Annotated in this window: 40 protein-coding genes and 1 tRNA gene (2 of these 41 running past the window's edge); 17 read left to right on the forward strand and 24 right to left on the reverse strand. The window is 45.2% G+C overall.

Going from position 1 to position 57,671, the window contains the following annotated elements; translation table 11 throughout:
* Positions 1 to 671 carry the 3' portion of a tetratricopeptide repeat protein gene (locus QUA70_RS00825; RefSeq protein ID WP_333344575.1) on the forward strand. The gene continues 487 nt to the left of window position 1, outside the view, so the window shows 671 of its 1,158 coding nt (coding positions 488–1,158); its start codon lies beyond the left edge, outside the window; the stop codon is at positions 669 to 671.
* A 104-nt stretch (positions 672 to 775) separates the two neighbouring features.
* Here the strand turns inward: QUA70_RS00825 and QUA70_RS00830 are convergent, their stop codons facing one another.
* Positions 776 to 1,237: a hypothetical protein gene (locus QUA70_RS00830; RefSeq protein WP_333344574.1), complete on the reverse strand. Its 462-nt coding sequence runs from the start codon at positions 1,235 to 1,237 to the stop codon at positions 776 to 778.
* Between the two features lie 319 nt (positions 1,238 to 1,556).
* Here QUA70_RS00830 and QUA70_RS00835 point away from each other — a divergent pair, with 319 nt between their 5' ends.
* The gene (locus tag QUA70_RS00835) at positions 1,557 to 2,174 is read left to right on the forward strand and encodes a triacylglycerol lipase (RefSeq protein WP_333325266.1); all 618 of its coding nucleotides are present in this window, start codon (positions 1,557 to 1,559) and stop codon (positions 2,172 to 2,174) included.
* Between the two features lie 2 nt (positions 2,175 to 2,176).
* Positions 2,177 to 2,788, forward strand: a complete 612-nt coding sequence (locus tag QUA70_RS00840) for an alpha/beta fold hydrolase (protein WP_333325264.1) — start codon at positions 2,177 to 2,179, stop codon at positions 2,786 to 2,788.
* A 125-nt stretch (positions 2,789 to 2,913) separates the two neighbouring features.
* Here the strand turns inward: QUA70_RS00840 and QUA70_RS00845 are convergent, their stop codons facing one another.
* Complete coding sequence (locus QUA70_RS00845; RefSeq protein WP_333325262.1) at positions 2,914 to 3,345, reverse strand: VOC family protein; 432 nt, start codon at positions 3,343 to 3,345, stop codon at positions 2,914 to 2,916.
* A gap of 11 nt (positions 3,346 to 3,356) precedes the next feature.
* On the opposite strand from QUA70_RS00845, the gene QUA70_RS00850 reads away from it, so the two are divergent.
* The gene (locus tag QUA70_RS00850) at positions 3,357 to 4,169 is read left to right on the forward strand and encodes a TIGR00297 family protein (protein WP_333325259.1); all 813 of its coding nucleotides are present in this window, start codon (positions 3,357 to 3,359) and stop codon (positions 4,167 to 4,169) included.
* Between the two features lie 175 nt (positions 4,170 to 4,344).
* On the opposite strand, the gene hetR is transcribed toward QUA70_RS00850, so the two are convergent.
* From hetR to QUA70_RS00870, 4 genes are all read right to left on the reverse strand, one after another.
* Positions 4,345 to 5,250: a heterocyst differentiation master regulator HetR gene (hetR, locus tag QUA70_RS00855; protein ID WP_333325578.1), complete on the reverse strand. Its 906-nt coding sequence runs from the start codon at positions 5,248 to 5,250 to the stop codon at positions 4,345 to 4,347.
* A 733-nt stretch (positions 5,251 to 5,983) separates the two neighbouring features.
* On the reverse strand, positions 5,984 to 6,211 hold the full coding sequence (locus QUA70_RS00860) for a hypothetical protein (RefSeq protein WP_333344572.1): 228 nt from the start codon (positions 6,209 to 6,211) through the stop codon (positions 5,984 to 5,986).
* A 406-nt stretch (positions 6,212 to 6,617) separates the two neighbouring features.
* Complete coding sequence (patX, locus tag QUA70_RS00865) at positions 6,618 to 6,848, reverse strand: heterocyst-inhibiting protein PatX (RefSeq protein WP_333325254.1); 231 nt, start codon at positions 6,846 to 6,848, stop codon at positions 6,618 to 6,620.
* Positions 6,849 to 6,944: 96 nt separating this feature from the next.
* Entirely contained in the window at positions 6,945 to 8,747 is a 1,803-nt protein-coding gene (locus QUA70_RS00870) for an FAD-dependent oxidoreductase (protein WP_333344570.1), read from the reverse strand.
* Between the two features lie 306 nt (positions 8,748 to 9,053).
* On the opposite strand from QUA70_RS00870, the gene cysC reads away from it, so the two are divergent.
* From cysC to QUA70_RS00895, 5 genes are all read left to right on the forward strand, one after another.
* Complete coding sequence (cysC, locus tag QUA70_RS00875) at positions 9,054 to 9,578, forward strand: adenylyl-sulfate kinase (RefSeq protein WP_333325249.1); 525 nt, start codon at positions 9,054 to 9,056, stop codon at positions 9,576 to 9,578.
* A gap of 37 nt (positions 9,579 to 9,615) precedes the next feature.
* A complete protein-coding gene (locus QUA70_RS00880; RefSeq protein WP_333344568.1) occupies positions 9,616 to 11,337 on the forward strand; it encodes an SLBB domain-containing protein in 1,722 nt (573 codons plus the stop codon).
* Between the two features lie 141 nt (positions 11,338 to 11,478).
* On the forward strand, positions 11,479 to 13,803 hold the full coding sequence (locus QUA70_RS00885; protein ID WP_333344566.1) for a polysaccharide biosynthesis tyrosine autokinase: 2,325 nt from the start codon (positions 11,479 to 11,481) through the stop codon (positions 13,801 to 13,803).
* 542 nt (positions 13,804 to 14,345) lie between these two features.
* Positions 14,346 to 15,713 carry an NAD-dependent succinate-semialdehyde dehydrogenase gene (locus QUA70_RS00890; protein ID WP_333344564.1) on the forward strand — a complete coding sequence of 456 codons (1,368 nt, stop codon included), beginning with the start codon at positions 14,346 to 14,348 and terminating at the stop codon, positions 15,711 to 15,713.
* Between the two features lie 144 nt (positions 15,714 to 15,857).
* Positions 15,858 to 17,495, forward strand: a complete 1,638-nt coding sequence (locus QUA70_RS00895; RefSeq protein ID WP_333325239.1) for an acetolactate synthase large subunit — start codon at positions 15,858 to 15,860, stop codon at positions 17,493 to 17,495.
* Between the two features lie 164 nt (positions 17,496 to 17,659).
* Here the strand turns inward: QUA70_RS00895 and QUA70_RS00900 are convergent, their stop codons facing one another.
* From QUA70_RS00900 to murA, 7 genes are all read right to left on the reverse strand, one after another.
* On the reverse strand, positions 17,660 to 17,845 hold the full coding sequence (locus tag QUA70_RS00900; protein WP_333344562.1) for a hypothetical protein: 186 nt from the start codon (positions 17,843 to 17,845) through the stop codon (positions 17,660 to 17,662).
* 102 nt (positions 17,846 to 17,947) lie between these two features.
* Positions 17,948 to 18,823 (reverse strand): DMT family transporter, encoded by an 876-nt coding sequence (locus QUA70_RS00905; RefSeq protein ID WP_333344560.1) that lies wholly within the window; start codon positions 18,821 to 18,823, stop codon positions 17,948 to 17,950.
* Positions 18,824 to 19,077: 254 nt separating this feature from the next.
* Entirely contained in the window at positions 19,078 to 22,482 is a 3,405-nt protein-coding gene (locus QUA70_RS00910) for a hypothetical protein (RefSeq protein WP_333344558.1), read from the reverse strand.
* Positions 22,475 to 22,627: a hypothetical protein gene (locus tag QUA70_RS00915; RefSeq protein ID WP_333325233.1), complete on the reverse strand. Its 153-nt coding sequence runs from the start codon at positions 22,625 to 22,627 to the stop codon at positions 22,475 to 22,477. The genes QUA70_RS00910 and QUA70_RS00915 overlap by 8 nt, the downstream gene beginning before the upstream one ends.
* Positions 22,628 to 23,959: 1,332 nt before the next feature.
* Positions 23,960 to 24,041 (reverse strand) — tRNA-Leu (locus QUA70_RS00920).
* Positions 24,020 to 24,889, reverse strand: coding sequence for a M48 family metallopeptidase (locus QUA70_RS00925; RefSeq protein WP_333325231.1), 870 nt, complete (start codon positions 24,887 to 24,889; stop codon positions 24,020 to 24,022). The genes QUA70_RS00920 and QUA70_RS00925 overlap by 22 nt, the downstream gene beginning before the upstream one ends.
* Before the next feature lie 94 nt (positions 24,890 to 24,983).
* Positions 24,984 to 26,405, reverse strand: a complete 1,422-nt coding sequence (murA, locus tag QUA70_RS00930; protein ID WP_333344556.1) for a UDP-N-acetylglucosamine 1-carboxyvinyltransferase — start codon at positions 26,403 to 26,405, stop codon at positions 24,984 to 24,986.
* 365 nt (positions 26,406 to 26,770) lie between these two features.
* Here murA and smc point away from each other — a divergent pair, with 365 nt between their 5' ends.
* The 6 genes from smc to QUA70_RS00960 all read left to right on the forward strand — a co-directional run bounded on the left by smc (position 26,771) and on the right by QUA70_RS00960 (position 37,317).
* Positions 26,771 to 30,658 carry a chromosome segregation protein SMC gene (gene smc, locus QUA70_RS00935; protein ID WP_333344554.1) on the forward strand — a complete coding sequence of 1,296 codons (3,888 nt, stop codon included), beginning with the start codon at positions 26,771 to 26,773 and terminating at the stop codon, positions 30,656 to 30,658.
* Positions 30,659 to 30,726: 68 nt separating this feature from the next.
* Entirely contained in the window at positions 30,727 to 31,755 is a 1,029-nt protein-coding gene (locus QUA70_RS00940; RefSeq protein ID WP_333344552.1) for a PRC-barrel domain-containing protein, read from the forward strand.
* A 55-nt stretch (positions 31,756 to 31,810) separates the two neighbouring features.
* Positions 31,811 to 32,050 (forward strand): hypothetical protein, encoded by a 240-nt coding sequence (locus QUA70_RS00945; RefSeq protein WP_333344550.1) that lies wholly within the window; start codon positions 31,811 to 31,813, stop codon positions 32,048 to 32,050.
* Between the two features lie 134 nt (positions 32,051 to 32,184).
* Positions 32,185 to 33,210 (forward strand): SGNH/GDSL hydrolase family protein, encoded by a 1,026-nt coding sequence (locus QUA70_RS00950; protein ID WP_333344548.1) that lies wholly within the window; start codon positions 32,185 to 32,187, stop codon positions 33,208 to 33,210.
* 81 nt (positions 33,211 to 33,291) lie between these two features.
* Positions 33,292 to 35,472: a hypothetical protein gene (locus QUA70_RS00955; protein WP_333344546.1), complete on the forward strand. Its 2,181-nt coding sequence runs from the start codon at positions 33,292 to 33,294 to the stop codon at positions 35,470 to 35,472.
* 12 nt (positions 35,473 to 35,484) lie between these two features.
* Positions 35,485 to 37,317, forward strand: a complete 1,833-nt coding sequence (locus QUA70_RS00960) for a DUF6798 domain-containing protein (protein WP_333344544.1) — start codon at positions 35,485 to 35,487, stop codon at positions 37,315 to 37,317.
* A 95-nt stretch (positions 37,318 to 37,412) separates the two neighbouring features.
* Here the strand turns inward: QUA70_RS00960 and QUA70_RS00965 are convergent, their stop codons facing one another.
* From QUA70_RS00965 to rfbC, 4 genes are all read right to left on the reverse strand, one after another.
* Complete coding sequence (locus QUA70_RS00965) at positions 37,413 to 38,387, reverse strand: glycosyltransferase family 2 protein (RefSeq protein WP_333325212.1); 975 nt, start codon at positions 38,385 to 38,387, stop codon at positions 37,413 to 37,415.
* 83 nt (positions 38,388 to 38,470) lie between these two features.
* Entirely contained in the window at positions 38,471 to 40,249 is a 1,779-nt protein-coding gene (locus tag QUA70_RS00970) for a hypothetical protein (RefSeq protein WP_333344542.1), read from the reverse strand.
* 147 nt (positions 40,250 to 40,396) lie between these two features.
* Positions 40,397 to 41,269: a dTDP-4-dehydrorhamnose reductase gene (gene rfbD / locus QUA70_RS00975; RefSeq protein ID WP_333325206.1), complete on the reverse strand. Its 873-nt coding sequence runs from the start codon at positions 41,267 to 41,269 to the stop codon at positions 40,397 to 40,399.
* Positions 41,270 to 41,271: 2 nt separating this feature from the next.
* Positions 41,272 to 41,817 carry a dTDP-4-dehydrorhamnose 3,5-epimerase gene (gene rfbC, locus QUA70_RS00980; protein ID WP_333325203.1) on the reverse strand — a complete coding sequence of 182 codons (546 nt, stop codon included), beginning with the start codon at positions 41,815 to 41,817 and terminating at the stop codon, positions 41,272 to 41,274.
* Between the two features lie 49 nt (positions 41,818 to 41,866).
* Here rfbC and QUA70_RS00985 point away from each other — a divergent pair, with 49 nt between their 5' ends.
* Positions 41,867 to 42,556 carry a methyltransferase domain-containing protein gene (locus QUA70_RS00985; RefSeq protein ID WP_333325200.1) on the forward strand — a complete coding sequence of 230 codons (690 nt, stop codon included), beginning with the start codon at positions 41,867 to 41,869 and terminating at the stop codon, positions 42,554 to 42,556.
* An 84-nt stretch (positions 42,557 to 42,640) separates the two neighbouring features.
* Here the strand turns inward: QUA70_RS00985 and QUA70_RS00990 are convergent, their stop codons facing one another.
* The 7 genes from QUA70_RS00990 to QUA70_RS01020 all read right to left on the reverse strand — a co-directional run bounded on the left by QUA70_RS00990 (position 42,641) and on the right by QUA70_RS01020 (position 56,530).
* Positions 42,641 to 43,705: an NAD-dependent epimerase/dehydratase family protein gene (locus QUA70_RS00990; protein WP_333325197.1), complete on the reverse strand. Its 1,065-nt coding sequence runs from the start codon at positions 43,703 to 43,705 to the stop codon at positions 42,641 to 42,643.
* Positions 43,698 to 44,459, reverse strand: a complete 762-nt coding sequence (locus QUA70_RS00995) for a glycosyltransferase family 2 protein (protein WP_242724549.1) — start codon at positions 44,457 to 44,459, stop codon at positions 43,698 to 43,700. The genes QUA70_RS00990 and QUA70_RS00995 overlap by 8 nt, the downstream gene beginning before the upstream one ends.
* 3 nt (positions 44,460 to 44,462) lie before the next feature.
* On the reverse strand, positions 44,463 to 46,166 hold the full coding sequence (locus tag QUA70_RS01000) for a hypothetical protein (protein ID WP_333325194.1): 1,704 nt from the start codon (positions 46,164 to 46,166) through the stop codon (positions 44,463 to 44,465).
* Between the two features lie 319 nt (positions 46,167 to 46,485).
* Positions 46,486 to 48,492, reverse strand: coding sequence for a chromosome partitioning protein ParA (locus tag QUA70_RS01005; RefSeq protein WP_333410280.1), 2,007 nt, complete (start codon positions 48,490 to 48,492; stop codon positions 46,486 to 46,488).
* 52 nt (positions 48,493 to 48,544) lie between these two features.
* Complete coding sequence (locus tag QUA70_RS01010; protein WP_333344538.1) at positions 48,545 to 51,553, reverse strand: peptidase domain-containing ABC transporter; 3,009 nt, start codon at positions 51,551 to 51,553, stop codon at positions 48,545 to 48,547.
* Positions 51,554 to 51,684: 131 nt separating this feature from the next.
* Positions 51,685 to 52,434: a peptidylprolyl isomerase gene (locus QUA70_RS01015; RefSeq protein WP_333100464.1), complete on the reverse strand. Its 750-nt coding sequence runs from the start codon at positions 52,432 to 52,434 to the stop codon at positions 51,685 to 51,687.
* A gap of 295 nt (positions 52,435 to 52,729) precedes the next feature.
* On the reverse strand, positions 52,730 to 56,530 hold the full coding sequence (locus tag QUA70_RS01020; RefSeq protein WP_333344536.1) for a glycosyltransferase: 3,801 nt from the start codon (positions 56,528 to 56,530) through the stop codon (positions 52,730 to 52,732).
* A gap of 357 nt (positions 56,531 to 56,887) precedes the next feature.
* Here QUA70_RS01020 and QUA70_RS01025 point away from each other — a divergent pair, with 357 nt between their 5' ends.
* On the forward strand, positions 56,888 to 57,671 hold the start of the coding sequence (locus tag QUA70_RS01025; protein WP_333344535.1) for a methyltransferase domain-containing protein. It continues 890 nt past the right edge of the window; 784 of the gene's 1,674 nt are visible here — the first part of the coding sequence; its start codon is at positions 56,888 to 56,890; its stop codon lies off the right edge, out of view.

Below are 57,671 nucleotides of genomic sequence, written 5' to 3' on the forward strand. Positions count from 1 at the left end.
TCAACGCCGGCATTCCCGTATTTTGGGCAACCCTAAGCGATATTCAAAAAATTCAAATCTTCCGAGTGCAACACTTCCAGTCTCTCTCTTCCCCAGCCGTTGTTTGCAAAGATAAATTCGATCGACTCGGTGCGATGGAATTTAACTGGTCAGAAGTTACCCAAAGAGTAGAAGGCTTGTTGCCGATGTTCATCGAAGTCATGGACTACTCCCCGAATCGCAGAAAGGAGCAATTTCGCCACAGAGAAATCAGGCAAGATTACGCTCAAATCTGTGACTTACACATTCCCAGCAGAAACTGCATTCTGCGAATTTGCGACCAAAGTTACCAATTTCAACAAGGAGTTGACTTCACCAAAGCTTCAGCCGAGCTCCCCACTTCACCGAACCCGAAAAACAAAACATCCAGAGTCAAAAACTCTCAACAGATTCCTCAAAGTACCACCCGAATTAACTGGAATAACTTACTGGAAATATTCGATCGCCAGCTTGACGTTACAGTTTGGTCAGAATTTACGCCCTTTGCCGAGACAGTGCTCGATTACACTAATATGTTGAGCAAGCTCGAATCTCATATAGAAGTCGAGCGCAAATCCGAAACTCCTTGGGACTCAGCTTTTCAGCTATACAGCGGATTAGCCTTCCTCCGAAACCAAGAAAATAGGGAATAGAACAAAGAGTTAAAATTAAAAATCAGGAATCCCATTTTTAATTTTTTAACGCCAGCATTGGGAATTATCCAATGCCCAATTCCCTATTATCAATTCCCAATTTCCTACTTCGTTTTCACCTGACGAGCCATTTCTCGGAAATTGTTCATGCTGGGGCCCGGGCTCCGACGAGTTCCAGTTGGTGTCGGCATTAAATTATTAGGAGCAAAAGTCCGATTCGGTTCAACTTGACTCGGCACTTTCCCGTTAGTTGCTGCCGCGGCAGGTACCTTCGCGGGTTCCGGAGTCTTAGCAGGAACGCTAGCGACTGGTTCGTTTTCTTTCTTCGACTTTTTCTCTACCTTAGCCTTCTTAGCCGGTTCTGATTTCTCAGACTTTTCAGATTTAACAGGCTCAACTTTTGCCGGTGTGATCGCAACAGGCTCAGCCTTCGCAGCCGCAACTTTTGCTGGTTCCTTCGCTCCCGATTCGCCCAAATCTAGGAAATATTCAGACTTTTTCAAGCCCAACAGTCTGCCGAAAAAGCCAAAAATACCGCCGAAGAAATTTTTGATAAAACCAAACATTAGACTTACTCCTTTTGTTCTTTTAGAGAAATTTGTACAAGCTTGTCAACAAAGTTAGATTACGAGCGTATGGCAACCTTTGTCTACATTTATTCATCAAAATTTACATCTTGCTAAATTTAAGCTACCTCATCAAAGAAAACTTTAGGTATAAATACCCGCACTGCTTTGCACTTATTTACAAAGTATCTCAGAATTTGTTAGCAATTTCCACTAATTGTCGATCGTACCTCGATCCGATTCCATAGCTGTCCTAGTAGGGGTCAAACTCTTTAGGGGAGTAATCTATGCTGTAATCAGCAAGCAATTTTCCCGCCAAATGAACAGTTCGCTCGATCGCAATCCCGTCATCCTCCTACACGGCATCTGGGACACAAAGCTTATTTTCAACACAATGTCCGCCCGCCTCACCCAACTCGGATGGTCAGTCCACAGCCTCAACCTCACCCCCAACGACGGCAGCATCGGGCTCGACTTACTGGCCAAGCAACTCGCAGACTACATCTCTGAAACCTTCGATCCAGAACAGCCTTTAGACATAGTAGGCTACAGCATGGGCGGCATCGTCAGTCGCTACTACGTCCAGCGACTCGGAGGAATCAACCGCGTACAGCGTTTCATCACCCTATCTTCCCCCCACCACGGCACCCTCACAGCCTATTCCCTACGCCTACCAGGATACCTGGATATGCGGCCCGATAGTGGCTTGCTGCGCGATTTAAATCAAGATGTGACCCTGCTCAAACGCATAAACTTTACATCAATGTGGACGCCATTTGACATAATGATTGTACCGTCGAACAGCTCCCAAATGCCAGTAGGTAAAGAAGTTAAAGTCAACGTTTTGCTGCACCGCCAAATGGTGACCGAACCCCTAAGTATTAACGCATTAGTTGAAGAACTCAAAGCACCTATTGAAAATAAAATTCCCACTTAAAAATGAATAGCAATTTTAGCCGGAACCCAGTCTTGCTAATTCACGGAATCTTCAGAAAATCGGGAATTTTTTACAAAATGTCTGCCTACCTCACCCAACTGGGATGGTCAGTCTACACTCTCAATCTCTCGCCCCATTGGGGCAACGCCAGCATAGACGAATTAGCCCAACAAATAGCAGATTATATAGACAAAAACTTTGCGCCAGAACAGCATTTAGATATAGTAGGATTGAGTATGGGCGGTTTAGCAACTCGCTACTACCTGCAAAGGTTAGGTGGTATTAACCGAGTGCAGCGCTTTATTGCCATATCTTCTCCTCACAGCGGTACTTGGATGGCTTACACTCTCTGGGGAAAAGGCTGCATCCAAATGCGTCCTGGCAGTGCTTTTTTGGAAGATTTAAATCGAGATGCTGCTTTGTTGGAAAAGCTCAATTTTACTTCGATTTGGACAGATTGGGATTTCATCATTGTACCTGCTTCTAGTTCCCAAATATCGGCTGCCAAAGAAGTAAAATTGTCTATTTTCGCCCATGCCATGATGGCGAGGCATTCCAGCAGTTTAAAAGCGGTCGCTGAAGCACTTTCAGAACCCTTGAAAGTTCATGATTAACCGTTTGATTCCTTGTTGTATAATGTTAAATTTTGTACGGGCGGGTTTCACCTACCATTTTTTCCTAAAACCAACAATCTCGTAAACCCGCCCGCACATGAGGCAAATCGCTACCGGACTAAATATCAAACAGCATCCCCAACTTCAGCGTATTCGCTGCGGCCAAAAATTGCTTCAGCTTCACAGTAATACTTGAACTCCAGTATATTGTGGAAAGGATCTTCTAAGAAGAAAGTACGGTGTTCTGTAGGCAAACCGACAAATCGCCGTCTCGGTTCTTGATAGAAATTTAACTTGTTTTGCTGGGCTTTTTCTAGCAATCCTTCCCAGTCAGCTTCGGAAGTAAAAATTAACCCAAAATGCCGGGGATAGATGCCTCGCTGAGGCGTCAAAGGTTCGTGGCTGACGTGGGCGACAATTTGATGCCCACACAAACCCATAATTGCAGAATTCGGCGATTCGCGACCTAGTTCGCAGCCGAGTCCGTCTACGTAGAACGCTTTGGTTTGACCAATATCGGTCACGGGGAAGGCAAGATGAAATAAGACTTGGTTCATGGAGATACTAAATGCAGAATTCTGAATTGTTCTTTAATTATTTATCTTGGTCTAATCCTTGGTTGGTGGCGATCGCCCTAAATACAGTTTTACTTGCGATCGGCACCATTGCGCCTAAAAAATTGCTCACTCCCGCTGGCCAATTTCACGGCTGGGTATTGGGCGTGCTCATCTGGGGCTGTTTGGGATGGCAAGGCTATGCTGTGGTGATGTTTTACTTTCTTGTCGGATCGGGAGTTACCAGCATCGGCAAAGCCCAAAAAGAAGCAGAAGGCATAGCCGAAAAGCGTTCAGGCGCCAGAGGCCCGGAAAATGTCTGGGGTTCTGCTTTAACCGCTACTCTTTGCGCTTTGGGAGTTTTGGCATTATCTATTTTAGGAGAGACAGGCAAGATGTCTGTGCCACAAGATGCTATTTCCCTGTTATTGCTAGGTTACGCGGCGAGTTTTTGCACCAAACTTTCCGATACCAGCGCCAGCGAAATCGGCAAAGCTTACGGGAAGCGGACTTTTTTGATTACCAGCTTGCAGCCTGTACCTAGGGGTACGGAAGGGGCCGTAAGTTTGGAAGGAACAATTGCGGGTATTATCGGCTCAATTTTGATTGCGCTTGTGAGTTGGGCCGTCGGTTTAATTGACTTGACAGGAATTGTTTTTTGTGTTATTGCAGCTTTTATTGCCACGAACATTGAGAGCGTGATTGGGGCGACGGTGCAATCAAAGTTTGAGTGGCTGACGAACGAGGTGGTAAATTTTTTCAATACACTCATAGGAGCGATCGCAGCGATCGTTTTAGCGGCGACCTGGAGAGCTTTTTTAGCTTAGTTAATTCCGGACACATTCGCGACACAATACACAGGTTTTTTACGATAACTCAAACCATTAAAGCCGTATTTTTGGAAAAAAAACCCGGTGGCGGCGTCCAGGGCTATTAGTTATTAATCATTAGTGATTAGTTTCAAGCAATCAACTCATGACTAATGATTAATAACTAATCAAACTAAGCGTCGTCTTGCGGCCCAAACACCATTTGTACAATCATCGTCGGTTCGCCCCGCTTGTGATAGCGATCGGCCCAATTGCGAATAATTTCATCTAATTCCTCAAGGGCTTGGTCGAGCCGTTCCGGCGGAATATCCAAAGTCTCCATAATTCGCATCACCTTCGGTTGTTTTTCCGCCCAATCCTTCATCAGTCGGAAATATCTAGCCGTATCCTCAACCATAGTAAATGTCCGCTCTTCCTGCTCTGCCGGAGAGTAAGTAGCGCGGCTGAGGGCATAAAACGGCATTCCCCAAGGAGAATCAATACGAGTAACTGTCCCAGAATAGATCAAGCGTCGCTTAATGTGTTCTGCTAGAGCTTCGCTCAAAGGCATTCGCCTTTCTGGAGACATATCTTCTTGCGATCGCCTGTGCAGAAACTCGATCAACTCCATAAACTGAAAAGAATTGATCAGTTGAGCATCAGGCGGATTCGGAGGAATCTTGCCTTCGAGATATTTTTTTTCATCTACAGTCAAATTGTTTCCCGGAATGCGAGGGCGTCCCGGCATCCAACCATACTGTTCCAGCCAGACATAAGGAAACTGAATCAAATACCTAGGTTCTTGCGAACCCAACATTTTCAGCAATTTTCCCTGAGTCAGAGCTTCCCGGACTTCTTCAACAATCACCTTCACCCGTTTAGGCTCAATGTGATGCAAGTGTCCGGTCATCCGCAGGTTGTTGTCCTGCTCCATATAAGTCATATAAATGGCACACTTAGCCGCCGTTGCGGCCGCGTCTAGAAACGCCCCGTGCCTGTGCCCACTGGTTCTCATGGCGCTAAACGCCAGATATAGCATGATCTGATCCATTGCACTAGGGCTGAGGCTTTTGACCAGATCCAAAGAGTCATTTTTCATCACTATCCCCGAAATAGCCAAATTAGGAGGCATTTTGTCATCCTCCATTAAATTATTGCGAGAGCGCCGAATCAAGCATAGCCGACTGTCGCCGGAAAGCTTGCCAGCTACCCTAATATTCAGGTTAGTTAATTTCCCTGAGGTAACAGGGGCATGAGCTTAAAGGCTATCCACACCGCATAAGTGGTTCTTATTGGTGGCCAATTTAAGTAGATTGCTGCACCCTCTGCGCTGACAGTTTACCTATATAAGTTAGTTATCGCACGTTAATTATAGTGCAGCCGTTGAAAATTAAACCCTACTTTGGGCGGGGAGAAGGTAAATAACTGTTGCGATCAGAGGAATTTGAGGCGGCTCCGAGCGCAACAGTTCTTAAATACTCCTGGACGGCGACACCAGGTTCGATCGACTAAAATACGGGGTTGATGCCCTGGGATATCGGTTGAAAAACCCGACCATCGGAGTTCTCCGGGTAATTCCTATTTCATTGAAACATTTCAATACAAAACCGCCACATAGGAGAGTATATCTTTAGGTAGATGGCAGCTCCAAGTTGATATGTGCTCATAGTAAGACAAAAAAAATCTCGTAATAACTGTCAACAAAAACTGCAGTTGCCTGACGAACCCGAAAAATTAGAGTCCCAGAAAATTAGTTTGCTCGATCGACACGGGCGGCCTCGAAACCAGCCTCGAAATGAGTCAGTTGCGGAACTAGGTTTCTGGCAATGCGATTAAAATTGTTGTAGTGGCTGAATGTCAGTGCGGGACTCCATAAAATCACGCCGTTGCCGAACTTTGCGGGGAGCGCGCTCTCCTCTTTGTTGAGTTTGCGCTGACAACATATATTGAGCGGTGGCAGTTTCTAGCTGTTCGACTGGGGATTCAAGGGATAGAGCGGCGGTACCACTCAAGCTAAGGCCCAACAGGCTCAATAAAGCAATTGCTGTGTAGTTTTTCATGGGTAGTATCCGTGTCAGTGTCTATTTAGAGATACGGACTTTTCCCTTGCTCATCAGGATTGATTTCCCAGAAATTGCCAGACTATTCAAAAAACATGATGCGAGAATTATTTAACTTTTCAAATTGTGTCACCCACAGTAAATTTTAGTGGTTTAACTTGACAGGGTGAAATGTATCTACAGCCTTGAAAATACAAAACCGCCAAATATCGAAAGAGTAAATCTCTCGATAGATGGCGGTTGAAGCTTGAGATGATCATTTTTTACACAGAATAAGTATTCTAATGACTGTCAACAAGAAGTGCAGTTGCCAGACGAACCTGACTTTCTTAGAATCCCAGAAAATCCGATCGACACTGGTGGCCGAAACCGACTCATTGGTGGAACTCCCTTTCGTCCCATGCCATTAAAATGCTGGTATGTGATGGGTGTAAAGATGAGGCTGACTGAACTGTCTGCGTCCGCTGCCTCTTTCAGGAGAACGATCGCCTTTTTCTTGTTGAGTTGGCGCCAAGACAATATAATCAGCGGTGGCAATTGCCAGCAGTTCGACTAGGCATTCAAAAGCACTCTGGGCGCTGGCACTCAAGGTAATGCCCAACAGGCTTAGTAAAGCAATTGCAGTGTAGGTGTGCATGGGTAGTATCCGTGTCAGTGTCTATTACCTGATACAGACTTGCCCCGATCGATCAGGATAGATATCTGTGCAATTTTCGGATCTCTGCAAAAAACCTTACCTCTTCAATTCTACTGATCCCGCCAGCAGCCAAGCACCTGCCGAATTCAGCCTGCCCCATACTGTCAGAGGCTTTTCGGTTTCGCAATTCTGTAAAAATCTGTCGGTTTCGGAGTCCAAAGTCACGAGTTGCCAAGTTTGACAGGCTAAAGATTCGGGGCTTGTCAGCGTTAGTGTCCAGTCTTGTTCGCCGAGGCGACGGAAAATGCCCGAAAATGGGCTGTGGGTATTTGCTGTTTGACTGCTTTGTTTCTCTACTGACTCCTGACATTCGCCGCTGGCGGGATATGCTTCAGGTCGATCGAGATAATAGCGTTGCCAGTCGAGCCAGTCCGATCGATCCCGTGTCAAATTAAATAAGGGAATAACTGCCGCACTCGCCTCGGTATCTTGCAGCAAAGCTTCCTGCAAAACTCTCACCGGCAACTCTCGCGGCTGACATCCAGATTCCGCGCACAAAGCCGCCGCCATCCCCGCAGCCTGTCCAATATTCATTACCGTCGGTTGCAAGCGAGTTGCACCGTTGGCGATGTGAGAGACGGAAATATTTTTTTCGCAGACTAGCAAACCGTCTGTACTCGCAGGAATTAGGGCGCTGTAAGGAATGGTAAACGGAGTTCCCGTCCAGCGGCCACCCCAGCGGATGGATTTTGGCTGCAAGGGAATGTCGCCACTGGGGTAGTGGTGGTCATTGGCATAGTTGCCGATCGCAATTGTTTCACAAATGCCCTCAGAATTTATCGGCAACTTCGCGACTCTTCCACCGACAATAGGCAAAATATCTTGTTCTCTGACGGTACTTATCCCTCGCAAGCGGCGACTTTCTCGGTAGTAAGGATGTAAGGCGAAAGCACCAAGAAGGGAAGAATTTTGTTGATTTTCGATCGTTGAAATGGGGAAAATATTCTCTGCTAAGCCGTAGCGGGGGCCGAGTTGCGTTTGAATGAAGCGGGCAAAACTTTGAGTATGCCACAGACTTTCTTGGAGGAATTCTTGTCGAGATGCTTCAGATGCAATTAGTCGATCGACCCCTTCACCATAATCATTACCTCGACTCGGCCAATTAATCATCAACAATCCCCCTGGCAGCCTGCCGTAATTGAGAAATTGTTCGGGAGTGTAACCGTCCCAAGCACCGATAAATCGATCGGGATTGTCAATAGGCGGCGCGGGAATTTCTGGCCGGGCTGCACCTTTACCAAAATCCTGCATAATTGCCACCCAAGTCGGAGCTTGTACCGAATAGCGCTCTGTGAGAGCATTAGAGGCAGCGGGCGCGCTGGGTTCTCCCCACTCGGCTTGGAATTCCCAACCCCAGCGGTGTCCAACATCCGCTAAAGCCAGCAAATCTCCCAATTCCGTGGCATCCAAAGTGATTTTGGCTGAAACCGTAAAATCTGCAAACTGAACGCCAGAAATGCGATTTCCTTCATACAGCACATCGTGAGCAGTTTGTCCAGAAATCCAGTGCAAGTTCGGCAAACATTTAACCCAATCAGCGAAAATTTCAGCACCGATGCGGGGATCGTAAGTAAAAAAACTTACCCAGCCCCAATCCAAACCTCCCGGCTGTCGCTGCTGGAGTTCCCGGAGAAACGCGCCCCACAAACCGGTTTGAAAAGCTGCTAATTCATTGCCATCGGGGGCCGAAACGCCAGCGGAAGTCAGCATTCCTCCCAGCCAGGGGAATTCGCTTACTAAAATAGTTTTGGCACCTCGGCGGGCTGCTTGGACGGCTGCTGCGGTGCCGCCGGTGCCGCCACCGACTACCAAAACATCTGCTTTTAAGACCGAAGACATGGGCAATACCATTTTAGATTTTAGATTAAGGTGATGAGTGCGCTACGGATAGATGTTCGGCGTTGGCGATCGCGAATTGAATTTTACTGTGTAAAGACTTGACAAATAATAAATCGGGAATTATACAACGAGCGCACACTTTTTTTACTAAATGACTGCATGAGCGATCGCAACTTTTGATTTCTCACTTTTGGCGCGCAAATATTGCCAATATGACACCGCGAATAACGATAATAGAAAAAAGGGAACAGCATCTATAAAGTTTTACGTCTTAATAATTTCCGAGTTAGTAATTAACGGCTGAAAATGGAAAAAGGTTTTATTTTGTGGTTCACCGGGCTGAGCGGTTCCGGTAAGACAACTATCAGCAAAGCTCTCGAACCCGAATTGAAGGCAAGAGGTTGCAAAGTTGAAATATTGGATGGAGATGTCGTTCGCACCAACTTGTCAAAAGGTTTGGGATTTAGCCAAGAAGACCGAGATACTAATATTCGGCGGATTGGATTTGTTGCTCACCTGCTGAGCCGCAATGGAGTAGCCGTAATGACCGCAGCTATTAGCCCCTACAGAGCAATTCGCGACGAAATTAGAGCAATGGAGCCAAATTTTGTTGAAGTATATATCACAGCGCCGTTAGAAGTTTGCGAAGGTCGCGATGTCAAGGGCCTATACGCTAAGGCCAGAGCCGGAGAAATTAAGGGTTTTACAGGAATTGACGATCCTTATCAAGAACCGCTCAATCCTGAGATTATTTGTTACACAGAGCGAGAAAGTGTCGAAGAGAGTGTTAAAAAAGTTCTCAGCAAGTTAGAAGAGTTGGGTTACATTTGATGTTGGCGGGCTTGGATGAGGATAGGGGCAAAAAGCGATGGTGGTGAAAAGTTATTCGCGCAAGGTGCAACTTGAGAAAAAATCTCACCCTTTTGTCCCCTTCGCGGGGAGGGAAAGGGAAGAATTTCTCCCCTTTGCTGCAAGGAGAGGGGCTCAGGGAGACATTTTCAGCAAAAGCTGCAAGCTAAGTTATTGGGCAAGCAATGCTGTCAAAAGTTTAATTGCCCAAAGTTTAACAGTGTCAGTGCTCGCGACGGTGGGTTCATCTCCTGCGGCGGCCCAGTTTATGCCTCCTCCTCCTCCTCCTGCTGATACTGGTTCTCCTGTACAAGTACCCGCAGCGCCGGGATTTCCGGGATTTCCGGCAAGTGCACCTTCAAGTGTACGATCGGAAGTTTACACTTTAGGCGCGGGCGATCGTATTCAAATGGACATCTTCAACGTCCCGGAATACAGCGGCCCCAATGGTCAACACCAAGTACAGGCCGACGGTTCCCTGAGTTTGCCGTTAATTGGCAGCGTTTCAGTGTACGGGATGACCTTAGAACAAGCTTCTAATGCTGTTAAAGACCGATACGGCAAATACCTCAAACGTCCTTGGATTACCCTGAAACTGCTGGCGCCACGTCCTTTGCAAATTGCGATCGCGGGCGAAATCAACCGCCCCGGAGCCTATACAATATCCTCAGCAGCAGGCCCCGGAGGCACAGCAGAGCAAATGGGAACTCAAATGCCAACAATATCGCGGGCTCTGCGAATGGCCGGCGGAATTACGCAGTCAGCAGACGTGCGGCAAATCAAAATCCGCCGCCCCCAGCGCAACGCACCGGAACAAATTATTAGTGTGGATTTGTGGGAATTATTGCAAAACGGCGATTTGCGGGCCGATATGACTTTGCGCGACGGCGATACTATATTTATTCCCACTGTAACTAGCCTCAACCGCCAAGAAGCACCGACTTTAGCCGTAGCTAACATTACCGGACAAAGCACTCAACCAATTAATATTGCTGTGGTGGGCGAAGTAACTCGCCCCGGTACTTATACTTTGGCAAAAGAGGCTCAAAGTAGGGTACAAGAGAATGAAATGGGTGCAAATTCTGGTTTGTTTGCTGCCAGCGAAACCAACGGCGGGGAAACTGTTTTGCAGCAAACTGTAACGAGGGCTATTAAAATGGCGGGCGGCATTACGCCGGTAGCTGATATCAGACAAATACAAGTTCGCCGCCTGACGCGGGCGGGTACAGAACAAATTATTAATGTGAATTTGTGGCAACTTTTGGAAGGGGGAGATGTATCCCAAGATTTAGCGCTACAACAGGGAGATACGGTAATCGTCCCCAAAGCCGAAAACCTTGATGAAACCCAAGACGAACAAGTTGCTAATTCTAATTTTTCACCGGATACGATTAGGGTGAACATTGTGGGAGAAGTCGTGAAACCCGGAGCGATTGCGGTGCTGCCCAACACCACTTTAAATCAAGCGCTGGTAGCAGCGGGAGGTTTTAATAAAGCGCGGGCCGAAATGGATTCGGTGAATTTAATTCGCCTCAATCCTAACGGCACTGTTTCGCAGCTAACTGTTAAGGTTGATTTTTCCGCAACTGCCAATGAAGAAACTAATCCCAAACTGCAAAATAATGATGTAATTATGGTAAGGCGATCGGGTCGCGCTACGTTCTCGGATAATGTAGGCGGGACTCTCGCTCCTCTCAGCCCGCTGTTAGGAATATTTCGGTTGTTCGATATTTTTCGGTGATTTGAATAGACAGGCATTAAAACCTCAGAAACCCGGTTTCTAGAAAAATTGCGGTTGGGTAATGAAATATCTAGAAATCAACCGGTTCCTGAAACTCTCCCACCAATACAGACGTTTAAACTAATAAGTTGTAGAAATCAAATGAAACCAGGGAAACAATCTCCAATAGCACTTTTTAATCATAAAAAAGCCGCTGATCTGCAAAAAATGTCTTCTGGGCTTTATGAAGAAGATCAGTTTTTAGGCAGAAACAAAACCGAGGCAGAAGAGTTAAGTTTTTGGGAAGTTTGCCGCAGTCGCTCCATGTTAGTCATCTGCGTAGCAGCAGCAGTGACTACCGGAGTTTTCGCCTGGACACTGAATCAAAAAAGCGAGTATGAAGGGCGCTTTCAATTATTAGTAGAACCAGCAGTTACGCAAAATACTTTAGCCAAAATATACTCCGGTGAGTTGAAACTGCAACCAGCAGCCCCGGCGACGCAAGAAAAGGGCGGTTTTGACTACGAATCCCAAATTCAAGTTTTGCAAAGTCCGCAAGTAATGTCGCCGATCATTAAAGAGTTGCAGGCTAAGTATCCCGAAATAAATTACAATTACCTTTTGAACCAAAAAGCAGATAATTTGCCGTTGTCTCAGGAAACCCGCCTGTCAATTAATCGCTTCAAAAATACCAAAATTATCGAAGTTAGATATCGGGATTATGACCCGAAAAAAATTCAGTTTGTTTTGGAAAAAGTTGCGCTAGGCTACCGCAACTACAGCGTGCAAGATACCACAACTCAAATTAGTCAGACTCTGGATTTTGTGAAATCGCAAATTCCCAACCAGCGAAAGCGCCAACAAGCTCTGCAAACAGAAATTCAAAAATTGCGGCAGCAGTACAATTTCATTGACCCGCAGATTCAAACCCAACAACTCGCGCAGCAAATCAGTGAACTTCAAACGCAAAGATTGGAAGCGCAAACGCAGCTCAATCAGCAGAGATTGCTCTATTCCAATCTGCAAAATCAGCTCGGACTGAACCAGCAGCAAGCGCTGATGGCCTCGGCTCTCAGTCAAGCTCCCCGCTATCAAGGGATGCTGACTCAATTGCAACAATTAGAAGGGCAAATTGCGATTAACTCGGCTACGTTTACAGACGAAACTCCGCAAATGCAATTGTTGCGAGAACAGCGCAAGAACCTGATTCCTTTGTTGAAGAAAGAAGCCCAACAGGTTCTGGGAACTGATTTGGCTAAGGTAAATTCGCAAGTGCTGACTTTTCAAGATCCGGTGCGGATTAAGTTAATCGAGCAGTTTATCGGTACTGCTAATTTAATTCAGGTGCTGGGTGTGCGGAATCAAGTTTTGGAACAAGCTGCTAAGCAGTTGAATCAATACTCTCAAAAATTCCCGGTGATTTTGCGGCGCTATTCCGATTTGCAGCGCGAGTTGGATTTAACTAACAATACGCTGAATGGTTTGGTGGCAAAACAGCAAGCTTTGCAGCTTGAATCTGTGGGCAAAAAAGAGGTGGCTTGGGAAGTTATTGCTAAGCCGGAAATTCCGCGTTACAAAAATGGCGAGTTGATGGCTGTTGCTCCGATTATGCCTTTGAATTTGGCTTTGGGGGGATTGGGTGGTTTGCTGTTCGGTATGCTGGCGGCGCAGTTGGCGGAACGGTTTAAAAATAAAACGGTGTTCCAAACTCCAGAGGATGTCAAACAGTCGATTCGCCTGCCTTTGTTGGGGGTAATTCCTGCTAGCGATAAAATTTTGAGACTTCCTCCTGCTGAGACAAGCGCGGTGGGTGTGGCAATTTCGCCGATGCCGACGGATGCTTTTCAAGAAGCTTTTCGATCGCTCAATGCGAATATTCGCTTACTAAACGTTGATACTCCGATTAATTCTTGCGTAATTACTTCTTGTCAAGTAGGTGACGGCAAGTCTACGGTAGCAGTAAATCTGGCGCGGGCGGCGGCTGCAATGGGGCAGCAAGTGCTGTTGGTGGATGGGGATTTGCGGCGTCCGCAGGTACACGAAATGCTGGGTTTACCGAATTGGCAAGGCTTGCACAATGTGATAGCTGATGATGTGGATGTGCAACAGGTGATTGTGCGATCGCCCCGCGATGAAAATTTGTTTGTCTTAACTTCCGGCCCGGTTCCTTTCGATCCCACAAAGGTGCTTTCTTCCCGAAAAATGCCGCATTTAATGGCAGCTTTGTCAAGTCACTTTGATTTAGTTATTTACGATACTCCACCGCTTTTGGGTTTGGCGGATGCGAATTTGTTGGCGGCTCACACTAACGGATTGATGCTGGTAGTGGGGCTGCATCAAACTGAGCGGGAGGCGCTGGTGTTGGCTTTTGAAGATTTAAAAATGGCGGGGATTCCGCTGTTGGGAATGGTGGCGAATAACGATAAAGGCAGCAGGTATTACTATCAGTCTTACGTGCAGGATTACGTCCAGGAACAGTCTGTTTGAGGGAGAGGAATTGCTAATTATCGTAGGGTGCGTCGCTGCGAGATTTTCGCTCTTTTTTGGGGATTTTTGATGGCGACGCACCTTATGCCTAATTCTTGCCAGGTGCGTCGCTGCGAGATTTTCGCTTTTTTTGAGGATTTTTGATGGCGACACACCCTACGGCTATACTGTTCTTGAGAATGCAAGGCGGGCGGGACAGCCGACAAGATATTTCATCCATCTTGCACCATTAATTGTGAATAAAGCTGTCAGGGGCGGGCGGGACGCCCCACAAGAACATTTAACTTTTATGGAACAGGCCGGAAAGCCTGTTCTTAAGATTTGTGCGTGATTTCAGAAAGACAAATTTTCTTAAGATTTGCGATCGAGACTCTGAACTATAATTAAAAGTAGAGAAATTTAAACAAATCGCGGCACTTGCAAATTAGCAAGACCTGACAACGTGGCTGGTAAATTCCTATTTTGTAATACTTTGATACAACTCCCGGCATAGCTTGAAAACTAGCAGGGAGTTTTGTGTTTTTCACACAGGAGATGAAACCATGGCTATTGCTACTATCAACCCGGCAACGGGAGAAACGCTAAAAACTTTCGAGCCGATCGCGGATGAGGTAATAAAAGCTAAGCTGGAATTAGCACAGCAAGCTTTTAAGAAATACCGCCAACTGCCGTTTGAGCAGCGAGCCCTGTGGATGCAGAAAGCTGCAGATATCCTGGAGCGCGATCGCGAAATTTACGCTGAAATGATGACCCTGGAAATGGGCAAAACGCTCAAATCTGCGATCGGCGAAGTGGAAAAATGCGCCTTAGTTTGTCGGTATTACGCCAAAAATGCCGCTCAATTTATGGCAGACGTACCGGCAACCACTGACGCTAGCAGCAGCTTTGTCCGCTACCAACCGCTGGGCCCTATTTTAGCCGTTATGCCGTGGAATTTCCCATTTTGGCAAGTTTTTCGGTTTGCGGCGCCGACACTGATGGCGGGCAATGTCGGCTTGCTCAAACACGCTTCCAACGTGCCTCAGTGCGCTTTGAAAATCGAAGAAATTTTTACGCTTGCTGGCTTTCCCGAAGGAGTTTTTCAAACTTTGTTAGTCGGCGCCGACAAAGTAGCCGATATCATTGCGGACGATCGTATCAAAGCAGCAACTCTCACCGGTAGCGAACCAGCGGGTGAAAGTTTGGCAGCAAATGCGGGCAAAAATTTGAAAAAAGTAGTGCTGGAATTGGGAGGAAGCGACCCCTTTATTGTGATGTCCAGCGCCGATGTAGCAGCAGCTTTATCAACTGCGGTGACATCCCGGATGCTCAATAACGGTCAATCTTGCATCGCAGCCAAACGCTTTATTTTAGCAGAAGAGATTGCCGACGAATTCCTCACAGGATTTGTCGAAAAATTCGAGCAATTAAAAGTAGGCGATCCGATGTTAGCCGAAACCGATATCGGCCCTTTAGCGACTCCCGCAATCCTCAAAGACTTGGACAATCAAGTGCAAACTTGCATCCAATCGGGAGCAAAACTTCTGACAGGCGGCCGCCCATTGTCAGAGAATGCCGGCAATTTCTACTTGCCAACTATTTTGGCACACATTCCGCCGCATGCCTCTGCCCGTCAAGAAGAATTTTTCGGACCCGTAGCTTTAGTATTCCGAGTTGCAGACATGGATGAGGCGATCGCCCTCGCAAACAGCACATCTTTTGGCTTGGGTGCGTCAGCTTGGACTACAGTAAACTCAGAGAGCGATCGCTTTATTTCCGAACTAGAGGCCGGCGCGGTATTCATCAACGGTTTAGTAAAATCCGACCCGAGATTGCCCTTCGGCGGCATCAAACGCTCCGGTTACGGACGCGAATTGAGCATCCAAGGAATGCACGAATTTGTTAACATAAAAACAGTGTGGGTGAAATAAGCTCCCACTCTATCAACCGATCGCACAAATCTACATAAGTCTGCGTTTATCTGCGTTTACCTGCGGTTAAAAATTCCCATTTAGTATTTTTGCGATCGGTTGAAAAAGAGAAAAAAAAACCATTAACCGAGGAGAAAAACGGAAATGAACACAGCTCAACTATTGGTAAAATGTTTAGAAAATGAAGGCGTCGAATACGTCTTCGGACTTCCAGGAGAAGAAAATTTAGAAGTTCTAGAAGCCCTGAGAAACTCTTCAATTAAATTTATTACTACTCGCCACGAACAAGGCGCCGCATTCATGGCAGACGTTTACGGTCGTCTCACCGGCAAAGCCGGCGTTTGCTTGTCCACCTTGGGCCCCGGCGCAACTAACTTAATGACAGGAGTTGCTGACGCCAACTTAGACGGCGCTCCTTTAATAGCAATTACCGGACAAGTCGGCACAGACAGGATGCACATAGAATCGCACCAATATTTAGATTTGGTTGCCATGTTTGCGCCAGTTACTAAGTGGAATGCTCAAATTGTTCGCCCCAGCACGACGGCAGAAATTGTCCGCAAAGCCTTTAAAGTAGCTCAAAGTGAAAAGCCGGGAGCAGTTCACATTGACTTACCTGAAAACATCGCAGCAATGCCTGCTGAAGGAAATCCGCTCACCAAAGACAACCGCGAAAAAACTTTTGGCGCTTACCAAAGCTTGAATAAAGCCGCTGTGGCAATTTCCAAGGCAAAAAGTCCTCTGCTTTTAGTAGGAAACGGCGCGATCCGCGCTAACGGCAGCGATGCTTTGACACAATTTGCTACTCGATTGAATATTCCTGTAGCTAATACTTTCATGGGCAAAGGTGTAATTCCTTACACTCATCCTTTGGCACTTTGGACGACGGGATTGCAAAAACGTGATTATATTAGTTGTGCTTTTGAAGAAACGGATTTAGTGATTGCTGTTGGCTACGATTTGATTGAATATTCCCCGAAGAAGTGGAATCCAGAAGGAAAAATTCCGATTATTCACATTGGATCTTTGCCAGCAGAAATTGACAGCAGTTATATTCCTCTTATAGAAGTTGTGGGGGATATTTCTGATTCCCTCAATGAAATTTTGCAGCGTGCCGATCGCATGGAGAAAGTAGACCCTTTTGCTAAGCAATTGCGGGCGGATATTCGCGCTGGGTACGAACAATATGCAGCCGACGACGGTTTCCCGATCAAGCCACAAAAACTCATTTACGATTTGCGGCAAGTCCTGGGCCCGGAAGATATTCTTATATCTGATGTGGGAGCTCACAAAATGTGGATCGCGCGGCACTATCATTGCGATCGCCCGAATACCTGTTTGATTTCCAACGGATTTGCGGCGATGGGAATTGCGATTCCGGGTGCGGTGGCTGCAAAACTCGTTTATCCCGATCGCAAAGTAATAGCAGCCACCGGCGACGGCGGTTTTATGATGAATTGCCAAGAGTTAGAAACTGCTTTGCGCGTCGGTACTAATTTTGTGACGCTGATCTTTAATGACGGCGGTTACGGGTTAATTGAATGGAAGCAGCAAGATTATTTTGGTCATTCCGATTTCGTCAAATTTGGCAATCCCGATTTTGTGAAATTTGCCGAAAGTATGGGTTTAAAAGGCTATCGAGTGGAAGCTGCAACCGATTTAATTCCCATCCTCAAAGAAGCCCTGGCTCAAGATGTCCCTTGCGTGATTGATTGTCCGGTAGACTATCGGGAAAATGCGCGTTTCAGTCAATTATCTGGGGATATGAGTTGCAATTTGTAAGAGTAGCTAGATCCCCGACTTCTTTAAGAAGTCGGGGATCTAATAATGGACATTCTTTGAGATAGAGTTTTGTAGCTTGTTTAATATTGGCGATCGCTTCTTCTATGGTTTCGCCTTGGTCAATTGTACCGACTTCTGGACATTCGGGAATGTACTTCTGCCAATTATTTTACCCAAGTATGAGAAGCATAAATCACTTCCTCTTCCTTCTGGCGATCGGTTGCAATTTGCTTCTCAATCTCTCCGTAGAGTTTTGTTTCCACTTGTCGGAGTTGTGATATCAAATCTGGTAGCATCGGAATTAATATTACCCACTGCTTTCGAGACGGCGCCGTGCCTAATCGAGTCAACAGTTAACACTCAACCATTCAGTTATTCGACCCGCCCGTCAACAGTCAACAGTTAACAGTCAACAATCATTCCGGTGGCACCGGAATTGATATCAAATCTAATCACTTCAAACCCAATAATAAGGCGATTCCGCCGATCGCACCAACTACCCCCAAAACAGCCCGAATGCTCACTTTTTCGCCCGCCAGCACGGCTAAAGGCAGTATAAACAGGGGACTGGTAGAACTGAGTGTTTGAGCGATTGCTGCGGGTGCATATTTCAGTGAAGTCTGTTGCAGGGAAATCCCGAGATAGGTTCCTAAAAAAGCTGCCAGAATTATTGCAGCTAATATTTTTGAGGATTTTAATTGTTTGAAACTGTCAAGGTTTGTTGGCTTAAAAAAGCATAGCATGACTGCCATACCACCGCTCAAACGCAAGGCCGCCGTCCACAGGGGATCTATATCTATTTGAGTGAAGGCGGCGCGGGATAAAATAGCTCCAACGGCGTGGGTTGTTTGTCCTAATAAACTAATACCTAATCCCTGCCAAAGATGTTTTGATGATAAAGTTGTTTCGGCTGTTCGTTCTGCAATTACCCACGCTACGCCGCAGATTGTTAAAAGAATGCCAGTACAAGCAATGGGCGATAACTTTTCTTGCAAAAATATTAAGCCCAATAAAGCTGTTAAAGGGGGAGAAAGGGTTTCTAAAAGCAGCGTTCGCCTCGCGCCTAAATATTTTAATACGATAAAGAAAGCGGTGTCTCCGATGCCAATTCCTAGCCCGCCACTAATCAGCAGCATGGCTAAAATATTAGGGTTGATTGCTGGTAAGGGTTTACCTAAAATTATTACAGTGGCAAGGAGCATGAAAAGGGCGATCGCACCTTTGAGCAAGTTTAGCACGACTGCGGGGATTTGCTGTCCCACTCGCTGCCAGATGGTGGAAGATAGAGCCCAGACAAATGCAGCGCTTAAAGCGGCGATTTCACCCATAAAATTTATTGACTGTTGACTGTTGTCATTAGTTACCAATTTGCAATTCCCGATGCCCGATTCCCCATGCCATATAAATTAGGGTTCCCGGTGGCCTACCTGGAACCCTAGATTTATTAAGCTTTTTTAGCAGTGGGCGGTGAACATAAATCAATACCATCATGTCCGAATATGAGGAACGAAGCAATTCGCTTGTAGTTTGGGATTGCTTCGTTCCTTTCTTCGGACACCCAAGATATATGTCTACCTACTGATTAACCTTGTGGTAATCCCGGAGATTGCGTAGGTTGAAATTGTGACCGCATATCTGTTCTTACCCAAGAACTAAAACGATCTGGACGAACGCATTCAGCATTATCTAATTCGTCTTTGAGTTTATTGGCGAAAGATTCAAACATATCCACTAAAGCCTGACGATCTGTTAAGCAACCTTGGAGAGCAATAAGTTGTTCCAGCGTCCAGTTATAGAGTTGAGTGTCCCCTTGTTCAATGCGTAAATAGAACTGATTCTCAAACTGTGCCAGATTAGAGTAGAAGTTCTCAACTTCTGACTTTATCAGGTTCATATCCAGGTAGAATTGTTGCTGTTTCAATTCGGCAAAAATCGTATTTTTGATGTTCTGCGTGAAGTTTTGGTTCAGCTCATTATTGACGATAGCAGAGACATCATTACGGAAGTTGAGAATCTTGTTATCCAAGCTAGTATTAATGCGATTGTCAAGATCATTGACAATATTAGTAGTCACTAACTGCACGTTGCTAGTGCTAGATTGATTAACCACCGTATTGATGCGTTGATCCATGTTAGCTTCAATCTGCTGAATGACCAGATTTTTAATGTTTTGGCTTTGGTCAGCAATTTTGAGATTAACTACCGCATTAATCCGCTGATCTATGTCGTGTTGAATTTGCTGAACAATTTGAGTGTTAATATCTTGAGATAGATTAGACACTTTGAGGTTCACGACATTATCAATGCGTTGATCGATGTAAGTTTGCATTTGCTGAATCACCAGATTCTTCACATTCTGGGTTTGATCGGAAATCTTGATGCTCACCACATTCTCAACACGCTGATCGATAGTATGTTGGAGTTGCTGAATTACCTGATTAGTGATCTCTTGAGATTGATTGGCGATTTGGACATTAACGGAGTTACTAATGCGCTCATCAATATCAGCCGACATTTGATTAATTACCTGGGTATTAATCTCTGTAGACTGATTGGCTATTTTGATGTTAACTACATTCTCAATCCGTTGCTCAAGTTCAGTTTGCATTTGCTGAACTACGAGGTTCTTAACTTCTTGAGTCTGATTAGACACTTTGAGATTAACGACGGACTCAACACGCTCATTGAGTTCGGTTTGCATTTGTTGCAGCACTAAGTTTTTAATCTCTTGGGTTTGTTCAGAGATTCTTAAATTCACCTGCTCACTAACAATGCGGGGAATTCGGGAAATAAATAAGTCGTTGAGATTTTTGTTGAAGTACCCCGACCAATTGTGGAAATTCTGATTAAAACTAACTTCCATTTGTTGGGTAAGAGTCTTAAGCATAAACTCCAGCCGTGCTACCTTCATCCCTAAGTCTTTAGCTTGAGTTTGATAGCCTTTAAGCAGCCATTTTTCCAAATTGTCCCAATAAGCTTCTTTTTTCTCGTTCGGATCGCCTGTTACTGTAATGGAACTATTGATTTGGGCTGCCATTTGCTGCCACATTTGTTCCATCTGATCTTGGTCAAAACTGAAGTTAAATCCACTGCTAATATCGATATTTTCAGTCCCCGAGCTAGTTGTACCACCAGTGGTAACTGCTGTACTACTAGAGCTAGTTGTACCACCCGTGGTAACTGGTATACCACCAGAGCTAGTTGTGCTACCACCAGAGCTAGTTGTGCTACCACCAGAGCTAGTTGTGCTACCACCAGAGGTAACTCGTGTACCACCAGAGCTAGTTGTGCTACCACCAGAGCTAGTTGTACCACCACCCACTACACTAACAGTGCTTCCGCTGCTGCCCATACCAGGTGGTAGTGATGACTGTGCATATTCTTCGGCTACTTCTAGATCGCTGATGTTGTTGATTTCTAAAACAACTTGCCCTTCGTTGTCTTCTATGTATGTATCAAAAAAGAAGCCGGAGAGGGTTGTTTTTTGTTTGACTTCAAAAATAACTTCATCTTTGAAGCCATTTAAGGAGCACCAACTTTCGCTAAGTTCAATTCCTGTCAACTTGGAGATAAATTTTCCCCCTTCAATCAACAGTAACGCCCAGGGTTCTAATTGGAAATTTTTTGCTTCTGCTCCATAAGTGGCATTGCTTTCCCGAATTTTGACGCGATAGTTCCCTGCAGCTAACTCGATTGAATTAGCATTGGCTTTTTTAAGAGTTGAGAGATAATTGCCATCAAGCGAATAGCAGTTTTCCTTGCTATCAACGGTTAAAGTTTGGGGATTAAACTGTTGATTGCCAGTGATTGAAACAGTGACTTGTCCTTGATTATCACCACTATAGGTATCAAAGAATAAAGCACAGACTACAGCTTTTTCTTTGATATCTAACTGCAATTTGTCGTTATAGCCGTTTAAAGTTGCCCAAGTTCCACCTGTCTCAACACCTGTCTTTGTGTTGACAAAGGTACTGCCATCAAGTCCATAAATCCAGAGAAAAACAAAAGGCTCAGCGACGGTATTGTCCGCACTATAACTGTAGCTACCACTGGTAATTTGGATGTCAAAAGTTCCTTTGTCTAATGTCAGAGACTTAGCAACATTTTGTTGCAAGCTATTCATCTGAGCGGTATTGATAACGTAACAGTTTTCTTTGGTATCAATGGTTAACAGTTGCATAGTTTCGTCACCCGTTGTAGTAGTTGTTTGTGGAGATTGTGTAGCTTCAGTGTTAACTTTTGAAGTGATGGTTGCGATCGCTTCTGCTGCTGGTTGATAAACCGCAATTCCTGCCCAACGACCCCTAGGCTTGGTTTGAGCCACTAATGTGCCTTTACCGGTCTTGGTATTAATGCGGATTAATTGACCGTCTTTTCCCAAGTTAAAAAATCTGCCGGTAACGCCATAAAGGACATTGCCAACAAATTCTATACTGCCAATACCAGGAAATCCGGTATCACCAATAGTTTTAACTTCGCTAGTATCGAGATTGCATCTAGCAAGTAATTTCTTCTTTTGGTAGCCAATTAATGTGATATATGCTATGCCATCGCTATCAAAGGCAACTTCACCACAGTTGTAGTCTTTATTAGCTACGGTAGCTACTGGTGTACCTTTTCCTGTTTTCAGATCAAGGGCAATCAGTTGTTTAGCTGTGCTGGCATAAAGGGTTTGACGTTGGGCATTATAAGCCAAGCCGGCTGTAGCAAAGCCTGTATCCCCAATGACAGTCGTATGGCCCGTTTTGATGTCAATTTTAACGAGCTGGGTTGTGTCGCCTTCTCGATCGATGCCATAGAGTTGTGAATCAACAAAGGCAATATCATACACTTCTGTAATGATCTCACCGATGAATGTTGTTTTACCTGTGGCTAAATCAAGAGTATACAGTTTACTTAACTGATTTGAGACACAATCTTGGATATACACTGTCCCTGGAACCATAGCTAAATCCAAAGAAGATATATTGCTTGCCTGATTACTCATCTTTATCTTTTGAACTTGCCCAGCGATCGATCTCTGTGGCCCGCAATACTGGTACAGGATGGGACAACTGAGCCGTCTGAGCTTGTTTGAGCATATCTCCGAGTTGAGTGTTGCTGAGGTCGTCGTAGGCTCGCGCCTGCGCCAAAAACGTGTCTACATTCAGTTTTTGGTAATCACTTAATGTGATATATGCTATTAGACTTGTTTTGCCAAACTGTTAAGAAATAATAATCGAGGTTGCTGATTACGGTATTTCCCTTAGTGCTGATAAACTCAACATCTGCTAGAATTACTCGCAAGTTTAACAGCTCCGGGCAATGACTATTAGTCTATCTAAAGGGGTAGATAATTTTTTTTTTCGTAATAAAGCGTAACATCTTTCTGTATCCGCTCAATAATCCGGGGTAAAGCGCTCAACGATGCACCTCAAATGACGCAAAGTCGTTCCTGAGTGGGTAGTCCGCCCCGAATTATTGAGCGGATACATCTTTCTCATCTTTCAGCCCACATTCCGCACCCTCAACTGTCACACGGACTGCTGAGGCTGAACGGAAAAAACTAATGATTTTTCAGGGAGTGCTTGTTTTCTCTCTAGTTATTGTCAATTAACAGGAATTAACGACAAGTTGAGTTCATCCTGAGCCTGACAGCTAATTCAACTTAAGTATTAGTGCTTAGTCTCACCTAGGTTGATCAAGCTTACTACCACCAAGAACACCAAAAGCCCCGTGTGACAGTTGAGAGTGCGGAAGGTGGGTTTTTGCTACCCCGCCCTAACTTGTTACCAAACAAACACTAACCAGTTATATAACTGGTTAGTGTTTGTTTAACTGGTTTGCTTTTCCGTAACCATTAACCAGATAACCCGATCAGCGATCGCCAAATTAAAACCCTGTCTAACCGTTAGACATTAGGTTCCCTGACAACGCGCTCTATCATTCTGTGTCCTCAATCGTTATATTACTTTCGGACTTTAAGGTTAACCCTTTCCCGTCATTAAATTGAATCCTGACTTGATACTCTTTTTTTCCACCTGGAAAGGGCTGTGTAAGAGACATATGAGAGACGACTTTCCCATTGTATGTAGGCACCTGTATTACACTCATTGCTTTTACTCCTTGTTTTTTTACAACAGAACCCGGAAGAAACGAGTCGAAAACTGCCTAAATATAGATTGGATAGGCATTTCGACAGTTCAAGCACATAACCCCGAGATCATAAGATTATATCCCCAAGTGGCGTTCGCTACTTACTTTAAGTGGTGAGGCGATAGCTTACCGACCCAACCGCTGGCACTTCCCCACCACGCGATCACACCCATAAAAGCTGTTGACTGTTGACTGTTAACGGTTGACTGTTGTCATTAGTTACCAATTCGCAATTCCCGATGCCCGATGCCCGATGCCCGATGCCCAATATAAATTAGGGTTCCAGACTTATCATCTGGAACCCTAGATTTATTAAGCTTTTTTAGCAGTGGGCGGGGAGAGAATCGAACTCTCATACCTTTCGGTGTCAGATTTTGAGTCTGATGCGTCTACCAATTTCGCCACCCGCCCTTTTTCGTTTCACCATCATAACACACCGATCGGTTTCCTGCAAGCAAAGATTCATAATCTTTTGAACTTGCCCAGCGATCGATCTCTCTGGCGCGCAATACTGGTACAGGATGGGACAACTGAGCCGTTTGAGCTTGCTTGAGCATTTCTCCCAGTTGAGTGCTGCTGAGGTCGTCGTAGGCCCGCGCCTGCGCCAAAAACGCATCGACATTCAGTTTCGGAGCTAAAGTCGGCGAACCTCCGGCCAGTTTCATCAACACCGATGCTACCACTCTTGGGTCTTGGGTGGCGAGCAATGCCGCGCGATCGCACGTAAATTCGGCACACCGCAACCATTCCAACATTTGCGCCTGCAAACCCTGCACCAGCACGGTTCCCACAGGCGAAATTTGGCCGGCGGCCAACACAATTAAATTAGCCAGAGTCAGGTAAACTCCGTGTTCGCACTTCAAATGCCCCAACTCGTGAGCAATTACTGCCTTAACTTCCTCGTCTGTGAGCAAATCAATCAGAGAAGTGTGCATCACCACAAAAGGCTGTTTTCCCCGCATCGCAAAAGTGTAAGCATTCGGCATCGGATGCTGGCGGACATAAAGCTGCGGCGCTTCCAAATCCAGAGTTTTGCAGGCATCCAACAGTAATTGATGCAGGTGGGGCAATTGATTTTCGCCGACTTGGACGCTGGAAGCCAGATTTTCCAGCATAAAAAACTGTTCGCCAAGTTGTCCCAGCAACTGCCGCACGATCAAATCCAGGCCGGGCAGTTGTTTGAGCGTGTTGGTGGCTTCCAAGTCTAGCGGGTGGCGAAACTGGTTTGCTTTCAAACCGATGAGCGGTATGTTCGACATTTTAATCCTGAGTCATAAGTCAACAGTTAACCGTCAACAGTCAACCGTCAACAGTTAACCGTCAACAGTCAACAGTCAACGGTCAACTGACTAATTAACAGTTTAAACCCGATCGCACGGGATTGACAGGAGCCTCAGCAGTCGCCGGGTCTGTACCCTCTTTGACGCGCCGCAACTTAGCTCCCAATTTTTGCAGCTTCACCTCTAACTGCTCGTAGCCGCGGTCTAAGTGCTGCAAGCTGCTGATGGTGGTGACACCATCGGCTGCAAGTCCCGCTAACACTAACGCCGCCGAAGCCCGCAAATCTGTTGCCACTACCGGCGCACCCGACAGCCGCGACACTCCGCGCACAATCGCTACATTGCCTTTAAGGCGAATGTCTGCGCCCATGCGATTGAGCTCTGCTACGTGGCGCAAGCGATTCTCAAACACGGTTTCTTTGATTAAGCTGTCGCCTTCGCTCAGCGTCAGCAAAGCCATAAACTGAGCTTGCATATCTGTCGGGAAACCGGGATAAGGCAGAGTTTCGATGTCTGTGGCCGAGTGAGTTTGGCCGGGAACTATCCGCAAAATGTCGGGGGATTCTGCAATAATTTTCGCCCCAATTGTCTTCAATTTGGCAATGACTGCGGTCAGGTGGTCGGGAATTACCGGCGACAAACTGATTTCGGAGTGAGTGATGGCTCCTGCTACTAAAAATGTTCCGGCTTCAATGCGATCGGGAATAATTGAATAGTCTACCGCGTGCAGCTTGGGAACTCCCGAAATGACGATCGTATTCGTGCCGGCGCCTTGAATTTTTGCTCCCATAGCGCGGCAGAAATTCGCCAAATCTGCGACTTCCGGCTCTTGAGCCGCATTTTCAATCACGGTTTCTCCTTCAGCCAGAGTCGCCGCCATCATCAAAGTTTCAGTTGCGCCGACGCTGGGGTAGTCCAAATAAATTTTGGCTCCTTTCAGGCGGCGGTTCGGCCCTTTGACGTAAGCGTGAACCGTGCCGTGGTCGATGTGGACTTCGGCGCCGAGGGCTTGCAGACCGCGAACGTGGAGTTCAACGGGTCGCGCGCCGATGGCGCACCCACCGGGCAAGGGCACTTTGGCAAATCCCAAACGCGCTACCAGTGGCCCGATGATGAAGAAGCTCGCCCGCAGTTGGCTGACTAATTCGTAGGGGGCTTGAGCGTCTATGAGGTTGCTGGCGTTGATGTCTAAAACGTCGCCGTTCTGCTGTAAGTTGACTCCTACAGCGGAGAGAATTTGCCCCATGCGGGCGACATCGACTAGACCAGGAACGTTGCGGAGACGGCAATCCTCTGGGCATAACAGGGCTCCTGCCATGACGACTAAGGCCGAGTTTTTGGCGCCGCTGATTTTGACGTGTCCTTTAAGGGGTTCGCGACCCCAAATTTGTAATACTTGTTGTTCGTCGCTTTCAGGTGAAGCTGGCAGGTTAGATGAGTTCTGAGCTGGTGTAATGGGTTTGGCCTCCATAATTCGCTTCGTTACTTTATACATTATTAATTTTGGTTCGATTTTACCGGAAAGTTTTTATATGTCTAGGGGTAACAGGAGGAATTCCCGGAATTATATTTGCTGGAATTCACTAGGGACAAGGCTTTCAGGTTTAATCGCACAAATAATGTCGATCGAGTCTCATGAAGTTATCTGTATCAAAATTTACGTTCATTTGTAGCGCTCGCTCGGATCTCAGATGTTGTACCTTTGTCAACGAACTTTTTAAGTAAAAGCCGACTCGGTTGTTGACAAAGGTGTAAGATATCGGTTCGATCGACAATGCCAGAAAGTTAACACATTGTCGATCGCCCCATTGCCTGTGCTACCCTGTGACAACAACCTAGAGCCAAAGCTACTCCTAGCACATGGTTCACATTAAACGGATCGAACTGACTAACTTTAAATCTTTTGGCGGCACGACGGCCATTCCCGTGCTGCCCGGTTTTACTGTGGTTTCCGGGCCCAACGGTTCAGGGAAGTCCAACATCCTCGACGCTTTGCTGTTTTGTCTCGGGCTTTCGAGTTCTAAGGGAATGCGGGCTGAACGTTTGCCGGATTTGGTGAACAGCGCCCAAAACAAACGCGGTACGATCGAAGCTAGCGTGACTGCGACTTTTGCGTTGGAAGATGTGGGGGAGGAATGGTTCGCCCAGGATGAAGATGAGGAGGAAAATGCAGCAGATGAGTTATCTGTTGAAGCAGAGGAAGTCGAAGCGATAGAAATTGCCGAAACTCTAGACAATAACGGCCAATCATCTCCTGTCAATCTAAAATCGCCTCTATCTGTTGAAGAAGCCGCAGGGATAGAAACTGCCGAAACTCTAGACAACAACGGCCAATCATCTGTCAATCTAAAATCCAAAATCGAAAATCGAAAATTGGATGAGTTATCTGTTGAAGACGTAGAAGAGATTGAAATCGCAGCAACTCAAGACAACAACGGACAACTACTCGCTACTAATAAAAAATCCAAAATCCAAAATCCAAAATCGGATGAGTGGAGTGTGACGCGCAAACTTCGGGTAACTCGCCAAGGTACTTACACTTCAACTTATTACATTAATGGTCAACCTTGCACGCTGACTCAACTTCACGAACAACTCAACCGCTTGCGAATTTATCCCGAAGGCTATAACGTCGTGCTACAAGGAGACGTTACCAGCATTATTTCGATGAATTCTAAGGAACGCAGAGAAATCATTGACGAATTGGCTGGGGTGGCTCAGTTCGATCGCAAAATCTCTTTAGCTAGGCAGAAGTTGGATGAAGTTAAGGAGGTCGAAGAACGCAGCAGGATTGTAGAAAAAGAGCTGATGTCTCAACGCGATAGACTGGCTTCCGATCGCACAAAAGCGGAAAAATATCAAAAATTGCGGGCGGAATTTCAAGAAAAGTCGCAGTGGGAAATTGTGCTGAAATTCCGGCAATTGCAGCAGCAAGAATGGAAGCTGCGAGAACAAATCGAAACGGGCGATCGCACTTCTGCATCTCTCACGGAACAACTGCAAGCAATTAGCACTCAAATTCAAGAAGCAACCGCCGAACTTGACGCACTGAATGCCCGCGTTAAAGCTTTGGGAGAGTCAGAATTGTTGGCTTTACAAGCGACGATTGCCACTCAGGAAGCGGAACGGCGACAACTGCAAAACCGCAAACAGGATTTGGAAACAACTGCTGGGCAAATGGCGGCTAGCATAGCACAAACTGAGGAAGAAGTTCGGCAATTTAAGCAAAGTTTGGAGCAAATTGAGATTGAAATATCTTATGTTAAGTCTCAGCAGGGGAGTTTTCAGGAACAGCGGGACGCAGCCCAGCAAAGTTTAGATGAAAATCGGGAAGTTGCAAATGCGATCGCCTCGACGGCCGAAGTTTGGGTACAGCAGCAAACGGAACTGCACCGCCAAATCGAGACAATTCAACAAACTTTGGAACCGCAGCGTACAGAACAAGCTACCATTGGCGAAAGAGCCGATCGCCTGCAAAGTCAAATTCAAGAACAAAACCAATCGCTGCAAGTATTGGAACAGGAAATTGAAGCTAAAAAAACTCAGCAATCTCGCCTTGGGGAAACCAAAGGCGTGGCATCTTTGCAAGTAGAATCGCTGAATCAGATTTTAGTCGAAGCCGAACAAGAATTGCAACTGCAACAGGAAACTCAAAATCGTTTGTTGGAAGAACAGCGGGAAAGACAGCGCAAATTAGACAAGCTAGAAGTGCAGTTTCAAGCACTGCAAGAAGCGACGGGAACGTTTACTGCAAAAATTGTCGCGCAAAGCGGAATTGGCGGAGTTTGCGGCTTGGTGGCTCAACTCGGCAGGGTAGAACCGCGCTATCAATTGGCCCTGGAAATTGCGGCGGGCGGCCGCATGGGAAATATGGTGGTGGAAGATGACAGCGTGGCTGCTGCTGCGATCGAATTGCTGAAACAAAAACGGGCGGGAAGGATGACGTTTTTGCCTTTGAATAAGATTAGGGGCGGCAGGTATTCGGTGAATGAAAATTTGCGGCGCGCGGCTGGGTTTGTGGATGCGGCTGTTAATTTGATTGATTGCGATTCGCGGTATCAAGAAATTTTTGCTTACGTTTTTGGCAGTACGGTTGTGTTTAGCAACCTCAGCGACGCCCGCCGCTATTTGGGACAGTACCGGCTTGTCACTTTGGACGGGGAAATTTTGGAAACTAGCGGGGCGATGACGGGGGGAAGTTCTACTAATAGATCTACTTTGCATTTTGGCACGGTTGAGGCTAGTGAGGCTGCTAGTGAAGCGCGGACGATCGCCTCTTTGCAAGAAAGGTTGGAGGAAATTGAGCGGATTTTGGAACGGTGCAAAATTGCGATCGATCGCGCGTCTGTTGCAGTCAAAACTCGCAGCCAAGAATTGATGGAAGCGAAACAAAATTTGCGCGAAAATCAGTTGCGCTTGGAACAGTTGGATTCAGAAATTAAGAATTTGCAAGCGCAACAGGAACAAGTGCGATCGCAAATTGCGAAAAATACACAGGAATTAACTAATTCGCGATCGAGATTGCAGTTGCTGGAACGAGAATTGCCCGCACAGGAAACTCAATTGCAGCAGTACCGCCAAACTTTGGCGCAGTTGGAAGAGTCGAACAGTCACAGCGAATGGCAGCAAATGCAATCGAGTTTGCGCGCTCTAGAAGCGCAACTGCAAGAGCGAGAATTGGCTCTGAGAAACGTCCAGCAGCGCCTTGTAGACTTGGAAAATCAATTCGGGCGTTTGGAAGACAAAATTAAGGAAGGCAGCGATAAATTGCAGGAATGGCAAGTGCAGCAAAATGCGGGTGCGGATGCACTCGATCGCATTGTTTCGCAGCAGTTAGAACTCGATGGACAAATTGCCGCAGCTAAGGCGGCTTTGGGGGAAATTGAGGAAAAATTGGGCGTGCAGAAGGGAGAGCGCGATCGGGCAGAATCTCAACTGCGAGAAAAGCATTTAGCCAAACAACAGTTACAATGGCAGTTGCAAAAACTCCACGAAACCCAGCAAGAACGCCGGGAACAATTAGCCGCCATCCGCACTCTATTGGAAACGCAGCGGGCGGAAATGCCCGACCCCGTGCCGTCGATTCCTGAAAATGTAGAGAAAGCCAATTTGACGGAATTGCAGCAAGAAGTAAAGGCGATCGCCAAACGCATTCAAGCTTTAGAACCTGTCAATATGCTAGCCTTGGAAGAGTACAACCGCACTCAAGAACGCCTTCAAGAATTAAGTCAAAAATTGACGACATTGGAAGGAGAACGCACTGAACTGCTGTTGAGAATCGAAAATTTTACCACACTCAGGCGACGCGCTTTTAAAGAAGCTTTCGACGCGGTTAACGAGAACTTCCAGACTATCTTTGCGGAACTTTCCGAAGGCGATGGCTATCTCCAGCTAGATGACCAGGAAGACCCCTTCAGCAGTGGCTTGAATTTGGTCGCTCACCCGAAGGGCAAACCCGTACAGCGACTGGCTTCCATGTCTGGAGGCGAAAAGTCGTTGACGGCGCTGAGTTTTATTTTTGCCCTGCAACGCTACCGCCCGTCTACGTTTTACGCTTTTGATGAAGTGGATATGTTTCTGGATGGGGCAAATGTGGAGCGATTGGCTAGAATGATAAAGCGACAGTCGGAACAAGCGCAGTTTATTGTTGTGAGTTTGCGGCGACCTATGATTCAATCGGCTGAGCGTACAATTGGCGTTACTCAAGCGCGGGGAGCTTATACTCAAGTCATAGGGCTGAAGTTGTAGTCCCGGAGTCTCGGTTAATGATCGTGTTGAGTGATATATGTACTTAATAAATCAGGATTAAAGTTACAATGACATCCGAACAAATTTGCCAACGCTCCGACCTTCTCGGCACTCAGGTCATCACCCGCGACAGAGGTAAACGCTTGGGGGTGGTTAGTCAATTATGGGTGGACATTGATCGGCGGGAAGTTGTGGCGATCGGTCTGCGTGATAATATATTCGCGGTCGCTGGAATGCCGAGGTTTATGTTCCTCAACAATGTCAGCGAAATCGGCGACGTGCTGTTGGTAGAAGATGAGAGCGCGATCGAAGATGATGTTGATGTTGAAGTCTACAGCATTTTGATTAACAGCGAAGTTATTACCGAAACCGGCGAACTTTTGGGTAGGGTGCGGGGCTTTAGGTTCGACCCCGAAGACGGTAAGTTAGTTTCTATAATTATCGCTTCCTTGGGAATCCCCCAAATCCCCGACCAAGTTCTCAGCACTTACGAGTTGGGGATTGAAGAAATTGTCAGCAGCGGCCCGAATCGCTTGATTGTGTTTGAAGGTTCCGAGGAAAGGCTCAGGCAGCTTAGTGTGGGTTTGCTGGAGCGCGTTGGTTTGGGCCAAGCACCTTGGGAACGAGAAGAGGACGAGGCAGGTTATTATCCGAAACCCGTGGCTACGGGAAATCAATTGGGCCCGGGCGTGCGGATACCTGCACCGGAAATGCGGAGCCGGGTAGCTGCGCCTGCGGTGGAGGAAGTTCCTTGGGATGAGGATTTAGAGTGGAATCGGCCTGCGGTTCGCCAGCCGCCGATGCGCGCGGTGCAGGCACAGCAGCAGCCAATCGAGGAGGATTACGAGGATTACGAAGAGGATAATTGGGGCGGCGAGGAAGACGATTACGAAGAGGAGGAGTACGAGGAAAAGCCACAATACACTCGCGCTGAGATTTCTCGGCCGAAGCCGCCGGTGGTGGAGTACGAGTACGAGGATGATGTGGAGGCTGATGCTTGGGCTGACGATGAGGCACCGAAGCCTTACCAGGCTCCTCGGGTGAATATCCCTGAGAAAACTAAGACTCCTGAGTATGAGGAGGAGCCTGGTTATTAGGAATTAATCAATTAGCTCAAACCAATATTTTGCGCTCTTCTTAAGAACGGGCAAGATGCCCGTTCCACAATCAAGTTTATTTTTTGTGGAACGGGCTTCTAGCCCGTTGCTGATATTGGTGCAAGATGTGAGTTTAAACTCAGATGTTGCACCCTTCTCAAGAACAGGCAAGATGCCTGTTCCACAATCAAGTTTATTTTTTGTGGAACGGGCTTCTAGCCCGTTGCTGATATTGGTGCAAAATGTGAATTTAAACCAATATTTTGTAGGCACGGCTTTTACGAATAAAATTTAATTCTGGCAAACACTCTAGTGGGGTAGGTTAGGGGATGCAGTGAAGGCACTCCATCTAATTAAATTAGATCCATGAACTAGATAATACTGGCATGGCAGTTTAGTATACTTTTGCTGACGTTTCATATTATATTAATGAGCGAAAAAAAAATTGCTAAAAATGTTGCTTTCAGATTAATAACATATCTAATTTTTCCAATTTTTTTATCCACCACCACGGCTGAAATTGTCTTGCGAGTTGCGGGATACAAACCCTGGCAAATAGAAAATGTTGATGTTGCCGTCGAACCAAAAGGTAACTTTTTCACTAAAGACTCGCCACTCGGCTACAAACATTTGCCGGGGAAATTCAAGGTGACACTTAACGGCAATTACTCATTTAATGCAACTCATCTCAATAATAGTCTCCGAATAACACATCCCCTCAATACTTACCATCACTCCTCAAAAAAACCTGAAATTTGGATATTTGGCTGCTCATTTACCTACGGTTGGTCGTTGAATGATAGCGAAACTTATGCTTGGTTGTTGCAACAGAAATTACCAAAACATGAAATAGTAAATTTTGGCGTTAACGGCTACGGCACGCTTCACTCGTTGATTCAGTTCAAAGCAGCACTAAAACACCCAAATAAACCAAAAATTGCGGTGATTGCTTATGCGGGATTTCACGACCGCCGCAATACTTTGTTAAGGGCGAGAAGAAAGCAAATGGCTGCTTGGAATAAACTGGGTATTTTATTCCAGCCCGATGCTAGGCTGAATGGAGAAAATAATTTTACCTACAAAATGGCAAAACTTGAATATCACGAGTTCCCGCTGATGCGGGTTTCTGCATTAAGCCATTTTTTGGAGGTTAATTACAATCAATTTGAAGAGGGATTGTATAGAAGCCAGGAGGTTTCTAAGACAATTATTAAAGAATTTAACCGTGTGGCTGAGGCTAATGGTGTTAAGTTAGTTGTGGCAGGAATTAATGCGGGTTCTGCTAAAATGTTGGAGGAGTTAAGTCACGAGGGAATTGCTACGGCGGATATTTCGGTTGATTTGAAAATACCTGCAAATAATAATTTACCCCATGACCTTCATCCAAGTGCGATCGCGAATCGACAATATGCAGAAAAGTTGGAAGGTTTTTTGCAAGGTACTGTTTTAAGGTAAGTTAATGAACCGCGAAGGCGCAAAGGGCGCGAAGGAAGAGAGAAAGAGGAAGTTTAGAAGTTATTTAGGGTTGCTAGACTGATGGGATTATTTGATGTTGTTTCTTTTAAATGGCCTCGAAAATTTATAATTGATGGGTTTTTCCTTTTTTTACTTGTTCTCGTCACAGTTGCAGTAACATCAATCTATGTATCTAGCGAACATACTTTTTATTGGTGGGATTACGCGGGATACAATACCGCTACAGTCAACACGGCAAATTTATTTCGAGACTCGCCAGATAAAGCATGGCGCGGAGTTATAGAATCGCTATCTAAGGAAAAAAACCTATTAATCTCTTTGCCATTAGTGCCGTTTATTCTCTTATTTGGCGAGTCTCGCCTGAGTTACATTCTCAGCGTATCCCTAATTTATGTGCTGCCGTTTCGCCTGTTGCTGGGGGCAATTTCTGCAAAGCTGATTCCAGTTTATTCCCGCCGGGTGTTTTGGTCAACTGTGCTGCTGAGTTTATTAATTCCGATGAGTTGGATACCGACTCTGCGGGGATATCTGGATACTGGCGGCTGTTTGTTTGTAGCCTTGGCAATTTGGGTTTATTTGCAGGATGTTAAGCTGAAATCTTGGTGGAAAATCCCGTTGATTGGGTTTTTGCTGGCGGCGGCGATTCTGTTGCGGCGCCATTTTGCTTATAGTGCGATCGCATTTTTTGGTGCAGCGACTTTACAGGCTTTCATCGAGTTTATTATACTAATATATCGTAACAAAACCGCCTTTTCGTCTCTCAAAGACAAGGAGGGAGTAGTGCCGTTTCCCTACAGATGCTTGTTTGAATCAGGTGTAAAACTGGGTTTGATAGCTGCAACTAGCTTGACTATTTTAATGCTGGTAGCGGGAGATTTTACTCGCAGTGCTCTGACGGTTGACTACCGCAATTTGTATGTCGCTTGGAGTTTGCCTGTAAATGATATTTTAACTCGTTATGCAGATTTTTACGGTTTGGGAACTTGGCTGCTGGTACTGATTGGTTTTTCTGCGGGAATTCTCACCCGAATTCTGGTTCCGGCGGCGGCTATTTTTGTTTCGTTGTTTGGGGTTTTGTCGCTGATTGAATGGCTGTTAGTCTTGCGTTACGGCTACTTGCACTATACAATTCATCTTACACCGATCGCACTTTTAGGACTATCTACATTTTTCTGGACAACTTGGCTGACACTCAAGGGAAAAGTCCGGTATTTCATGCTGGGCGCGGCGGTTTTGTACCTGGTTTTGAATGTCGCAGTCGGGTTAATTCCTCTCAAAATAGATTTGCCAAGACTGTTTGTGGGTAATTTTCCGCCGTTAGTGCGATCGGACTACGACGAAGTTGTAAAATTAGTAGAGTTTCTGCGAAAATTAGCACCAAATGAAGAACCAATTTATATTGCCGGTGCTTCTAACAATTTCAATGCTAATATCCTCAGACAAGCCAACAGAAAATTAAACCCGCCGGAGGGTTGGTGGAAATTAAATACCATCGGGAGGCCGCAAATTGACTCGCGCGATACTTACCCGCTACCGGAGTTGTTGCAGTCACAATATGCGGTGGTTGCTGTGCCTTTTCAGCAGGTGTTACCCACTGACGAACAAGTTTTGCGATCGCACGAACAAGATGTTGTTAAAGTTGTGTACGATGCCTTTACTCAAAACTGGGAAATTGCCCGCGATTTCCAAGTGCTACCGGAACAGTTTAAGCTAGAAAACGGCGTGACTGTCAGCGTTTACCGGAGGATGAAGACGACTGATACAGCAACGGCAGTTAGGACTCTGGATGCGATGCAGCGGCAAATAGTCGATCGACCAGGCACGCAGTTAGATTGGATTAGTTTGCATCAATCAATCTACACAAGTGCAAATTATTCAGTCAGTCAAGAATCGGATAACCTATATAATATTGTAACTCATCCAATTAAAAACAGCAAGAAACTCGATACATCTTTCCTGTATTTAGGTTCCATCTCAGACAAAGTGAAAGTTACCGGCAAACTCAATTTACCTAACAAACAATGTCCGGGAGTTTTCCTGCGCTTGACTTTGTGGGACAAGCAAGGTAAATTAATAGACTCAGCAGAGATGGCTTATAGTCAAAAAAGTGCGATGGGCTTAAATCTATTAGTTGAGGGCAAAAATCCCCTGTATCTGCTGCTTGAGGTATTGAGTAGCAGCAAACAGGATTTAACAAACCAATGCCAACTGGAGATTAACAATTTGGCTGTCAGTAGATAAGTGGAACCGTCAATGCAAAAACATCAAAAATCCCACTGGTATTTTAATCTCTCTCTCTATACTTTTGTCATCATCGGCTCCCTGATAGCCACTGGCTATATTTTCCCAATTGGAGGCAATTTCCCCGAAGTGCCGCCAATTCAATTTATGCTAAATCCTGAACTGTATAAAAATGATTATTACGTTCAGGAAATGGTGAAATTCAATCCTAGATACTACTATTATTATATCATCTATTTCCTCGCCCACTTAGGAACCAGCATTCCCCTAGCGCACTTTATTTATCAATTCCTAGCCTTTGGTTCATTTATCCTAGCTTGCTACGCAATTATCAATATCTATACTAATTCCAAACTGCCTGCCGCAGCGATGGCTTTTTTATGTATAGCCGCTTCATTTACAGATGTTGGTAACACCCTGATATTTTCCACCAAATCAGTACCCAGTACCTTCGCAATGGGTTTCGCAATCTGGGGAATTTACTTTAGTTTGCGCCACAAATGGCTGACCGGATATTTCTTTTTTGGACTGGGTTGTTTGCTGCAATTTTTAGTTGGTTTGTTGCCGGGATTGATGATGCTTCCCGTTTTAGTTATTCAATCTGTAAGACAGCGGAATTTCAAAACATTGATTTTGGCGATCGCACTTTTAGCAGCAATGGCAAGTATCGTTTACGTACCGATGTTATTAACAGGTACTACCAGCACTCACACTATCGACAACGCTGATTTTGTCTACATTCACGCGAAAGTCCGCAACCCTCACCACATCCTCCCGTCAAATTGGGATGTCGGGAATTGGTTCAACTTTATATGTTTCATAATTGGTGGCTTGCTGTGCATCAAAAAATCTGATTTGTTGCCAAAAGAAGACAAAGTTAATTTTTATACAATTGTTGGTACCTCGATTCTCGCACTGTTTCTGAATTATATATTTGTAGAAGTTTACCCTTGGGCTTTTATCGCAAAATTACAGTTAGCTAGAACTGTACCTTTTGCTCAATTAATTATATTTATTGCTGTTGCTTTGACGGTAGACCGACTTTACAGAGATAAACAAATAGCTATCAGTTTGTTGCTGTTAGCTGTACTAACTTTGCCTTTTCGGGGCCTCATTTTCTTAGGATTATCAGTTTGGCAAACAAAAAATTACGTATTTCCCAAACGATATAATATATTGTTGTGGATTTTAGCAGCAGGAACGGTAATTTTCAGCTTGATATATCCGCTGACTGATTCATGGGAAATAATAGGCGATCGAATAATTAGCATCTCAGTTTTTTTCTCAATCCTCGCCTTCCCATTCATTTTAGAAAAAACATCACTACCTACATCTATAAAACAGACTCTAACTCACACATTAGCCTTAATAACTACCGCCACCTTAGTTTTTGGAATAGCAGGAATTCTGCCCAAACCTATATTAAATGTATTTCAAACAAAAGTTAACATAAATGCCGTTCCCAGAGACGACTTAAGCAAATTAGCTGTGCGATTTTCGCAAATTAGCAGCCGCGATTCACTCGTATTAATTCCACCTTCAGTTACCAGCTTCCAGTTTTTCTCCGAAAGAGCGATTGTCGTCAACTTCAAGAACTTTCCCTTTACCGAAAAAGGCATCAAAGAATGGCAAACTCGCATGGAAACCGTTTTAGGGGTTCCCTTAAACCCGCAAATGATTTGGGGAGGAAATGACTTTTTCATCCGCCGCAGCAGTGCAGATTTAGTCAAAATAGCTAGAAACTATCACGCCGACTATATCCTGACTCGTACTGACTGGCACCCAAATATTGACGGAGAAATAGTAGAGCAAAAAGGTAAATGGATATTGTTTAAAATTAGATAATACTCTTCTTGAAAACATAAGATATTTATTCAGTCTGACGTGGCGACGATTTTGTTTCTATAGAAGCCTCTTCAACCGCCGAATCTAATCGGCGGTTAAATATCAAAACCCGAATCATCAATAATTTCGCTAATTTGCTTGTCCACATAATCAGCATCCACATTCCGCGCCATCAACTCAGCTAAAATCCCTAAAGAAATCAACTGCACCGACAGAATTGTACACAAAATCCCAAAAAATAACAAAGGTCGATTCCCGATCGGCCCAAAATTCATCCCCGCCAAATTCAGAAACCAAATAACTATCAAATAACTCAGCGAAACAGTTCCAACCAAGCCAAAACACAAGCCCAATCCTCCAAACAAATGACCCGGTTTGTGCAAATACTGCGTCGTGGCTAACACCGTCAACAAATCAATAAAACCCCGCGCATAACGTTCCCAGCCGTAATTGGATTTTCCGTGCTTGCGCGGATGATGTTCCACAACTACTTCGCCAATTTTAAACCCTAAATTGTTTGCTAAAGCTGGAATGTAGCGGTGCAATTCCCCGTACAATTTAATCGACTGCAAAACTTCCCTACGGTAAGCTTTAAAACCGCAATTCATATCGTGCATTTCCACCCCTGTCAGCAAACACGCAACGGCATTAAACAGCTTGGAAGGTAAAGTTTTAGAAAGCGGGTCGTTCCGCTGTTTTCGCCAACCGGAAACTAAATCAAATCCCGATTCTAAATGATGTAAAAATTTGGGGATTTCAGCGGGATCATCCTGAAGGTCAGCATCAAGAGTAAAGATAATTGTCCCTGCTGCATTACGAAATCCTGCTGAAAGTGCGGCGGATTTGCCAAAGTTGCGGCGCATTTTAATCGCTTTAATTAGTTTGGGATGCTGGCTGGCTAAATCTGTGATTTCTTGCCAGGAATAATCGCGGCTACCGTCATCAATGAAAATGACTTCGTAACTGTCAATTTCTGTTTGAAACATGACAAGTTGGATTTTTTCAAACAGTAATTTGAGGGTAGCTTCTTCGTTGTGAACTGGGATTACGAAGCTGAGATGTTTAGGCATAGGGCTATTCTATTTCATTTGTGTTGTCAATGAGATTTTCTTATTAACCGCAGAGGGCGCAGAGGTGGAGAAAGAGAGGTTTTTTAGTTTTTATTTATAACTTGGGAGTTTCGCAAGGCGACCCAACCTTTGCGGTTTTTAAAGGAGGCATAGGCTGTTAATAATTTATCTGTTGGTGATGTTTGAATGTATCCTCTCCAAGCTGCGAATTCGTAGGAATGGCCAAACAATTTAACTAAATCTGGGCGCGGAAATCCTGACATGGCGAAACCTCGAACGACATTTTCTTGGTTGAGAATGGCAATACATTTTACATTGTTTTCGGGGTCTCCTACCCAGCCAATTACTCTGGAGGCGGCGGGCGCGACTTTAGTTACTGTATCAAAATATCCGGGTACTCCGTCTTTGGGTGCTGACAGTAAATTTGCGTCGATTTTTGTGTCTAATGCTGCACAGAAATTGTGTTTTTTGATGTCTCGGTTAAAGGGCACTAAGTTGTTAGTTTTTAAGGCGTCGATTAACCCGATAAAAGCGGCGGGTTTGTTGCCTACGCGGTCTTTAATTAGCGTTACGTCGGTGATGCCTAATTGCAGTGATAATGCTACTAACGGTTGATAGGTTGCTCTGCGGGCGATCGCCATTGCAGTTTCGCCTCCCACCCCGTACATTAAAATAATCGCAACTGTGGCGACTGCAAACAGCGGTGTCAGCCAACGCCCTTGAATTCTTGGTGTTGGCTGCAACTCGCGCACCCACAATACTGTCAGCACAATTGTGCTCATCCAAAACAAAGCTGGGAGTGTGGCGTAGCGCGAAGCGGTGGCTTGTTCGACGCCAAATCCCGATCGACTAACCGCGGCCATTAACGCCGTTTGCAGCGTGTAAAGTTGGATTGATAGCCAAGGTAGCCAATCCGCGCGATCTACCTTTTTTACAAATAGCCAATAAGCCAAAAAAACCGTCGCTGCAATCAAACCAATTATACCAATAATTGAAGCAACAATAATATTTTCGCTAAAAATACCGCCGAGATAAGTTGGAATATATTCGAGAGTTTTGAGCGGGTTAATTTTAGTTAAAGAAGGGTGATGAGATGGAGTTTTATAAGTTAAAAAATAAATCCCAATCACTGCAATCGAAGCAATGAAATACAAATAAGTTATTCGCCGAGGAAACCGCAGCACAACAGCAGCAGCACACAATATCGGCCACAAAGCTAAAGGAGTGCTGTAACTAATACACCCTAAAACGCCAAAAACAATGCTGCCAATTACCCACTTATTTTGTTTCCATCCTTCGTTACCAGGCTCTGCCTGGGAATGAATATCCAGAGGCTCCCCCTCCCTCTTACTTGACAAAAGCGTCACATAGGATTGCAAACAAAATATCGAACAAATCACAAATAAATTAGCAATTATCCAGTGAACGCCGCTGAATCCCCGCATCCAATTGTGAGCCGCCGCCGGAGTAAAATTAAAAATAGAAATGCAAAGGAGTAGCGAGATAAATTGCAGGGGAGAACGCCTCAATTTTAACGGCAGCAGAGCAATTAATACGTGGCACTGAATCCAAGCCAAGAACCAGGCAACTAAACATAAACCAATATTTGAACCTTGGGTGACAACTATATTCAAGCCATAAATAATTGCCGGAATCAAGACAAAATGCTCGTTCGCCCGAAATATCCAATTAAAAGGATTTGTAGAGAAACCCTCTACTGAATAAAAATTCCATGTCATCCACCAATAATCAAAATTAGACAAGTCTCCCGCTTGCGATATCAAGTACAAAATATATGAAGCTGGTATTAGAAGGCCGAGAATTGATGCGGCAATTAAAATATATTGTTGCTTGATTTTCATGGATTGGGAGATGGCGATATTTTTAATCGATTTGGGCTAAGTTGTACGCGCTGGGATTAAAGAAAGCGGGTTTTTTACTTGATTGAGGGTTAGAACCAAGTATTTTGGTTAAAAAACCCGGTTTCTGGCTACTTTACACTCGAATTTTTATTTCACTTCGGTTGCCAGCATTTGTCTGAGTCCTTGCCACCAGTGGGGAGGATACGTGCCTAGAAGTGCTGATATTTTTACCGTAGAGAGAACCGAAAAAGCCGGACGTTTTGCGGGTGTCGGGTATTCGGCGGTGGTGATGGGAATTACGCGCTGAACTTTTAGGGGAAGGCCGAGTTGTGCTGCTTCCTCAAAAATGGCGATCGCAAAATCATACCAACTACACACTCCGCTGTTAGTGTACTGGTAAGTCCCAAAAGTTTCTGGCCCAAGGAGAGGAATAATTTGCGAAGTCGCCGCACTTAAATCGCCCGTCCAAGTAGGACTTCCGATCTGATCTGCTACTACTCGAATTTCTTCCCTTTCCTTTCCCAACCTCAGCATTGTTTTGACAAAATTACCTTTGCCACCGTTGCCGTAAACCCACGCGGTTCTAATAATAATATGTCGGTTTCCCGCTTTCCTAATTGCTTCCTCGCCTGCTAATTTAGACTTACCGTAAGTTCCCAACGGGTTTGTAGAATCTGTTTCCAAATAAGCCGAACCGTGGCTGCCGTCAAATACATAATCCGTAGAAAAGTGAATCAAACTTGCTCCCAGTTTTTCACATTCTTCTGCGAAAATTCCGGGTGCAATGCCGTTGACTGCGTTTGCTAATTCCGGTTCGCTTTCCGCTTTGTCTACCGCAGTGTAAGCACCCGCATTGACGACTAAATCCGGTTGAATTTCAGCCATTGCTTGACGGATGCTTTCCGGTTGGGATAAGTCGAGGCGAGTGCGATCGAGCGCAATTACCTCTCCCGAAGATAATAAAATCGGCTGCAATTCTTGAGCTAGCTGTCCGTTGCCACCTGCGAGTAAAATTTTCATTGTTAAAAAAGTTCAGCTTTTTTGAAGGTTTGTCCCGCTTGGTCTTTAGCTGATAAGATTGGTTGGGCACCATCTAGCGGCCAGTCGATCGCCAAATCAGGGTCATTCCACAGGATACACCGCTCGTGTGCTGGTGCGTAATAATCTGTAGTTTTGTACAAAACTTCAGCAGTCTCCGAAACCACTAAAAAACCGTGTGCAAATCCCGCCGGCACCCAAAATTGCCGTTTATTTTCTGCACTCACCAAACACCCCACCCATTTTCCGAAAGTCGGCGAACTTTGTCTAATATCCACCGCTACATCAAATATTTCGCCAGCAACTACCCGCAGCAATTTGCCTTGAGGCTGCTGCATTTGGTAGTGTAAACCGCGCAACACATTTTTAGAGGATTTGGAATGATTGTCTTGAACAAATTCTGCCATTACACCTGTTTTTTCGACAAAAGCTCGGTGATTGAAACTCTCAAAAAAGAAACCGCGATCGTCCCCGAAAATTTTCGGCTCAATGATCAGAACTTCCGGTATTTCGGTAGATATAACATTCATAGTTAGCTGTGAAAGTGATAAACTCATACTCAGTCTCTGCTATTTTACTATGAAAGCCGACGCATATCTCAAAAAATTGTACGCCAATCGATTTGATTCCCGACAACTGCAAGCCAAGGTGGCACTATGGAAAGTTTTAATTGACGAATTCTTACAATATTATGTTCCTCCAGAATCAGCCGTTTTAGATATTGGCGGCGGTTACTGCGAGTTTATAAATCAAATCCCGGCTCAAAAAAAATGTTTAATTGACCTTAATCCCGATTCCAAGTTATTTGCTAATTCTGATGTAAAAGTGCTGAATATTGATGTTTTAACTTTTGACGAAAAACCAGCTTTTAGCGAAGAATTTGATCGGATATTTATCTCTAACTTTTTTGAACATCTCCGCAATAAGGAAGAACTCATCCAAATTATCTCATTTTGCTTTGAGGCGCTTAAGCCAGGGGGTTCTCTCTTAGTTGTCCAACCAAATTTCAAATATTCTTTCAAAGAATATTACGATTTTATTGATCATCAATTACCGATTACCCACTTATCGCTGCAAGAACTGTTACAAACCGTTGGCTTTGAAATTGACCTAATGATACCGAGATTTTTACCATTTTCGACCAAAGGCAGACCGGCATCGCCCTGGCTTTTAAAAGTTTACTTAAAATTACCTTTTTTGTGGCAATTTTTGGGAGGCCAAATGTTTGTTAAAGCATCGAAAAAAAACAATAGAGGCAGAGACTCATGACTGGCATTCCCAGTCTGATCCAGGCAGAGAGATACATCTGCGTTTATCCGCGTTTATCCCCCTGCATCGGCGGTTAAAAAATCCCTACAAAATCGAACTTAAAACCACCTCATTAGCAGCAATCCAATCATAAATATCCTGCAACGCTGCTTCCGGCCCAATAACAGGCCGCCATCCTGTTTTTTCCATCACCCTGGAAGAATCAGTAATAAAAATCGGAATATCCCCCGCGCGTTCCTCCAAAACAGGATTAATCGGAATAGACTTTCCCGCAATCTTTTGGCATAAATCAGTTGTCTCAACCAAAGAAAGACTGTTGCTCAAACCGCCGCCAACATTAAAAACTTCGCCGTCAAATTCAGCACAATGTTCTAACTGATAATTAACTAACCTCAACAAATCTTCAACGTGCAGCAAATCCCTAACTTGCTTCCCGCTGCCGCCAAAACCGATATAACTCAGCGACTTTTGAAAATAGTGAGCCGCCACCCACAAACCGCAAACTCCCTGATCGACTTTACCCATTTGCCAAGCACCGGTAATTAACCCGCAGCGGTTAATAATTGCGGGTACATTGTATGCTTCCCTGTATTCCTCAATCAGTAATTCCGAAGCTAATTTAGTTGCTCCGTAAAGCGAACGGTGTCCTTTTAATGGGAAGTCTTCTGATATGCCCAACTCCGATATACCGGGTAAAGTTTGCTCAGGGGCGATCGCAAATCTATTCGGCAACTCTAAGAGCTTAACAGATTTGACACTGGCGATCGGATAAACGCGACTCGTAGACAAAAACAGCAAACTAGCACCCGTTTGTCTGGCCAACTCCAAAACATTGACAGTGCCCAGTAAATTCGTCTGCAAAACGTACTGTGGCGAACTAAAACCAGCCAGCACAGAAGGCTCCGCAGCACAATCTATAATGCAGTCAGCATTGAGTGCAACTGGATCTAAATCTGCCGCTGTGCGAATATCCCCGTAAACAAACTGAATACCGCAACTTTTAAGCCGAGGCAGATTCAATTCTGAACCCCGGCGACGCAGGTTATCTAAACAAATTATTTGCCATTCCGGGTGCAGTTTCTTCAAACCAATTGCCAAACAACTGCCGATAAAACCCGCACCACCAACAATTAAAATTCTCTCAGGCATTCACTTTCAACTTTGCTATCTTTCTAGTCCGGTGGTAGTCGCCGCGAGACAGATGTTTTTCCAGCCAGACATACAAGACAATAAATAAATACCGACTGCCCATCTCTTTGATTTTAAGCTTAGAAATACCCGCAGTCCGATTGTACCACCTCAGAGGAATCACCGTATAGGAAAAACCCCGAACAATTGCTTTTAAAGGCAGTTCCACTGTCAAATTAAAATGATGACTCAAAATCGGTTGTACGCCTTCAATTACTTCTCTGCGGTAAATTTTAAAAGCATTGGTGACATCGCTGTACCGCAAGCCGAAAATACTTTTGACAAACCAGTTTGCTAAGCGGTTAATTGCTAACTTGTGAATTGGATAATCAACTATAAAACCGCCTTTGATAAAGCGGGAACCGAAAACGCAATCATATCCTTCTTGCAATTTGCGGTATCCTGCTACCAAATCCATCGGATCGTCGGAAGCATCCGCCATCACAATTGCCGCAGCATCGCCGTCAAATTCCGCCAAACCCCGGCGCACAGCAAATCCGAAACCGTTGGGAGGTTGATTGTTGATGTATCTAACTGTGGGAAAAGTCTCTGATAATTCTTGGCAAATATCAATAGTTCGATCGACACTGTTGTCATTCACAATCAAAATTTCGTGCGGAATGCCTTCTAAATCCAGTGTCTGGGCGATCGCCCGCACAGTACCGTACAAACAGCCCTCCTCATTGTGGGCTGGTATAATCACAGAAATTTTCACTCCTCATCCTCCGCGCAACTGGACAAACTGGTTGTCAACAGGATTATACACCCAAGCTTTAATTTCCGTTTGGGCGATCGGCAAATTATTATCCGACAAATCCACAGCCCACCTTGCATTGTTGTACAACTCAGATTTTAAACTCTTAGCGATGTCGGGACTGTCCAAATTTACATAAGCGTTAGCAAAAAAAGATTTTTTCTCGCCGACAGATAGCAGTACAATATGTGGCTGTTGCAAATTTTCTGGCAAAACCGCCCAACCAGCAGCCTTGACAGCATCATTTTGCTTAACAGTCAAGGATTTATCGCTAGTTTGAGGTTTGTCTAAATAACCGTAAACTTTCTCGGTATTAGAAATAAAATCTACATTTTTCGCGAACTTGAGCCAACCTATTTTATCGATAATTGCAGCGCCTTCTCTCACCAGCCAAGTTTTTTTGCTCAGCACCCTCAAACAGCTTTCCGGCGAATTATTGAAGAAAGCCGAGGGTTCCAGATAGTTAATTAACTGCAAACAATCTTGAGCGCCTTGTTTGTAAAGAAGTGCGGATCTAGTTTGGGCGATCGCCTGTTGAGAGTTAACAATAATTATCCCAATTAACAGCCCTGCTAACACCCGATAAACAAATTTATAGGTGCGATTTATGGTATCAATCTTACCTCGGACAAACAATTGACCGAGCTGAACTAAAGCAATTAACAGCAAAATCGAATTAGTCGTATATCTCGACGATTCGATCGCCTGAATCGCCCCAAATTCTGCCCTACCAGCCGTAATAAACAGAGCCGATAAAACCGAAAACAAACCTATTGACAGCCAAGGTAAAGCCTCACGATGCTCAGTAATCTTTCTCCCAAAGTGGAATCCCAAAAATAAGAAATTTGCAAATATTAGCAATCCAACTAATGCGGAAATTCCAGGCGATCTCACAATTGGCGAACCCAACAAACTCAAAAAGTAATCAATTACCACCAGGGGCTTATTCAACAATGAAATAATACTTGCTTTCCGGCTAGGATGATAATCAATTGAGTAAACAGCACATGTTGTAGCAAACAGCAGCATCCAGACAATAAGTCTTTTTCTTTTCGGCGCCGCATTTCCTTCTACAGCCGCCACAGCCGGAATCGCAGACAACCAAGACAGCAAGCCTTGAGCGAGCGAAAAACTAGCAACTAAGCAGAATACAGCAGCAATAGAGATTCTAATATTAGGCAATAATTTATGATTTGAAACCAGCGCATAAACCGCAGCGACAAAACACAAATTGACTAAAAACCAAGCTAATTGAAATCCCCAAAGCCAGTTTTCGTGCTGAACTAGAGAGAAAAGCAAAATACAAGTTAAAATATTAGCTAAATGCCACAAATCATCCGCGACATTCTTAACTTGCATCGAGGATAACTTGTACATAGCGATAAAAGTTATCGCAGCCAAACCTATGCTGAGACACAACTGATAATTAATATTCCATCGGGAAGCAAAAGCCAGAACCGCAATAATTATTTTAGGGAAAACTATGCGGTGGTTGCTGTGCAAAGCCCAAAAATCGTTAAAAGTTACATTTCCCGCAGCTATTTTTTCAAAAAGGCTAGCTAACCTCCACTCGTCATCAACGGGAACGTTAACGCTAAAATTCGCTACAAATCCGATTAATAAGAGGACAGGAATTAAATATAAAGTAAATAATATGATTTTTTTCATTAATATCAAATCCGGTAGCATCGGAATTGTAAAATCTCGTCATATCATGTCCGATCGATTAACCATAATATCCCGGTCGGGGCGGGTTTTTGAGATTGTCAATTATTCGCAGGTATTGTTGATGAACCCGCCCCTACAAAAATCCCGATCGCTCGACCGGACATGATAAGCTGTGCATTTAAATTGTCTGTCAAAAAAAATCCAAGTCTTGTGGGGTGGGCGTCCCGCCCGCCCTGAATATACAATTTAAATGCGCGACAGCTTATCATCAGCTTTTTTACTGACAATCAACGGTCAACCGTCAACCCTCAAGTTTTCGCTACTTAATAGTCTTGAACGTATCCATTTTCCCAGTAAATCGGTTGATAAACATCTGCAAAACAGTCCGCTTGCCAATATTGATATTAGAACTCACTGCCATTCCCGACTGCAAGTTAACCTCCACTTCATTTGCCTTGTCCTTGTTCAAAACAAACTTCTGATTGTTGAGCTTAATTTTGGTTTTGAAAGCGTAGTATTTCCGCAGTTCAGTAGGAGGCTCAGCATCGCTGCTAATCTCTATCACTTCACCCTCAGCAGTACCAAACTCCATCGCTGGGAAAGCTTCTACATTCACTTCCACAGGCACGCATTGGTATTTCGTCAAACCCAGTTTCTCTCTGTTAACTTCCTTCTCTGGACAAACGCAACTTTTACCTATTTCGCAGTCAATCTTTTCTCCGTCTAATTGCTTGCCGTGATACTGCTCCAATTTTGCCCGCTTCTGTCTCAAAGCATCCAATACTAGAGCCACATTGCTGTTTTCCAGGTAAACAACTGCTTCCAAACCGTTGTCGTCATCCAAAACTTTAAGCAGCTTTTCAGTTTGCTGCGCTTCGTAATAAGCTTCTTCGCAGCGTGCTGGGCGCGGTTCGCCCGGTTTCACCACCGAATTAATAATGGATTGGCATATCGGATCTTTCGCCATATCCAACTTAGCTTTCTCCTTCGTAGAAGGCTTCAAATCGAAGATAACACCGGATACCGGAGCTTTCAGAACTTGAGTGTCGCGGTTTTGTTGAGCCTTTTCTAGCTGAGCGTTCACCTCGGACAACTTTTTCAGGTTTTCCACTTTGAAGCGGCTTAGCTGAGAATCGCTGCTGGCAATTTGTTTCTCGTTTTCAGCAATTTTGCTGTAAAGTTCTTTTGCCCAGGAATCCTTGGTGTTTTTCAACTGTTCTTCGGCGCGGCTGATGGACTCCTGAATACGTGCTTGCTCTCCTTGCTGGCGCTGTATGTCAGCACTAATTTTTTGGATGTCACCTTGACGCGCGTTAATTTCACCTCGGCGGGTATTGATTTCACCGAGGCGTGTGTTAATTTCGCCTTTGCGAGAGTTGATTTCACCTTCACGCTGCTTGATTTGATCTTGTTGTTTGAGAACGTCGCTTTGGCCTCTGAAAACATCTTGCTCTTGACGTTCTTTTTGCAGTTCAGCAATGGCTCCTTCCTCCACCAGGGGGGCGAGTCTGCCTAGAATGTTTTGATTCGACTTCAATACTTGTTGCGATTTCGCTAACTGTTCTTGGGCCAAATCTTTCTGAGCCAGGGCTGATTTTACTTGCTCTTGCGAAGAACCTAACTGCTGCTGAGCATAATTTAATTGGTTCTGGGCAAAACCTAATTGTTGTTGCGCCACTGTCATTTGATCGCCGGCGGCTTTCTCAGCATCCTGAGCTTGCTTCAGTTGTTTTTCCAACTCCTGAACTTGGCCTTGGGCTGCCGCGACGCGAGACAGAAACTCCGATCGATAATTAACATAAAGTCCTTGCTGAGCAGCATCAAAATTTCCGCTGGCTCCCCGATTGAGGTACAGTTCGTCAATCAAAGCTTGCAGCACTTGATTTTGTGCCGTAAGGCTCTGTCTGTCCTTGATTGTTGATTCTAGGTTAGAAGGAACAGCGCCTTGAATTTTGCCGTTGACAACATCTTCGTAAAATTTATTTTCCTTTTCCAGAGCTTCTTTAGTTTTCTGAACCGATGTTAAATCGGCACTGGGTGCAAGGGGGTTGAAAGTGAGCAGAGGCTGGTTTTTTTCCACACGATCGCCATTTTCAACGTGAAGTCTCACCACTGCGCCCGTAGCAGGTGCTTGGATATCTCTAGCACCATCTTTGAGCTCCAATTGGCCGACAGCGGGGACAGCTTGCTCTACGCTAGCAAAATAAGCCCAAACTACAGCCGAAGTGGTCATCAGCATGATCATCCACAAAAACAAGTGCGACCAAATCGCTGGTTTTTCGAGAATGACTGGTTGCTCAGAAAGTATTAACGATTTCATTGCCATTTGTTAGTTCTCAGTTGTTAAGCGTTAGTGATCAGTTGTGAGTTGTTAGAGATCAGGTATTCGATGACTCTTGTTGTTGGAAGAGGCAGTAGTAACGCCCTTTAAGAGCCATTAATTCTTTATGAGTTCCCCGCTCGACTACAGAACCTTGATCCATCATAATAATTACATCAGCGTTTTGGATGGTAGTCAGGCGGTGAGTAATGAAAAACACCGTGCGGCCGGCGAAAGCTTCTGCTAAGTTATTGCAAACTTGGCGTTCGGAATGGTAGTCGAGGGCGCTTGTAGCTTCGTCCAAAATCAGCAGTTTCGGGTTTTGCAAAATCGTGCGGGCGATCGCCAAACGCTGCCTTTGACCCCCAGAAAGCGACGAACCCCGCTCTCCGACTATCGTATTGTAGCCAGCAGGCAAGCCCATAATAAAATCGTGAGCTACCGCTAATTTTGCAGCTCGCACAATCTCATCCGTACTCGCATCGGGATTACTCAGAGCAATATTTTCCTGTACCGAGCAGTTAAACAGCAAAGTATCTTGCAGCACCACCCCAAGTTGGCTGCGGAGCGAATATAATTCCACCTTGGCAATGTCATAGCCGTCAATAAAAATCCGGCCCGACAACGGCGGATAAAGACGCTGCAACAGCTTCATCGCCGTACTTTTACCGGAACCGCTTCCCCCCACAATTCCCACAAAACTGCCAGCGGGAAATTCCAAATTAACATTAGCCAATTGCAGTGCCCCGCTCTCCAGGAATCGGAAGGAAACCTCCTCATAGGTAACCTGCCCTTGAATTGCCGGCAGCGGGATATTGCTGCGGTCTTCATCGCTGGTTTCCGTCGGCGTATCGACCACATCCTTAAGCATATCGATCGACATCGAGACTTCTTGGAAACTCTGCCACACGCTCACAAAACGCAGCAGCGAACCAGTCACGTTCCCGGAAATAATTCGGAAAGCAATCAACTGACCCAAAGTAATCTCATTTCCCAGTACCAAATAAGCTCCCACCCACAACTGAGCTAAGTTACCCACCTGGTTTAAAAAGCCGCTAATCGTACCGGCCGTAGTCCCCGTGATAATTGTTTTAAAACTGGCTGTAATGTATTTTGCGTAGCGGCTCGACCACTCCCAGCGGGATTTCAATTCAATATTTTGAGCCTTAACAGTTTGAATCCCGCTGACTACTTCCACTAGATAAGATTGAGAGTCAGCAAAACGCATATTTCTCTGTTTGATCAGGCGCAGCACCAGCGGATTGATTAGAACAATCATCAGCCCCAGTATCGGTACCACTGCCAAAGATACAAAAGTTAGCTGCACGCTGTAGGAGAGCATCACGGCGACGTAAACCACCGAAAATACCGCATCGAGAACCACTGTCAGAGCTGTACTCGTCATGAATTCCCGAATCTGGCCCATCATGCTGAATTTGTAGACCAAATCTCCCACACGCCGATTGTCAAAGTAATTTTGGGGCAGCCGGAGTAAGTGGTCGATGACTTCTGCACTCAATTTGACATCAATGCGGTTTGAGGTATCTATAAACAAAAAGGTACGCAAACCGTTGAGCAATCCTTCAAACAGGGCAACACCTAACAGAAATGCTCCCAAAATATCCAAAGTGTCAATGCTGCGCTGACCTAAGACTTTATCAATAATTATTTGGCTGATTAATGGGTTGGCAAGACCAAATAACTGTACAAAAAACGAAGCGAGCAACACCTCAAAAAACACTGTCTTGTGTTCCATGAGGGCCGGCACAAACCACCAGAAGCTGAACTGCTCTTTTTGCTCAACTTGCGGAGCTTGCAGCAGCAGGACTTCTCCCTGTTCGCCCCATATTTCTTTAAACTGAGGTATCCGCTTCCGCATCAGCCCCTGTTCGGGCGTGGCGAGCACCAATTCTTGCTCGGTGATGCTGTAAATAATGGCAAAGCTATCTTGCCATTTAATCATTACGGGAGCTTTGATGCGGTTGATGGCTTCTGCTGGCACTTGCGCCAATTGGGGCGTGAGGCCGATGCTTTGGGCGATCGCCCCGCAGGCTTGCATACTGATAGAACCGGCGGTTTTTAACTGATTTTCTAGAACTTTGCGGATGATATCTCGACGAAATTTGAGGCCGAAATACTTGCTCAACATTTGGAAGCAAGCAAGCGGGGCCTCAATCTGCCCTTTGGCGCGGAAAACTGGGTATCTCCCGGCATCCTTTGGTTGGTCGGTTTTGGGTTCTGGGGGACGATCTGGGGCGTCTATAACCGTGATCGATGTTCCGTTGGGCGGATTCTGCCCTGGGCCTACTGTATCTGGCGTGCCATTTAATGAGTCTGTTTCGGGTTGGGCTTCGGGGGGTTCACGGAAGCCGACCAAGCGGGCTCCGAGGCGGCCTTCTACTTTTAAGGATTTGGCTGCGTTTTCCACAGAGAAGCGGCTGCCGGTGGGAAAGTCGCCCAAGACGCCGCTGCTGACGAGCCAAATTCGATCGGCATCTAGCTCTTTGGCGATGTCTTGAGTTTTTTTGTTGCCGTTTGGTACGTTGACAACTGTCGCATCTTGCCAAGCTTGCAAGGTGAGTTCCTTGAGATTGGAAGTGCCGTCGGCTTGGCGCTGCAACTCCAGGCTCAACAGTTCAAATACTTCGCTCAATGAACAGTGTTCGCGAAAGGCTTCTCCAAAGGTCGGCTGTTTTTCCAGTACGCTCAGGAAATCTTCGGCAGGTAGGACGATCGCGATCACATCTGTAGAGGCGATCGCCGTTTCGCAGGGCACTCCCCTGAGCAAGCCAGCCCAGCCAAGGATTTCCTTCGACTGAACCAAGCGCAAACTTACGTGGCGCTGCGAACGCTGGTCAAAGCCCAGCAGCCGGGCCTGGCCTTGATAGATAATTGCCACCTGAGTCGGCATTTTTTCCCGTTCAAACAGGGGCTGCCCCGTCCGGTAGCCGAGGAGTTGGCATTTAGCCACCAAGGCTGACATAGCCGTCTCTGAGAGTCGGTCAAAGGGAGGTGTTTGAGCTAGGAAATCCTGAATTTGGGAGAGGGAAACAGCGGAAGAAGTCATCCGATTTTAGATTTTAGATTTTAGATTTTAGATTGAATCCACAGATGAATCCGGAGGCTTTTTGTCAGGATGCTACGCTTTTTAAAGTCTCCACGGATAAATCCGGGGGCCCCAGACGAAATTGCTTTCGGTCATGATATTGAAGACACGGAGGAGAGGGGCTGTAGCGGGCCTATTTGCGATATTTGTTCGGCGAGCCAGCTTTCAAAGAGTTCGTTAATCAAGTGCAGCCGCATCGATTCATCGAGCTGGGCCGGCATGAACTTTTCTAGTCGAATAATTACCATCCATTCTGCCAGAGGACGCGGCGTCCAGAGTTGATTTGGCTGGCTGACGGACAACAGTTTGCTGATTGCCGGGTGGGGCTGGCTGAGGGGTACAGGGCCCAACAAGCCACCGGACTTGGACTCGGGCCCTTCGGAATAGTCGCGAGCCACTTCGGCAAAGGTTTGTTCCCCTTCCAGGATGCGAAAGTAAAGTTCGTTTGCCAGTGCTGGATTTTTGGTGCGTACCAGGGAATAGACTACATGGTCTAGGCTGGCTTTGCGGGTTAAAAAATAATTATCTACTTTAGGTCTCCAAGTGGCTTGCTTAAATTTTTCGATCAGCAAGGGCCTGACGGCCATCTCTTGAAGTTCTTCTTCCGTCATGTTTTGGCCGCGCAGCCAAGCTTCTTTAGCTTCGGGGGCTGTCAGTTGGTGTTGTGCCAGAAAGTTTTCCACGGCGGATTTGCGTTCTTCGTCGCTGCAACTAAAGGATGCGATCGCTTGGTCTACTATTACACCCCGCAAGAATTGCGGCATCAACTGGTACCGCTTCAGGAGCGATGGCATATCCTGAGCTTGCAGTAGTTTATCGCCTATTTGAAAAAGTCCTGTCATTTTTTTATCTCCAACTGACTTGCGCTTCCCCTTTTAATTTAGCTGTGGCAGGAAAAGAGCGACAACCACTAACCCCTCGATTCCCCGATGATAGCAGACCGTCAGTGGGCTAGCGCTATTGCTGTCTATTTCTTGACGCTCTGCCTAGCGAGGGGTTCCCCGCGGGTCTCATAATGGTAGCGGGATGCGAGAGTGGGAGAGTGGGAAAATCTTTACTTCTGCCATCTTCCTTCTTGCCTCAACATCCATCCGTTAGATCCCGTACACTGCTTAGTTGCTGAACTTCCTTCTTCCTTCACTCTCGGAATAGTCTTTCAAAGAGTGTTCCGAATTGGGTCGAGCAAGCGCGACTGTCGAGATATTTGGGGTTTGCCGCCATTTTTTGCTGGATTCGATCGCGGTAGTGCCGGCGCAGTTCTGGGTTGGTTCCCAGTGCTGTGTTCAGATCTAAATAAGAGTTCTCGCTGTTTGCTACCAGTTCCGGAAGTAGCAGTTCTTCGAGCACGGCGGCTGATTGTCGCGATCGAGTTGTTTGCCCTTTTCTTACCACTACAGGCAACCCTGCCAACAGCGGTTCTGCTAAGGAGCAGGCACTGCTGTATGGATAGGAGTCTAAATATATATCAGCCAATTCCAGACATTTTATGCAATCTGCGCGAGATGGCAGCGCCTTAATCACAACTAAGCGCTTTTTGTCAATACCGTATTGGGCAAAAAGCGATCGAATTTGGTTGTAAAAAGGCACTGTCGGATAGTTTTCATTGCCGGAACTAAAGGGATACAAAACTAAAATAGAATTTGGTACCGCCACAATAATTTTTGCCCAAGTTTCTCTCAATTCTGGGATAATTGTAAAAGCTTGAGCGCCGGACATGAACACTACAGATTCCTCAGTGGCTCCCCAACTGCTACGAGTCGGTTCAACTATGGCAGATGCCGATCCTAAACTATAGCTTAAACAAACTCCTGAGCCTTTTAAAGTAATTAATTTTTCGCGATACTCTGCAGCAGTATCTGTCGGCAATGTCAAATCTCCGGCAATGAAATAATCAATATTTCGGGCGCCCGTGGTTGCGGGGGTTGATGCACCGCTAGCTATTTGCACCCGTGCTAGTCGGTGCAGGCACAGCAGCGCGCTTGGTTGAGAAGTGTCGGTGGTATTGGTGCAAATTAGCAGAATATCTAAATCGTGCGATCGAATTTCTCGGACTTGCTGGGGCAAATCTTCTGACAGTTGCACCAGTTTGTCGGCGCAACTTTCCCAATATTTCCCCAGTCGCTCGTCTTGTACCTGGAAATAGTACCCGATAATTTCAAATTTGCTTCTGTCTAAATATTCAAAAGTGGGAATTGCAGCACGAGTCTCGGATTCATCACTAATTTTATCAAGCAAAAAGCCAACTCGGATTTTAGTTTTTTCAGGTTCTCTCTGAGGAAAATTCCATTCTATTTGACAGCCGATATTTTTCAAATAAAATTCCATAATATCAGCTCGCTGAATCAATATATTGAGCAGATTTTCCTCGCTCAAATACAAAGCTTGGAAGCTAACTGTTGTCGCAATAAAAGCCGCCAAATAACGCCACACTTCTGAATCGGGAAAACTGGCGATATTAGCAGCGACATACTTGATCAACTGCTGGAAATATTCAGAGTACCTTTCTATTTCCCAGTTTTGTTTAAAATAACCGGGAGACTGAAAGATAAATTTCAAAAAGTCGTTAAAAAACCACTGGGGAATCGCTGCATTGTTATACTCAAGTGGCAACTGATAAGCGTCGCGGTACAGCATCGCTGCGAGGAGATATTGAATCTTCTCGGCAATTTCCCCTCCTTCAGCAAGTTTGGAGGATAACTGCTGGACAAAACTTTGTTCTTCCTCAGTTAAAGTTTCATTTTTGAGGGCGCTATCTAGGAGCAATTTATGAGCTTTCCCCATGTCTTTCAAGTAAGCACTTTCTAAATTTTTCGCTGGCACATTCAGCCAATATTCAGCTAGCTGTTGGCGATAGGCGCGCAGCGCGAGAAGAGGCTGTTTTGAGGGGAATTTATTGTATTGCTCAAGCATTGCTGACAATGCCGATAAACTCGGCTGGGTTCTCAATGCCAGCTTTTGGCGGATTGTCTGTTTGATTTGTTGATCCAGGAAACTGTAATCAGGACTATTTAGTAGTTTTTTGTAAAATCTTACTACATCCTTATGATTTTCCCCAGCCGCGAAGTTTTTCCAAGTTTGTTGTTCGGGATGAATCCGCAGTGAGGACAGTTTTTCATCTACAAATCCGATGTGATAGTTCCCCATGATTCGCCACCACATATCTAAGTCTACATACTGAGATAATCCCGAATCAAATAATCCTATTTCTTCAAAGACTCGCGCGGCAATTAAGACGGTACTCGGTTCGCCAATTTTGTTTATCGGGTTGCTCAGGCAGTTAGTATCAGCCAGTAATTCTTTTCCGGGCTGAATAGATTTTAAATTCGACCAACTTTTATGCAAATCTTTAATTGATTGGGAAGCTAGGCGCAAAATCGGGTTAGATTCATTGTCAGCTATGGTGATGCCACGCGGGGAGAAAACCATACCTATTTCTGGGTTTTGTTGGGCGACTGCGACCATTTTTTCAATACATTCTGGTGCGAGCAAGTCGTCTTGAAACAGAAATTTAATGTATTGACCTTTTGCTTGGGATATGCAGAAGTTCCAGTTTTGTGATAAGCCGTAGTTGCGGTGCAGTACGATGCGGAAATCGAGTGAGGTTTGCGATTGGAAGGATTGGGCGATCGCAATTGTTTCGTCTGTGGAACCGTCGTCGGATACAATCAGTTCTATGTTAGGGTATGTTTGGGCGATCGCACTTTGAATCGCTTCGCCAATAAATGCCGCTCCGTTGTATGTCGGAATACAAATACTAACTAAAGGTGGTGCATTTTTTACTGTCGCTGGCTGAGACGCTTTTTTCCGTATTCCGCGATCCAAGCTTTTGAAATTATCTGTAATTTCGGCAATATATTCGAGACGATTTTGAATTTTCCTCCCGACAGTTTGCGGATTCAGTAAAGTCTTAATTTCCTCAGCAGCTATTCTTCCAACTTGCTGAGCTTCCCGGTAATTGTTGAAGACATGACGCATTAAATCAGCAGCGTGTTCGACATCCGCCTCGGCCCAAACATTGCCTTTTTTGTAAGGCCCGCAATCTTTCTCAATTGGGATTAACTTATACTTGACTAAATAGCTATTGCCGACATTCATAAATTCTGTATTTGATGAATAGCCGGTGGCAATTACGGGTTTGCCGTAAAACATGGCTTCAGCCATTGTTAAGCCAAATCCTTCGCCGCGGTGCAGGGATACATAACAGTCGCAATTGTAGAGCAAACCGTTAAGTTTATTTTTGGACAAATACCCGTCTAGATGTTTGATATTTGAATTATTTGCTATGGCTGAGTTTAAGGATGCTTGCGCCGCTGAAAATTTGTGGGAATTAGAAGATTTGATGACCAATAATACGCTGTTATCTTCCCCAAAAGCTTGTTTAAATGCTTGAATTGTCGCTAAAGTATTTTTGCGCTCGATGTGGCTGGAAAAGTCGAATACAAACAATAAAATAAATTTATTTTTCGGTAAATTCAGTGCTTCTCTGTTCAGGGAAGGTGCGGGAAGAGCAATACTGGGCATGATTTTGATGACGGGAATTGGCGCAAGTGCAGAAATTGCCTCGGCGCAATAGTTGCTGTAAGTCCATATTTCGTGAAAGTGATTAAATGCTGGCTGCCATTCCGGGGGAAATGCGGGAAGTTCCCAGGCCCAAAAGCCGATATTGTATTTGTTTTCAAAATAGGTGAAACCTGTATGTTTGATAAAGGTTGCAACTTGATCGGCGTTGACTTGAATTAAGTTTACGGGATGGGGATTATCTTGGCTAAAATTTTGATAGGTGGTGTCTTTCTTGCGGTGGGGACTGCGGGTAAAATTGTTTATGGCGAAGGGAATCCCGGCGGCTTCTGCAGCCCTGATATTTGCTCTGACACCTTCTCCTATGCCAAATTCGCCGTTAATGTAGCCGGCGATGTTCATTCCTAGATTAGGGTTCATAGTTTCTAATGTATTTAGCACAGTGTAGTGTGGATTTTTTGAGAAAAAGCAGTATTAATTGATCAGCTCAATTGGGCTAAAAAAGGGTATGGTAGAGAAGAAATTATAATTTTGCCGAATATTTGCTAACATATAGCAATCCTGGAGGATTGGTGAATAAGATTTAAAGGAAACGCTCTTAACGCCGACCAAGAGAAGAGAAAAGAAAAAAAGTTCGCAACGGAGAATTTAGCGCTTGACAAAGATAGCGATCGCCATTGTATACTGGCATCGCAATGCTAACCTTCGGCTGGTTGTCTGTCGGCATGGGTTGCTCTGTTTTATTTTAGGATAAACTAATCAGGAATTTTAGAGAAAGTGATCGATCGCGTCAACCACGACTTCTTGAAGCTGCTACCGCCGGATGCTAAAGTCATTGTTGAAATTGGCTGCGGTACGGGCTCGACGGGCGAACAGTACAAGCTGATCAATCCCCATTGTCAGTATATTGGCATTGAATGCGATCGAGAAAAAGCTAAAATTGCAGTCGATCGGCTAAACTGGGTGACTGTAGCCAATATTGAAGAAATTGCCATCGAAAGTCTCGACCTCGCTCCAGGAACCGTCGATTGCTTAATTTTCGGCGACTTGCTACCGTATCTGAAAAATCCCTGGGAAGTGCTCAAGCAGTACAGTGGTTTGCTGAATCCAGAGGGGCAAATTCTCGCCAGAATCCCCAATGTTCAATACTGGCGGCGGATTGTCAATCTGTTGCGGGGACAGTGGGAGAATCCCGACAACAAGATGCAGCACTGGTTTACCCTAGAAAGTATTAAATCACTATTTGCTCAAGCCGGATTGCAGGTTTATGAATTCCAAGGGAAGGGACACAAAACCGAAAATTTTGTCCACTTTCAGGAATTACTACATCCAATGGTAAAGGCTTTAGAGCTAACATCGAGCAGTTTTGCTACGGAAACCGGTGCTGAACATTATATCGTGCGATCGACCAAATCCACCGTACCTGCGCGCAGACTGCTGATTCAGACTATCATTATGGCTCCTACAGGGTGCGATCGTGTGCGAGTTTTGGAACCGGACAAATTTAGCGCCACAATTCCCGGTGTCCGCACCGTATCCGGCGTGAAAACAACAGGATTAA

The organism is Microcoleus sp. LAD1_D5, from assembly GCF_036702115.1.
GTDB lineage: Bacteria > Cyanobacteriota > Cyanobacteriia > Cyanobacteriales > Microcoleaceae > Microcoleus.

Bases quoted from the DNA above. Each gene is read 5' to 3' on its own strand.
- QUA70_RS00870 (WP_333344570.1), bottom strand. From the start codon at position 8,747: ATGTCTTCGGTCTTAAAAGCAGATGTTTTGGTAGTCGGTGGCGGCACC.
- patX (WP_333325254.1), bottom strand. From the start codon at position 6,848: ATGCACACCTACACTGCAATTGCTTTACTAAGCCTGTTGGGCATTACC.
- QUA70_RS00860 (WP_333344572.1), bottom strand. From the start codon at position 6,211: ATGAAAAACTACACAGCAATTGCTTTATTGAGCCTGTTGGGCCTTAGC.
- QUA70_RS00945 (WP_333344550.1), top strand. From the start codon at position 31,811: ATGCCCGTTCCACAATCAAGTTTATTTTTTGTGGAACGGGCTTCTAGC.
- QUA70_RS00910 (WP_333344558.1), bottom strand. From the start codon at position 22,482: ATGAGTAATCAGGCAAGCAATATATCTTCTTTGGATTTAGCTATGGTT.
- QUA70_RS00880 (WP_333344568.1), top strand. From the start codon at position 9,616: ATGGTGGTGAAAAGTTATTCGCGCAAGGTGCAACTTGAGAAAAAATCT.
- murA (WP_333344556.1), bottom strand. From the start codon at position 26,405: ATGTATAAAGTAACGAAGCGAATTATGGAGGCCAAACCCATTACACCA.
- QUA70_RS01015 (WP_333100464.1), bottom strand. From the start codon at position 52,434: ATGACAGGACTTTTTCAAATAGGCGATAAACTACTGCAAGCTCAGGAT.
- QUA70_RS00970 (WP_333344542.1), bottom strand. From the start codon at position 40,249: ATGAAAATCAAGCAACAATATATTTTAATTGCCGCATCAATTCTCGGC.
- QUA70_RS00830 (WP_333344574.1), bottom strand. From the start codon at position 1,237: ATGTTTGGTTTTATCAAAAATTTCTTCGGCGGTATTTTTGGCTTTTTC.
- QUA70_RS01000 (WP_333325194.1), bottom strand. From the start codon at position 46,166: ATGAAAAAAATCATATTATTTACTTTATATTTAATTCCTGTCCTCTTA.
- hetR (WP_333325578.1), bottom strand. From the start codon at position 5,250: ATGAAAAATGACTCTTTGGATCTGGTCAAAAGCCTCAGCCCTAGTGCA.
- QUA70_RS00840 (WP_333325264.1), top strand. From the start codon at position 2,177: ATGAATAGCAATTTTAGCCGGAACCCAGTCTTGCTAATTCACGGAATC.
- QUA70_RS00895 (WP_333325239.1), top strand. From the start codon at position 15,858: ATGAACACAGCTCAACTATTGGTAAAATGTTTAGAAAATGAAGGCGTC.
- QUA70_RS01020 (WP_333344536.1), bottom strand. From the start codon at position 56,530: ATGAACCCTAATCTAGGAATGAACATCGCCGGCTACATTAACGGCGAA.
- QUA70_RS00905 (WP_333344560.1), bottom strand. From the start codon at position 18,823: ATGGGTGAAATCGCCGCTTTAAGCGCTGCATTTGTCTGGGCTCTATCT.
- QUA70_RS00955 (WP_333344546.1), top strand. From the start codon at position 33,292: ATGGGATTATTTGATGTTGTTTCTTTTAAATGGCCTCGAAAATTTATA.
- QUA70_RS01005 (WP_333410280.1), bottom strand. From the start codon at position 48,492: ATGGCAATGAAATCGTTAATACTTTCTGAGCAACCAGTCATTCTCGAA.
- QUA70_RS00940 (WP_333344552.1), top strand. From the start codon at position 30,727: ATGACATCCGAACAAATTTGCCAACGCTCCGACCTTCTCGGCACTCAG.
- QUA70_RS00990 (WP_333325197.1), bottom strand. From the start codon at position 43,705: ATGCCTGAGAGAATTTTAATTGTTGGTGGTGCGGGTTTTATCGGCAGT.
- QUA70_RS00850 (WP_333325259.1), top strand. From the start codon at position 3,357: ATGCAGAATTCTGAATTGTTCTTTAATTATTTATCTTGGTCTAATCCT.
- QUA70_RS00885 (WP_333344566.1), top strand. From the start codon at position 11,479: ATGAAACCAGGGAAACAATCTCCAATAGCACTTTTTAATCATAAAAAA.
- QUA70_RS00925 (WP_333325231.1), bottom strand. From the start codon at position 24,889: ATGTCGAACATACCGCTCATCGGTTTGAAAGCAAACCAGTTTCGCCAC.
- QUA70_RS00845 (WP_333325262.1), bottom strand. From the start codon at position 3,345: ATGAACCAAGTCTTATTTCATCTTGCCTTCCCCGTGACCGATATTGGT.
- QUA70_RS00835 (WP_333325266.1), top strand. From the start codon at position 1,557: ATGAACAGTTCGCTCGATCGCAATCCCGTCATCCTCCTACACGGCATC.
- QUA70_RS00960 (WP_333344544.1), top strand. From the start codon at position 35,485: ATGCAAAAACATCAAAAATCCCACTGGTATTTTAATCTCTCTCTCTAT.
- QUA70_RS00890 (WP_333344564.1), top strand. From the start codon at position 14,346: ATGGCTATTGCTACTATCAACCCGGCAACGGGAGAAACGCTAAAAACT.
- smc (WP_333344554.1), top strand. From the start codon at position 26,771: ATGGTTCACATTAAACGGATCGAACTGACTAACTTTAAATCTTTTGGC.
- rfbD (WP_333325206.1), bottom strand. From the start codon at position 41,269: ATGAAAATTTTACTCGCAGGTGGCAACGGACAGCTAGCTCAAGAATTG.
- QUA70_RS00985 (WP_333325200.1), top strand. From the start codon at position 41,867: ATGAAAGCCGACGCATATCTCAAAAAATTGTACGCCAATCGATTTGAT.
- cysC (WP_333325249.1), top strand. From the start codon at position 9,054: ATGGAAAAAGGTTTTATTTTGTGGTTCACCGGGCTGAGCGGTTCCGGT.
- QUA70_RS00965 (WP_333325212.1), bottom strand. From the start codon at position 38,387: ATGCCTAAACATCTCAGCTTCGTAATCCCAGTTCACAACGAAGAAGCT.
- QUA70_RS00950 (WP_333344548.1), top strand. From the start codon at position 32,185: ATGAGCGAAAAAAAAATTGCTAAAAATGTTGCTTTCAGATTAATAACA.
- QUA70_RS01010 (WP_333344538.1), bottom strand. From the start codon at position 51,553: ATGACTTCTTCCGCTGTTTCCCTCTCCCAAATTCAGGATTTCCTAGCT.
- rfbC (WP_333325203.1), bottom strand. From the start codon at position 41,817: ATGAATGTTATATCTACCGAAATACCGGAAGTTCTGATCATTGAGCCG.